Annotated in this window: 48 protein-coding genes (2 of these 48 running past the window's edge); 19 read left to right on the top strand and 29 right to left on the bottom strand. The window is 46.7% G+C overall.

Going from position 1 to position 57,671, the window contains the following annotated elements:
- Positions 1 to 136, bottom strand: partial view of a M14 family metallopeptidase gene (locus tag AC1XTG_RS13130; RefSeq protein WP_484842294.1) — the start only. It extends 1,595 nt beyond the left edge of the window; the window shows 136 of its 1,731 coding nt (coding positions 1-136); its start codon is at positions 134 to 136; its stop codon lies off the left edge, out of view.
- Between the two features lie 22 nt (positions 137 to 158).
- Complete coding sequence (locus AC1XTG_RS13125; RefSeq protein WP_484842293.1) at positions 159 to 1,307, bottom strand: lipase family protein; 1,149 nt, start codon at positions 1,305 to 1,307, stop codon at positions 159 to 161.
- A 219-nt stretch (positions 1,308 to 1,526) separates the two neighbouring features.
- On the opposite strand from AC1XTG_RS13125, the gene AC1XTG_RS13120 reads away from it, so the two are divergent.
- Positions 1,527 to 2,795 carry a cation:proton antiporter gene (locus AC1XTG_RS13120; RefSeq protein WP_056281546.1) on the top strand — a complete coding sequence of 423 codons (1,269 nt, stop codon included), beginning with the start codon at positions 1,527 to 1,529 and terminating at the stop codon, positions 2,793 to 2,795.
- Here AC1XTG_RS13120 and AC1XTG_RS13115 read toward each other — a convergent pair.
- The 14 genes from AC1XTG_RS13115 to AC1XTG_RS13050 form a co-directional block, all read right to left on the bottom strand.
- Positions 2,781 to 3,815: a hypothetical protein gene (locus tag AC1XTG_RS13115; protein ID WP_484842292.1), complete on the bottom strand. Its 1,035-nt coding sequence runs from the start codon at positions 3,813 to 3,815 to the stop codon at positions 2,781 to 2,783. The two genes, AC1XTG_RS13120 and AC1XTG_RS13115, sit on opposite strands and share 15 nt — an antisense overlap.
- A 4-nt stretch (positions 3,816 to 3,819) precedes the next feature.
- A complete protein-coding gene (locus AC1XTG_RS13110) occupies positions 3,820 to 6,504 on the bottom strand; it encodes a DUF3352 domain-containing protein (RefSeq protein WP_484842291.1) in 2,685 nt (894 codons plus the stop codon).
- A 10-nt stretch (positions 6,505 to 6,514) separates the two neighbouring features.
- Positions 6,515 to 7,258, bottom strand: coding sequence for a glycosyltransferase family 2 protein (locus AC1XTG_RS13105; protein WP_056281552.1), 744 nt, complete (start codon positions 7,256 to 7,258; stop codon positions 6,515 to 6,517).
- Between the two features lie 73 nt (positions 7,259 to 7,331).
- Positions 7,332 to 8,453 carry an acyltransferase family protein gene (locus AC1XTG_RS13100; protein WP_484842290.1) on the bottom strand — a complete coding sequence of 374 codons (1,122 nt, stop codon included), beginning with the start codon at positions 8,451 to 8,453 and terminating at the stop codon, positions 7,332 to 7,334.
- Between the two features lie 2 nt (positions 8,454 to 8,455).
- Positions 8,456 to 10,153, bottom strand: a complete 1,698-nt coding sequence (locus AC1XTG_RS13095) for a hypothetical protein (RefSeq protein ID WP_484842289.1) — start codon at positions 10,151 to 10,153, stop codon at positions 8,456 to 8,458.
- Complete coding sequence (locus AC1XTG_RS13090; protein WP_484842288.1) at positions 10,150 to 11,070, bottom strand: transketolase family protein; 921 nt, start codon at positions 11,068 to 11,070, stop codon at positions 10,150 to 10,152. The genes AC1XTG_RS13095 and AC1XTG_RS13090 overlap by 4 nt, the downstream gene beginning before the upstream one ends.
- A gap of 220 nt (positions 11,071 to 11,290) precedes the next feature.
- Positions 11,291 to 11,584: a type II toxin-antitoxin system HigB family toxin gene (locus AC1XTG_RS13085; RefSeq protein WP_484842287.1), complete on the bottom strand. Its 294-nt coding sequence runs from the start codon at positions 11,582 to 11,584 to the stop codon at positions 11,291 to 11,293.
- A gap of 78 nt (positions 11,585 to 11,662) precedes the next feature.
- The gene (locus AC1XTG_RS13080; protein WP_484842286.1) at positions 11,663 to 13,657 is read right to left on the bottom strand and encodes an NAD-dependent epimerase/dehydratase family protein; all 1,995 of its coding nucleotides are present in this window, start codon (positions 13,655 to 13,657) and stop codon (positions 11,663 to 11,665) included.
- Complete coding sequence (locus AC1XTG_RS13075; RefSeq protein WP_484842285.1) at positions 13,650 to 14,477, bottom strand: transketolase; 828 nt, start codon at positions 14,475 to 14,477, stop codon at positions 13,650 to 13,652. Before AC1XTG_RS13075 ends, AC1XTG_RS13080 begins: the two co-directional genes overlap by 8 nt.
- Before the next feature lie 126 nt (positions 14,478 to 14,603).
- Positions 14,604 to 16,463: a glycosyltransferase family 39 protein gene (locus AC1XTG_RS13070; RefSeq protein ID WP_484842284.1), complete on the bottom strand. Its 1,860-nt coding sequence runs from the start codon at positions 16,461 to 16,463 to the stop codon at positions 14,604 to 14,606.
- Between the two features lie 96 nt (positions 16,464 to 16,559).
- A complete protein-coding gene (locus AC1XTG_RS13065) occupies positions 16,560 to 18,587 on the bottom strand; it encodes an OmpA family protein (RefSeq protein WP_484842283.1) in 2,028 nt (675 codons plus the stop codon).
- Positions 18,588 to 18,659: 72 nt separating this feature from the next.
- The gene (locus tag AC1XTG_RS13060) at positions 18,660 to 19,973 is read right to left on the bottom strand and encodes an apiosidase-like domain-containing protein (protein WP_484842282.1); all 1,314 of its coding nucleotides are present in this window, start codon (positions 19,971 to 19,973) and stop codon (positions 18,660 to 18,662) included.
- 32 nt (positions 19,974 to 20,005) lie between these two features.
- The gene (gene rpe / locus AC1XTG_RS13055) at positions 20,006 to 20,653 is read right to left on the bottom strand and encodes a ribulose-phosphate 3-epimerase (RefSeq protein ID WP_484842281.1); all 648 of its coding nucleotides are present in this window, start codon (positions 20,651 to 20,653) and stop codon (positions 20,006 to 20,008) included.
- Between the two features lie 46 nt (positions 20,654 to 20,699).
- A complete protein-coding gene (locus AC1XTG_RS13050; protein WP_484842280.1) occupies positions 20,700 to 21,227 on the bottom strand; it encodes a Uma2 family endonuclease in 528 nt (175 codons plus the stop codon).
- 169 nt (positions 21,228 to 21,396) lie between these two features.
- Between AC1XTG_RS13050 and ligA the strand changes: the two genes are divergently transcribed.
- The 12 genes from ligA (at position 21,397) to AC1XTG_RS12990 (ending at position 33,658) form a co-directional block, all read left to right on the top strand.
- On the top strand, positions 21,397 to 23,487 hold the full coding sequence (gene ligA / locus AC1XTG_RS13045; RefSeq protein ID WP_484842279.1) for an NAD-dependent DNA ligase LigA: 2,091 nt from the start codon (positions 21,397 to 21,399) through the stop codon (positions 23,485 to 23,487).
- 63 nt (positions 23,488 to 23,550) lie between these two features.
- Positions 23,551 to 24,441 (top strand): 4-hydroxy-tetrahydrodipicolinate synthase, encoded by an 891-nt coding sequence (gene dapA / locus AC1XTG_RS13040; RefSeq protein ID WP_484842278.1) that lies wholly within the window; start codon positions 23,551 to 23,553, stop codon positions 24,439 to 24,441.
- Positions 24,441 to 25,502, top strand: coding sequence for an aminotransferase class V-fold PLP-dependent enzyme (locus tag AC1XTG_RS13035; RefSeq protein ID WP_484842277.1), 1,062 nt, complete (start codon positions 24,441 to 24,443; stop codon positions 25,500 to 25,502). The genes dapA and AC1XTG_RS13035 overlap by 1 nt, the downstream gene beginning before the upstream one ends.
- Before the next feature lie 67 nt (positions 25,503 to 25,569).
- Positions 25,570 to 26,283: an NUDIX hydrolase gene (locus tag AC1XTG_RS13030; protein WP_056281582.1), complete on the top strand. Its 714-nt coding sequence runs from the start codon at positions 25,570 to 25,572 to the stop codon at positions 26,281 to 26,283.
- Between the two features lie 99 nt (positions 26,284 to 26,382).
- A complete protein-coding gene (locus AC1XTG_RS13025; protein ID WP_056281585.1) occupies positions 26,383 to 26,952 on the top strand; it encodes a MarC family protein in 570 nt (189 codons plus the stop codon).
- A gap of 73 nt (positions 26,953 to 27,025) precedes the next feature.
- Positions 27,026 to 27,490, top strand: coding sequence for a pyrophosphohydrolase domain-containing protein (locus tag AC1XTG_RS13020; RefSeq protein ID WP_056281588.1), 465 nt, complete (start codon positions 27,026 to 27,028; stop codon positions 27,488 to 27,490).
- A 24-nt stretch (positions 27,491 to 27,514) separates the two neighbouring features.
- Positions 27,515 to 28,753 (top strand): peptidase T, encoded by a 1,239-nt coding sequence (gene pepT / locus AC1XTG_RS13015; RefSeq protein WP_484842276.1) that lies wholly within the window; start codon positions 27,515 to 27,517, stop codon positions 28,751 to 28,753.
- A gap of 110 nt (positions 28,754 to 28,863) precedes the next feature.
- Positions 28,864 to 29,499 (top strand): ribonuclease H1 domain-containing protein, encoded by a 636-nt coding sequence (locus tag AC1XTG_RS13010; protein WP_056281596.1) that lies wholly within the window; start codon positions 28,864 to 28,866, stop codon positions 29,497 to 29,499.
- A gap of 4 nt (positions 29,500 to 29,503) precedes the next feature.
- Complete coding sequence (locus AC1XTG_RS13005) at positions 29,504 to 30,226, top strand: tRNA1(Val) (adenine(37)-N6)-methyltransferase (protein ID WP_484842275.1); 723 nt, start codon at positions 29,504 to 29,506, stop codon at positions 30,224 to 30,226.
- Between the two features lie 60 nt (positions 30,227 to 30,286).
- Complete coding sequence (locus AC1XTG_RS13000) at positions 30,287 to 31,258, top strand: glycosyltransferase family 2 protein (RefSeq protein WP_484842274.1); 972 nt, start codon at positions 30,287 to 30,289, stop codon at positions 31,256 to 31,258.
- A gap of 53 nt (positions 31,259 to 31,311) precedes the next feature.
- Positions 31,312 to 31,923, top strand: coding sequence for an inorganic pyrophosphatase (locus AC1XTG_RS12995; protein ID WP_409012502.1), 612 nt, complete (start codon positions 31,312 to 31,314; stop codon positions 31,921 to 31,923).
- Positions 31,924 to 32,062: 139 nt separating this feature from the next.
- Positions 32,063 to 33,658: a peptide chain release factor 3 gene (locus AC1XTG_RS12990; protein WP_484842273.1), complete on the top strand. Its 1,596-nt coding sequence runs from the start codon at positions 32,063 to 32,065 to the stop codon at positions 33,656 to 33,658.
- A 120-nt stretch (positions 33,659 to 33,778) separates the two neighbouring features.
- On the opposite strand, the gene AC1XTG_RS12985 is transcribed toward AC1XTG_RS12990, so the two are convergent.
- Both AC1XTG_RS12985 and AC1XTG_RS12980 read right to left on the bottom strand, forming a co-directional pair.
- The gene (locus AC1XTG_RS12985) at positions 33,779 to 34,138 is read right to left on the bottom strand and encodes a periplasmic heavy metal sensor (RefSeq protein WP_056281608.1); all 360 of its coding nucleotides are present in this window, start codon (positions 34,136 to 34,138) and stop codon (positions 33,779 to 33,781) included.
- Between the two features lie 90 nt (positions 34,139 to 34,228).
- Complete coding sequence (locus AC1XTG_RS12980; RefSeq protein WP_056281612.1) at positions 34,229 to 34,525, bottom strand: hypothetical protein; 297 nt, start codon at positions 34,523 to 34,525, stop codon at positions 34,229 to 34,231.
- Between the two features lie 115 nt (positions 34,526 to 34,640).
- Here AC1XTG_RS12980 and AC1XTG_RS12975 point away from each other — a divergent pair, with 115 nt between their 5' ends.
- Both AC1XTG_RS12975 and AC1XTG_RS12970 read left to right on the top strand, forming a co-directional pair.
- A complete protein-coding gene (locus AC1XTG_RS12975) occupies positions 34,641 to 37,670 on the top strand; it encodes an amidohydrolase family protein (RefSeq protein WP_484842272.1) in 3,030 nt (1,009 codons plus the stop codon).
- Positions 37,671 to 37,693: 23 nt separating this feature from the next.
- Positions 37,694 to 39,010, top strand: coding sequence for an amidohydrolase family protein (locus AC1XTG_RS12970; RefSeq protein WP_484842271.1), 1,317 nt, complete (start codon positions 37,694 to 37,696; stop codon positions 39,008 to 39,010).
- A gap of 21 nt (positions 39,011 to 39,031) precedes the next feature.
- Here the strand turns inward: AC1XTG_RS12970 and AC1XTG_RS12965 are convergent, their stop codons facing one another.
- The 7 genes from AC1XTG_RS12965 to AC1XTG_RS12935 form a co-directional block, all read right to left on the bottom strand.
- Complete coding sequence (locus AC1XTG_RS12965) at positions 39,032 to 39,871, bottom strand: CvfB family protein (protein WP_484842270.1); 840 nt, start codon at positions 39,869 to 39,871, stop codon at positions 39,032 to 39,034.
- Between the two features lie 48 nt (positions 39,872 to 39,919).
- A complete protein-coding gene (locus AC1XTG_RS12960; protein WP_484842269.1) occupies positions 39,920 to 42,325 on the bottom strand; it encodes a TonB-dependent receptor in 2,406 nt (801 codons plus the stop codon).
- 207 nt (positions 42,326 to 42,532) lie between these two features.
- Positions 42,533 to 43,864, bottom strand: a complete 1,332-nt coding sequence (locus tag AC1XTG_RS12955; protein WP_484842268.1) for a TolC family protein — start codon at positions 43,862 to 43,864, stop codon at positions 42,533 to 42,535.
- 35 nt (positions 43,865 to 43,899) lie between these two features.
- A complete protein-coding gene (locus AC1XTG_RS12950) occupies positions 43,900 to 46,998 on the bottom strand; it encodes an efflux RND transporter permease subunit (RefSeq protein WP_484842267.1) in 3,099 nt (1,032 codons plus the stop codon).
- A gap of 35 nt (positions 46,999 to 47,033) precedes the next feature.
- Positions 47,034 to 48,131: an efflux RND transporter periplasmic adaptor subunit gene (locus AC1XTG_RS12945; RefSeq protein WP_056281629.1), complete on the bottom strand. Its 1,098-nt coding sequence runs from the start codon at positions 48,129 to 48,131 to the stop codon at positions 47,034 to 47,036.
- 142 nt (positions 48,132 to 48,273) lie between these two features.
- Positions 48,274 to 49,524 carry a chorismate-binding protein gene (locus AC1XTG_RS12940; protein WP_229238579.1) on the bottom strand — a complete coding sequence of 417 codons (1,251 nt, stop codon included), beginning with the start codon at positions 49,522 to 49,524 and terminating at the stop codon, positions 48,274 to 48,276.
- Between the two features lie 53 nt (positions 49,525 to 49,577).
- Positions 49,578 to 50,003 (bottom strand): hotdog fold thioesterase, encoded by a 426-nt coding sequence (locus AC1XTG_RS12935; RefSeq protein ID WP_484842266.1) that lies wholly within the window; start codon positions 50,001 to 50,003, stop codon positions 49,578 to 49,580.
- 85 nt (positions 50,004 to 50,088) lie between these two features.
- On the opposite strand from AC1XTG_RS12935, the gene AC1XTG_RS12930 reads away from it, so the two are divergent.
- The 4 genes from AC1XTG_RS12930 to AC1XTG_RS12915 all read left to right on the top strand — a co-directional run bounded on the left by AC1XTG_RS12930 (position 50,089) and on the right by AC1XTG_RS12915 (position 53,536).
- Positions 50,089 to 50,733 carry a histidine phosphatase family protein gene (locus AC1XTG_RS12930; protein WP_056281635.1) on the top strand — a complete coding sequence of 215 codons (645 nt, stop codon included), beginning with the start codon at positions 50,089 to 50,091 and terminating at the stop codon, positions 50,731 to 50,733.
- Between the two features lie 104 nt (positions 50,734 to 50,837).
- Positions 50,838 to 51,905 carry a sensor histidine kinase gene (locus AC1XTG_RS12925; protein WP_484842265.1) on the top strand — a complete coding sequence of 356 codons (1,068 nt, stop codon included), beginning with the start codon at positions 50,838 to 50,840 and terminating at the stop codon, positions 51,903 to 51,905.
- A gap of 54 nt (positions 51,906 to 51,959) precedes the next feature.
- Positions 51,960 to 52,694, top strand: coding sequence for a LytR/AlgR family response regulator transcription factor (locus AC1XTG_RS12920; RefSeq protein ID WP_484842264.1), 735 nt, complete (start codon positions 51,960 to 51,962; stop codon positions 52,692 to 52,694).
- A 26-nt stretch (positions 52,695 to 52,720) separates the two neighbouring features.
- Positions 52,721 to 53,536 carry a DUF3298 and DUF4163 domain-containing protein gene (locus AC1XTG_RS12915; protein ID WP_484842263.1) on the top strand — a complete coding sequence of 272 codons (816 nt, stop codon included), beginning with the start codon at positions 52,721 to 52,723 and terminating at the stop codon, positions 53,534 to 53,536.
- Positions 53,537 to 53,541: 5 nt separating this feature from the next.
- Here the strand turns inward: AC1XTG_RS12915 and radC are convergent, their stop codons facing one another.
- From radC to AC1XTG_RS12895, 4 genes are all read right to left on the bottom strand, one after another.
- A complete protein-coding gene (radC, locus tag AC1XTG_RS12910) occupies positions 53,542 to 54,249 on the bottom strand; it encodes a RadC family protein (RefSeq protein ID WP_056281647.1) in 708 nt (235 codons plus the stop codon).
- A gap of 59 nt (positions 54,250 to 54,308) precedes the next feature.
- Positions 54,309 to 55,853, bottom strand: coding sequence for a tetratricopeptide repeat protein (locus AC1XTG_RS12905; protein ID WP_484842262.1), 1,545 nt, complete (start codon positions 55,851 to 55,853; stop codon positions 54,309 to 54,311).
- Positions 55,854 to 55,902: 49 nt separating this feature from the next.
- On the bottom strand, positions 55,903 to 56,649 hold the full coding sequence (locus AC1XTG_RS12900; protein ID WP_056281650.1) for a zinc ribbon domain-containing protein: 747 nt from the start codon (positions 56,647 to 56,649) through the stop codon (positions 55,903 to 55,905).
- Between the two features lie 100 nt (positions 56,650 to 56,749).
- Positions 56,750 to 57,671 carry the 3' portion of a Nif3-like dinuclear metal center hexameric protein gene (locus AC1XTG_RS12895; protein ID WP_056281652.1) on the bottom strand. Its footprint extends 179 nt past the window's final position, so the window shows 922 of its 1,101 coding nt (coding positions 180-1,101); its start codon lies beyond the right edge, outside the window; its stop codon occupies positions 56,750 to 56,752.

The following is a 57,671-nucleotide window of genomic DNA, read 5'->3' as shown; positions in this document are numbered from 1 at the left end:
CGAGCAGTTTGTAAAACGCGATACCTTCTTCGTAAGTCGGTGTTTGCTTGCCGCCGCTTGTTTCAAAACGCGTTTTGTACTGGGCATTCGCAAAAAGGTGGGTAAGAAGCAGGAGTGAAATCAGCAGTATTCGCATTGTATAATCGGGTGAAACGGATTTAGTATTTATATCTTTCTATCAGGTACAGATAGGGCGCTGTGAGGTGATGGACAAAAATATCCTTTTCAGAATCGGGGAAATTGCGATAATACGCCTCGTCCGGCAGTAATGTGATAGTCGGACCAATGCGAACGTAGTTACTCGTATTGGCATAAACCGGCGGTTGAAATTCAGGAAGTACTTTTTTGACAGATTTTGAAGCATAATTGCCAAGATACTTCACGTAGTTCCGTTGCGCCTTCATACAGGGGTTACGCATTTTCTTATACGCATGCTTCATCGCAACCCGTGCGATCAGCTTTTGCTTTTTGATGATACCATCTATGTTTTTAAATGGATTGGTTTTATTGAAATCGTCGAGCGTCTGCACGGAAAATGGAACCTCGGGAATCCAGTCAGCCGCATTCACTACATTGTAACCCCAACCTCCGTCGATCAGGTGCTCATATTCATAGCCAAAGTAAGTATTACCCACTTTCGGGGCGGCACTGCAATACGTTTTGAACCTGATATCCTTCGGCAGCTTCCCCTCTTTCTGGAGTGCATATAAGTGCGCTGTCAGCAAGTAAGCGATTGCGCCGCCCTGGCTGTGCCCCATGATCAGAAATTCACGTGTTCCGGCCTGGTACATAGAATCTACTTTAGGGACGATATCCCTCGCGAGGAATGCAGTGCCGACCAGCCAGCCGATGTGCACAGCTGCTTTTGGGTGATCGGCCAGATGATAACTAAAGGTAAATGTGCTGGAAAGCTGCAGTTCTCCCCTGGCTGGCACCATCGCCGCGTAGAAGTTTTCAAGCCAGCCCGTCGGGTTCAGCGTAGTGCCCCGCACATTGATAGCCGCCACCCGATCATTTTTCTTCCATAAACCCCATTTGTTATCAAGACCTACAATGGGAGATTGGTAGACGGACTGGTAATGCGCAGGCCGTGGAACAACTATTTTGGGACGTGTGGTATCGGTTTTAGTTGAATCGTAAAGGAGCACATGCATTTGGAAGAGCTCCGTGTATTCTGCTTTATCAAATCCCGGCCGTAACTGGTCCTGCGCTGCAACGTAGTTTGAAATAAATGCAAGAGCAAATGCGGGCAAGATCCTGCACAGGTACATTTTCGTGAAAATATGCGGGAAGAAAGGCTTTTCCATGAAGAATAGTTACAGGTGAATGCTGCCGGCAAATCACATTCTTAAATGTAGGAAAGAATCAGTTTAAAATGCTGAAAACAGTCGGCGGCATTCTCTGAAATGGGCAAACCTTGTCAATTACAGAACATTAGAATACCCTTAGAATTACCCCTGCTCACCCGGCCTGAATTGAATACTTTATCAGTAATCGTTATTTTTGACTAGTCTAAATTTTTTTTTATGGAGCTGTATTACTCGTTTTCTGCCTTAATTGTCCTTTCTGCTGTCTTTTCCTACATCAATGCGAGGTTCTTAAAGTTACCTGCTTCCATTGGTGTTATGGTGATCGCACTGATTGTTTCCATGGGCCTGATTGCGACTGACAGCCTCTTTCCAAGAACGTTTTTGCGCATCTCCACATTGATCGCAAGTGTGGACCTTACCGAGATCCTGATGGGCGCCATGCTGAACTTCCTCCTGTTCGCAGGCGCGATCCACCTGCACCTGGAAGATCTCAGGGAGCAGCGGATCCCCGTTATTGTATTTTCGACGATCAGCGTGGTGATTTCTACCTTCGTGATCGGCTTTATGATGTTCAACCTGCTGCCGCTCACAGGTATTCACATTCCATTGATCCAGTGCCTTGTTTTCGGCGCATTGATTTCCCCCACAGATCCTATTGCAGTACTCGGTATTTTGAAGCAGGCTGGCGTGCCCAAATCACTCGAAACAAAGATTGCCGGCGAGTCGCTCTTCAATGACGGCGTGGCTGTTGTGGTTTTCATTTTAATGCTGGCAATTGCCCGGGGAGAGGAGGTAAATACTTCGTTTAGCGGCATTTCCATGCTTTTGATCAAGGAAGCGCTGGGCGGCATTGTGCTGGGATTATTACTTGGTTTTGTCGGTTCGCAAATGATCTACCGGGTTGACGGATATAATGTGCACGTTTTGATCACGCTGGCGATTGTCATGGGCGGGCACCTTGCGGCTCAGGCGATGCACATGTCGGGACCGCTGGCTATGGTTGCGGCCGGTCTTGTTGTAGGTAATTATGGTAAAAATCTGGGTGGCGTTTCGGAAACGGAACGTGACTATATCGATAAGTTCTGGGAGCTTGTCGACGAAATATTAAATGCGATTTTGTTCCTGATCATCGGTTTCGAGCTGTTGCTTATTCCTGATTTGAAGCAATACGGCTGGGCGGGTATCGTGGCAATCGTGGTGGTACTTTTCGCGCGGTTTATCTCCATTTACATTCCGGTGAGGCTTATCCCATTCCGTAACCGGTTTGGCAAGAAATCTATTACGATCCTGGTATGGGGAGGCTTGCGGGGCGGGGTCTCCATTGCGCTCGCCTTATCGATAGATAGTGGATTAAGCAAGGATATCCTGCTTGCAATCACCTATTTCGTGGTACTGTTCTCGATAATCGTGCAGGGACTAACAGTAGGCAAGCTGACTGCCAAAATGAGCAATGCAGAAGATTTTTCTGATTCAGAGAACGCGTGATTTAGCAGAAACCATGCTGTTGATCTCCGCATTTACCTTGTTGAGCCACAAGTACTGCCCGGCACAGGTCCAATGCGAGTCGCCTTTAAGATAAGAACTGCGTCCCATTTTGCGGAAATCGGCAAGTACGTCGATTGTCGGCATATTCAGTTTCGGGTGGGCGTAAATGCGTTCGATCAGATGATTGTAAACACCGTACCCGGGATTTAATACGGAAACTTTATTGGGTATCACAGACAAGAAAACATGCGCAAATCCTATGGATTCAGCAAACTTGCGACTTTCATTCAGGTTGAGTACCATCGTATCGATTTCACCATTACTCACTTCCTTGAAAGAAGATGTTACGCCGGCAGTGTCGGTATCCATATAGAAAACCATATCCTGGTCATTATTCACCATCGTTACGGATTCATTAACACGATCGAAAAGTCGGTGCTGCAGATCTGCTCTCCATTCCTTAACACGCAGGAAAAAGTCATTCTGGAATAAAACAGCGTCCAGCCTGTCGCGTGTGTAGGTCGCATTGAAAGCATCGTCAAGCCTGTTCATAAACGGAGGCGGTGATACCTCAGTCCTGAAAGTTGCAGTATCGGGGATCAGTACCTGAATCGGGCTAACCATTTTCTGGCGAAAATGTCTTTCTACTGATTCTAAAAGCAGTATGTTAGTCTCTGTGGTATCAAGCTTGATATGCAGGAAATCAGACCAATGGACGTAGGTATATGCATCAACAGAAAAATCCTTCAAGCCCACGCGCTGCGCTTCCGTAAAGCTGTCTCCAATGATATAAAGGTGAACTTTGCGCATTCCCGGCGCTTTGGCGGGCGGAATGTAATCCGAGCATGTGCGCCTGGGATCTTTGAAGTCCGATAGGTTCGATAACCTGTAAAGGTCTCCGTATTGGTAACCATCGTTGATAAGCTTCCATTCGCCCACCTTCGTAAGCAGATACTGACTTTGCCCGATCGCAAAAACGACCGAGCCAAGAATCAGCAACAAGTATTTCAGAATCTTCATTTAACTATCGCAATTTGACAGACCAAACCTGGATCTTTTTCTCTGATCTGCTGAAAATCAATAATTTGTAATACCCTGGCTGATACGTAAGCTGCACCGGCATTTCGGATGGAATAGCCTTGTCGCCCAAACGTTTGCCACTCATATCAAAAACAGTGGTATAGCCTCCCGATTTAATAGTGATAAAACGGTTATCCACGCCGAAGAAATGATACTGGATAACAGGATTTGGGAGGATATCCTTGATCTCAAACAGCTCTTTTCCATCTTTGTTAATGATCGCGGTCTTCGAGTTAACAGATCTCACCAATATCCAGTCAAGGGAATTCCGGTCAAACAATGTCCTGAAAGAAGAACCGGGTTCCGGGCGCAGCAATTGTTTTCTGGAAGTGATTTTTCCCTCCATATTGATCCTTACCAGCTCACCGGAAACACTTACGCCCACCAGCTCCGGCTGACCGGTTCCGGGATCCTGTGTCCAGGTGAATGCACTCGCAGTCCGTGTAAGGATATCAACCGGGAAACCCTGCCGTACGCTGCCGTTTTCTTTCAGCAGGTAGATCTTGCCGTTTTTCTGTGTGACAATAAACCCTTTGTTGCCGATCTGGTTCAATGCGATAACGGGGCTTTGAATGTTCTCAAACCGCACAGAGCTGTTCAGTCTTTTCACCGGCTTGGTCACACTTTCCCAAATGAAAAGCTCTTCCGCAGTAGTTTTGATGATAAAGCGGTTACTGCCTTCGTCGCCTCCGTCAATGGAATACAATGCATTGATATCGGCGGAGGAGGGGAGTATACCGGTGAATGTAGATACTACCGTAGAATCATCTTCATCCAGCGCATAAATCGTTTTTGCAGTAGCGAAAATGCGTTGCTGCCTGCCGATATTCAGAAAATCGACCTTGTAGGAAGCCGTAACAATCGGGCCGTCCAGCTTGGCGATCACCTCTGTTTTACCTTCTCTCAGGTTATTGGTCCTCAAAAGATTGCTGCTTTTATCGGTCAGCAGAATTTCTGAACTTCCATCGATCGGGTTCTGCAATGCGGTTAGTTCCGTGTCAAAGAGATCAGGCCATTCGATATCAATATTGAGGAAAGTGCGGTTAAGTACTTTGCTGGCTGTCTGCCGTTTTTTAGGTGTAAATGTAATCTCCGGAAAAGCCTCGCCCTTTGCATAACGGCATTGAAAAGAGACCGATTCCATTTTTGAGATCAGGTCGGAATACTTGGTAAATCCCTCATTTCCTGCCCGCGTTTGTGCTTTTCTCAGGTTTACGATCACCGAAAGCTGGGCTTCTACATTTGTTTTAGTTAAAACACTGTCGTATTCGGGAGATTGTTTCCAGGTGATCTGGTTTTCGTAATCGACAATGTAATTCTGTAAAACCTGTGAATTGTTGCTGATCACGAGATAGGGCGCCACATAAGTGAAATAGCTGCGTGGAAATCCTGAGAACATCGGTCCGTAAAGCCCGGAAGGCAACTCTGGAATTGGCACTGAATAAATATCATAACCCTGGTACTGGTCTACCGACGCATTTGTTTCGGTGTTCGACAGCCGCGCAAGTTTCTGTAAAACAGGCCGCACTTTGTCATAGTTTGAAAACTCTGCAAGCAGGATCTTCCCGTCGCTGATACTGTTATTTTCTTCCAGCTGGCACAAGATCAGCTCGGAGCCGAGATTGTTGATGAGCAGGTTACTTTCAGAAGAAATATAGTAGTTCAGCTTATCCCAGGAGGAAGATTTGTATTTTTTATGCCATTTCGCAAACTCTTTTTGGAAGGCGGCTTTGTCCGCAGCAGCTGAGCGGTATAGAAATGAAGTTTGCTGCGAAATGTGCTTGTGACCTGCAAAGGGCATTCCCGGAATATCCTTCAAAATATTCGCCATGTAGTAATCCGGCGCGTCGCTGCCCAGCGATTTCAATGTCAGATTCCCTTTTTTACCAAGCTTTGATTCAATGTGGAAATCCTGGTAAGTCGGGAAGTTCCTGGCGAATTCGGTGTATATGCCAATCGCATTATCTGGTGAAACCACCGATTTCCAGGCATCGTTGCGAAGGTAAATGCTGGTGCCAAATTCGGAATCATCAATATTGGAAAACCTGGAACGCAGCCGGAACGATTGAATGCTGAGGGAAGAAGCGCGCATTGCATCTTCAATCAGGTCACCATAATAGCTCACGATCAAAAGATTATCTTCAACCAGGTAAGAGAACAGCGGCCGTGAATTGCGGTCGATAATGTCGGTAATGCGGTGATTCTGGAAATTATGGTGCAATGCCCGGATGTTGGCATTTTGCGGACTCGAAAGCCACTGTTCTTCCTCGGAAGTAACAGGAATATACATTAAAACCCCCCATTCAGTTGCAGTACGGGGGTGGTAAGAGTAGGAGACAGCTTTTGATTTCAGAAAGTTATAAAGCCGCTTTTTATCCGTAGTAAGCAGGTTGAGCAGGGAAAGGTTGTCGCTCGCAACATCGAGCAGCGGCAGCCTTTTCAAATCAAGACCTGCCTCGGTAGCCACATAGGTGGAATCCTGCAAATGTTCGCTGGTTATCACCACCACTGCATTGGATGGTATAAACTTCCATGCAGCCGTGGAACCACGTGTCCACTTATATAAGAAATATCCTGCCGACGCTATGATAACAATCAACAGGACAATGAAAATGCTCTTTTTTGACACAGCTTATGTTTTAAGCACGTATCGCTCTGACCTTCTTATTGAGTTCAAGACGAAAACGCAGCAGTTCCTTGAAGCTTCGTATACAAACTTTCCACAGGTTCCATTTCACGATCGATACGGTTCCGGTTTCACGGTCTTTATGCGTGATAGGTATGTCAAACAGTTCTTGTCCGGACTTTTTGGCCATAACCGAAAGAAAAATGTTCGGCGCAAAAGGCTCCGGGTTTGGAAGCTGGTTCATTAATTTTTGAAGAAAACTCCCTTTGATCAAACGGAATGGAATGTTACTGTCCATAATATATGTACCGTAAACAAGGGAAATGGTACTGCGCAGGAACTTGGTAATGAACAGACGCACACCTGCATCGTGCCTTACTTCGCGATAGCCCAGAATAAACTGTGAACGATCACGCTTTTCCCACAATTTATGAAAGTCACCTGAAACGAACTGGTCGTCGCTGTCAGTTTGAAATACGTATTCAGAATTGAGTTCCAGTGCTTTGCGATATCCATTTACAACTGCATTGCCGTGGCCGCCATTCTTTTGATTGATCACCGTCAGATTGGAAACTTCTTTTTCCAGTTTATCCAAAAGCACTTTTGTGTTGTCCTTGGAACCGTCGTTGATGACAATGAGCGTTGTATTATCGTTGGGAAAAGTTTGTTTCAGGAAGTCTGTCCAATTATAAACTACTTTTTCTATACAATCCTGTTCATTGTACGCGGGCATCACTATACTTAGACGGTATGACATGCAGAATTTTATTTGGTATGGTTACGCGAAATTAATAAATAAAGGCTGGAACCTTGATATGTCAAATGATTAATTACTTAGCGTACTTATCCTTTAACGCATTGATAGGCTTTTCAAAGAAATGCCATGAAAAAGATGCCACGGCTATTGTAAGTGCCATTACGACAAACGCTTCAAAGGCCACAGAGCCTTTAAGATCAGGTACATACTGGTAAATTTTCCTGAAAAGGCGCACGGTAGGGTGCATTGGTCCACTGTGAAAATGATTGTACACAAAATTGTGATAGAGGTACAAACCATAACTGATTTTACCCAAGTATATGATCACCGGGTTTTCCAGGAACGCAGCCATGATCCCTCCATATCCCATGATCGCCCGGCCAATCAGGAAAAAGCCGAACAGAGATGATACCGTTCTGTCAAATACGACGAACGAGATGTTGAACCTGTCTTCAAAGGTTTTCGACCAGGTTTGCAACAATACCCAGCCCAGAAAAGCGAGCCAGACCGGCCAGGATTTACTGAATAACTTCTCGAAGGAACCGGTTTTATAAACCTGCAGCCAGGCCATTAAGCCACCCAATGCAAATGAGTCCAGACAAGCCGGTGTACTCACATACGTTACGATCCAGTCGTCAATTCCAAACCCGGGATTTGCATAGTAATAGTATAACCGGAATGCAATGCTGAGTGCGCCCATGATCCCGAGTACGGGTACCAGCTTGTTTCTGGGTATAAAAAAGATCAGGAATGGGAAAATGAGATATACCTGCTCCTCAACTGCCAGCGACCACAAATGATCCATTGAACCCATCCAGCTTTTGTAGGTCGCCATGTAAATATTGGTACCATACAAAGCCAGCCAACCCAGTTTTTCACGTGTTGGAGGTACATTGAAAATGTACAGAAGCAAGATGACGAGGTAGTAAACCGGAAAAATCCGGATTGTCCTGCGAACAAGGAATTTGCCCAGGTATTTTTTAAAACCGCCCTCGGTACCGTAATTTTTATCCTTGCTTTTTAAAAGTATACGGGAAATCAGGAAACCACTGAGTACAAAGAAGATAGTAACACCTGTTGCGCCTACGGGGATTGTATTCACCTCTACAAAAAGGTGCTCTATCAGCACGAGCGCGATCGCTATAAAGCGGATCCCGTCGAGTTGAATAATATGTCCTGATGAATTCGTGCGCATGTTTACCAGTTTACCCTGACCTTGTTGGCTTTGATCGGATTGATCGTGATTTTTTCGTCTTTGAAAAGTATACCGGTGTTATCCCCGTCCTGACGGATCAATGCCACATTATACACCCCTTTTTCGATCGGTTCTGTGAACGGGATATCCGCATAAAAACCTTTCGAAAAGTAGTATTGCTTTAAAAACAGCTCTTTGCGGCTCTTATTGCGTGTCCTGTAAGCCGGGAAGATGTAATACCGGTCTTTTGAGCTCAGCAGCACATAAACACCGCTGTCCTGTAAACGCTGACTGCTGAAAAGGTTGTTTTCGACCAGCAGCGACTTTTCACCTTTCTTGAATGTGGTATTGTCAAACAGCTCCACCATTCCGCGTGATCCGCCGGCATAGTTCTGCCTGTCTGCAATGCTGATCAGTGAAAGCCATTTATCGTAAATAACAGGTGTTTTCTCAACGATATTGGCTGCAAAGGATGTATCGGCAGGGTAATGCAAAGACTTGTCCGTAAACGTCGAGTTGAATTGTGCGGTCACCAGCATTTTACGAAGATTGTAGGCATCTACAAGGTGGTAATGATAGCTGAAAACATTGAAAACCACAGCAAGGAAGACGATTGCCGTAATGTACGGTGTCAGGAACGAACCCCTGATCGGTATTACCACGTAGAGGTAGGCGACGAGCAGCAGCAGGACCGAGTAGATCTTATAACGGCTCGTAACCAATGTTTCGATGCCGAATCCGGCGCGGGAATAAACAACGATCAGCGCAGTTCCAAGAATGAACAATACAGTTCCCAGGCAGAACAAGTCAGTTGTTTTCTCAAACTTATTCGTGTATTTATTTCTGACAATCCTGAAAAGCGTTGTTGAAACAATTGAGACGGCCACGAAGAACAGGACAATACCCAGGAAGAAACAAACCTTGAAGTGGTCGAGTACAGGGAATGATTCTGCAAAAGAGCCGAGGAAAGACATATAACCTTTGATCAGCTGAAAAACGCCAGCCCTTGTAACCGGGTTATTATCGAACTTCTCGTAAGTCGAAAAATAGCCGAAAACAGCGGCACCACTCCAAAGGATCCAGATTGCAAAACGTTTCCGGTCGCCTGATAAAAACAAGAGCAATGCGCCCAGCGGTAGCACCAGGAGCCCATTTCCGCTCGTAAGCATTGTGAGTACCGCCAGGAATAGTGAGATGACAAATGGGAGCGTTTTGGGCTTCACACAAAGGAACATTGTCCAGAGCGTCAGTGTAACTACCCCAAAATTCTGCACTGCCGACATTCCCCAATACATATTTTCCCAGAATGCAAGCGTAAGCCACAAAAAGGGGACAGGCAGTAAGGCGAAAAGTGGCTTTTTGTTCTTTTTCAATAACTCAAACCAAAGCGGGATCACGCCGATGAGTAACAGGTTCCCGCAGATCATCAGGTGCTTGTAGTTCAGCGACCCGAATATCCAGAAATCCAGCCACGCGAAAATGCGGGTAAGGACGATCCTGTGCTCGTTATGCTGCCGCAACAGCGCACGAAGCTCGCCTTTCCAGTCAGCTGCCTGGCTGTATTCAATGATAAATGCCTTGAATGCGTGGTCGTCCCACTTGGGGATATTGATAGCGTAGTAGTTCCAGACCGTAAAATAAATCAGGACCGGTAGCAAAAGGATCAGGCTCAGAATGATAGTTAAAGCCTTTTTTGTCATGCCGGTATAAGTAATTGATTTAAATGCGTGAAAATGGAATCAGGATCTAGGCCGGATTGCTTCTGGTGGTAGGTCTGACTTCCGTAGCGACTGTTAGGGTAACCTTCGGCTTTCAAACTCTTAAAACCGCGCGGAGCAATGCCATTTTCCAGCAACTGAACTGAAAGCTGCTGTGCGAGCCCGCCTGTGCTGATATGTTCCTCGGCAACCAGGATAGCCGGTGCGTTTTTGATCAGCTCAACAAGATCGTTTTCGATTGTCAATGGAAAATGCAGGGCAGTAACCACGTTCACTTTTGCCGCAAGTTCGGGAGATAAAGAAAGAGCTGCCAGCACATTGTTGGCAATCGGACCTAATGCAAAAACTGTGATATCGGCATTGTCAGGCTTGTGAATGATCTTGAAAGAGCCTGTTGCGATGCTGTTTGCCGGTGTTGTTTTTCCGGCACCGAGACGCAGGTAAGCCGGCCGGCTGTCAGCAGCAATTTGTCTTACAACTGCTTCCACTTCATCAGAGAATGCAGGTACCCACACATTGGCATTTTGCTGTCCGCTGAGACAAGCCAGATCTTCAATGGTATGGTGGCTGCTTCCCATTATTCCATAACCATAACCTCCTCCGTTGCCTACAAGGAAAACAGGTAAATTGTTGAAACACACATCGTTCCTGAACTGTTCGAGACAGCGGTAAACGATGAATGGAGCAATACTGTAACAAAAAACCTTATAGCCTTTGTGTGCAAAACCGGCTGCTACTCCGACCATATTCTGTTCGGCCACGCCAGCGTTAATAAACCGCTTGCCCAATTTCGCCTGCAAGTTTTCCAATGCATTATAGCCCAGGTCACCTGTAATGAAAACGATTGAATCGTCTTCCATTGCAAGTTGTTCCATGGCATTTGAAAATTCTTTTCTCATTGTTGATGATGAATCAAACTGTTATTTATGAGTAGCTCTCTCCGTCTCGAAAGAGTGTAATGGATAATGTTTTTTTTCATACTCCTGAATAGCTTTCGCGAGTTCAAGAAATTCGTGCTGCTGACTTTCCGATCGCTCGAAACTAGCCGCAACCAGGCTGTCAATTTTTTTGAAAGCCTTCTGATAATCAGTTTCGTTCCGGATTTCCATAGTACAATCCTTAAACTTTTTGAACATCAATTTTATCATATTCTGCGTGTGTTCCAAACCAGCGAATGTAAACCGTCCGGACTGAGAAAAACATCATTACGATCAATCGGTACTGATTTCCCTTGATGTTAAAAATGTACCGGTTGTCGCCTGCAAAATCAACACTATTAAAAACAGCTTTAACTTCACTAAAATTTGCCCAATCTGCGATTTCCGTTTTCAGTGCCCACTCACTGATCGCGCTTCCAGCCGCAGGGTACTTCAATTGGTAGGTATGCAGCGTTTTTTGTTTGATAATTACCATGAAGGCCCTCAGGATTTGGAAAATATTCAATACTTATCGAAAATTTCAAAATGTTGAGTTGTTATGGTTTACTACTATTTACTTCCTTAACTGCTTTACCAATGCGCGAATCTCTTCTGCTGTTTTGTAGGATTTAGGGCCTCGCCTGATCCTGGTGCGAATGTATTTGGGACGTTTTTTGGTCTCTTCAAAGATCTTGGTGATGTATTCTCCCAGGAACGAAATTCCCAGTATTGTTAATCCGCCGAAAAACACGATCAATACAATTACCGTACTGATACCCTGTGGAGTATTCGGGAAAAAGAACAGTTTTGCCAGTATTTGCCAGATAATTCCCAGAATCGAAAGTCCGGTCAATGCAAAACCTGCGTAACTCATTAATTCAAGCGGCGCGAAACTGAACGAGAAAATAGCCTTTTTCGCCCACCAGATGTTCTTTGTCCAGTTGTTAGTTGATACTCCGAACATCCGCTCAGGTCTCACATAAGGTACGCCGGTTTGCTTGAAACCGACCCACGCCCGAAGTCCTCTCAAAAATTGCTCCGTCTCGGGAAGGTCTACGAGTTCTTTAACCACTTTGCGGTCGATCATCGAGAAATCGCCTGCGTCCCTTGGAATGGGAATGTAGCTGAGGCCCTGGAAAACCTTATAAAATGTCTTATAGAAAAAATGAATGTGCGGCTTCATCTCGCGTTGCACGCGCACACCGTAAACCACATCATTGCCTTCCATCCACTTCTCGTAAAATGCCGGGATAATTTCAGGCGGATCCTGTAAATCGCCGTCCATTAAAACCACGCAATCGCCGGTCGCGATTTCCATTCCGCTCAGAAAAGCTGATTGGGACCCGAAATTGCGGGAGTGACTGATACCCACTACATTCGGGTCTTTGTCACAGATTTTATTAATAACTTCTTCCTGATTATCAGGGGAGCTGTCATTTACAAATATGATCTCGTAGCGTACTTTAAGTTCATTAAAGGTCTTTACCAGCCGGTCGTACATAAAAGGAATCGCCTGCGCATCCTTGTAGCACGCGATAATCGCCGTAATTACCGGGTTCAGTTTCGGGTTTTCAAATGCGGGGATTACCTTACTCTCGTAGCTGATACTTTCCTGCCACGCACTGTATTTCGATAATCCGGTTTCCAGTGAAGTCCGCGCTTTCCAGCCAAAATCCTGCTCGAAAGCGGAGGGATCGCCATACCATTCGGCCAGGTCCCATTTGCGGTTTGAAAAGCTGCCCCACTGCGGTTCCCGCGTAATAGAGAATGTGGCCCGGGTAACATCCACGAGGTCGCCCATCGTGGTCTTTTTGCCCGTTGCAATATTATATGACCTGCCGGATGTTGCTGGGCTGATCTTCAACGCGGCATCCAGAAATGCTTCGACGCAGTCTTCTATAAAAACAAAATCCCGGCTGATATCTGGTGAAACCAGCGAAGGCAGCTCCTTTCTTCTCGCATTTTCAATGAGCTTCGGGATCAGCCGGTCTGGCTCTTCCCAGTACCCGTAAATGGAATAGAGCCGAAGATTCAGTGTTTTCAGACTGGCAACTTTGGCATAATATTCAAGCAGATAGGCTGCCGAGACCTTAGAAACTGCATAGTGGCTGTTTGGCTCCACACGGTCGGTTTCCTTCGGAGAAGTACAGTTAAAACCATATTCCGAGCTGCTGCCCGCATGAATGTAAACCATTTCGGGTGTACAGTTTTGCAGGATATTGGCAGTTCCGATTACATTGGTTTCGTAGGTCAGATTGACATTGCTTTGCTTACTGTAAGCGCCATAAGCAGCCAGGTTAAATATGGTCTGGGGCTTGTATCTTTCAAAAATCTCCTGAACAGAGTTATTGGAAAGGATATCGCAGTGCACAATATTTTCGAAGGGCACATTCAACAGCTTCAACCGCCAGGCTTTGGTCGCATCGTGTGTCAATGCGTAGCAATCTTTACGGATCTTGAATATATCGTTGAAAAGATTGGCGCCGATAAAGCCGCTGGCTCCGAAAACGAAAATTGGCCCTTTTAAACTTTCAATTTTTTCGCGGTAAACCGGTAAATGGTCAAGCATTCGTCAATTCATTAAAATAGCGCTCCTTTACTTCAAGGGTTGCTTGCTCATATTGGTCTTTGTTCATCGGCAGGTAATGCCATTCCAGCTTGTTTTCCATGTAGGACACACCCTTGCCTTTTACCGTATTCGCGATAATTGCTTTTGGTAATCCATTTTTGTGGCTTTTCAGCTCATTCACCGCCATACTGATGGATACGATATCGTGACCGTCCACTTCAATGGTTTCAAAACCAATCGCTTTCCATTTTTCAACAGAAGCTGTTTCACCTAAAACCTGATCCGTAAAGCCAAAACCCTGCAAACCGTTTTTGTCGACGATCATCATCAGGTTATCGAGCTGATTTTGAATGGCATAGTGGGCTGCTTCCCAGGTAGTACCCTCGTTTGTTTCGCCATCAGAAAGCAATGCATAGGAATAGCTTTCCTCTCCTGCTACCTTGGCAGCGTGCGCAATTCCGGTCGCGATAGGCAAACCATGACCCAGTGAACCTGTTGCAAAAGGAATTCCCTTGTACTGGCGTGGGGCAGGGTGGGCAGGCAATGTAGTGCCGTCAAGATAAAAGGTATCCAGCTCTTCGTCAGTGATTTCGCCCAATGCATTCAGACAGGCATAAAGTGCAGCTGCTGCGTGGCCTTTGGACAGGATAAAAGTATCGTCAACCGATTTTTGAAGAAAAAGCACTGCGATCATCAGATCGATGCAGCTCAGGGAGCAGCCGATATGGCCGGCATTGGCTTTATGGTATAAACCCAGGATTTTAACGCGGAGCTCACCGCTTATTTGCCGTGGATCATTCAATATCTCTTCTGCGGTCATGCGTGATGTGTATATCAATTGTAGGGAACTGCTCACAAAATAACGGTCAAATCGTGTGTTTTAAGTGCGCAATATACGAAATCTTATTGGACGGCTTTGAAAAGGGCAGGTTATGCTGGCGGGTTTTCAGTAACGGACACCTTTCAGGTTGACAATTACGATCGGTACCGGCTGTCCTGCTTTTTTGAGCCTGATCAGGTCTGTTTCAGTCGTGTCCATTACCTGGATGTACTGTGCGTTTTTGGGTAGGTACAGGTTGGTCAACTGAGCGTCCTGAACAGAGTAGGGAAGGAAAGTTTTATCCATTTCACGCCTCGCTATCAGTTTGATCGCGGGATAAAGGATGGTATCTCCCTCCTGATAGGTGCTTTTGATCTTCTGCGCTGCTGCGTAATAGGGATTCGATATGCGAGGCTCCGCGAAATAGCCGTATTTGGTAGAACGGTCCTGGTAAAATTCCCGCAGACGCAAGCCTACAAAGCACAGCTGAATTGCCAGGAACACGTAAAGTAATACCCTGTATCCAAGTTGCAGCTTGCGGTAGTATTGCAGCAGCAGACTTAACAAAACAATTACATAAGGAAATGAAAATCCCGGGTAGCGCTGGTTCAAACCATACGTGTGCCCCGCGCGGAATGCCATGAAGATCAGGAAAAAAGTAGGGATCAGTCCCATTAAATAGAGCATCCACAATCTCTTACGCTCCTCAGTACTGGCAGCCCGGTGTATATCGGGAATAAACGACAATGCAAAAATGCTGACAGAGAAGATGCTGAACTGCAGCTTATGATGACTGTAAAACAGCCCGGCAAGAATGATGAACAGGAAAGGTACTTTGTCTTTAATATGTTCCGGCGCCTTGATGTGATTTCTGAAACGAAACCAGAGGATGAGCAGCAAGCCCGTAGCAATTGCGACTACAATATTCCTTTTCCCGCCCAATGCATCTGTAAGCCCATTTGTAAAGATGACGAGATCGGTGAAAATCGGTAATGCACGTTGAAATACATTGCCGAGGGTAGCTGGCAGGATTGTTCCGTAAGGATTGTTTAGAGGCATCGTCTCCGCCATTCTTTTATAAAGGTCCGCCTGATCCTTTAACGTATATAACGTGTATTTACCGCCTCCCAAAGTAAGCCACCAGGTAAGTCCCGACAATGCAGCCACTGCGGCCAGCGCCATTCTGATCCAGCCTTTTATACTCCTCAAAAAGAAAAGTGCATACGCACCGTGTGCAAGCAAAACGGAAATGGTAAGAAAGTGCGACAACAAACCTAGCCCTGCAGATAGAATGTAGCCCAGGTACAACAATGCCGTTTTTTGCTTGCTCGCTTTGTTTTCGATGATCTGAAGAAAGAAATACGTCGCCAGAAGCGTCAGGAAAAAAGTAAGCGAGTAGTTGCGCGCCTGGTGACTGTATGCAATGAAAAATGGCTCGACAGCAACAATGGCAGCTGCGATCAGCCCGGTATTCGCACTGAAAAAGCGTCGGCCAAACAGGTAAGTCAAACCGATGATCATCACACTCAGCAGCACCGAGAAAGATCGGGCGGAGTAGTCGGACAAGCCAAAAATGTCCATCCAGATGTGCAGGAGCAGGTAATAGAACGGGCTGTTACCAATATCGCTGCGCGTCAGGGCGTCGTAATAATCGTTAATTGTTTTGGGTGCCCAGAATTCAGCAGGGGTAAACGCGCGGGCAGTCGGAATTTCTTCGTAGGTAAAAGAGCGTATTACCTGCAGTGGTCTGTAATCCAGTGGAGGCGTTTTCCAAAACTCCTTGATCGCAAGTCTTTGCGTTGAATAAACCGGCTTTTGATTCGCGCCTTCCAGGACAATTCCCTGGCTGACAACCATCGTACTTTTCTCATCAAAAAAAATGCTGAACCGGTCCAGACGATATAATCTTAATGCGGTTCCGGCAATCAGAATGACAATTAAAATGAGCCAGGAACGCAGATTTTCGCTTGTGAAATTTTGGGACATCAGATGTTTGCTGGTGGGTTCCGTTTTGAGAAAATGCACGGAATTAACATATCAAGTAGCCGCGAAAATAAACAAATTTCCTTAACAGGGCATTTTTCAGATTTTAAGAATCGTAAATTCTACCCTGCGGTTCCGCTGGCGCGTTTGTTCGGTCTGGTTGCTTGCAATCGGCCTGGCCGGTCCCCAGGCTTTGGTTTGAATGCGTTTTTCTTCAATGCCTTTTGCGAGCAGGTACTTCTTCACTTCGGCCACCCGGTCAGCCGACAGCTTCACATTTTTTTGTACTTCACCCTGGTTATCCGTGTGTCCTTCCAGCAGTATTTCCATGGTCGGGTAAGTCTTCATCGCATTCACAATGCGGTCGAGCTCCGGAAAGGAAGTTTCTATCACAGTGGCACTGCTTTGTGCGAACATGGTGTTGCTCAGCCGAATCTGCGCTCCCTTTTTTACTGGTTGTAAATAAAGGTTTTTACGTATGGTTTTAAAACCGGTGTCACCCATCAGGTCTATTTCTTCTGAGATCGGGAAGTAACCTTCCCCGGAAGCGGCTACTTTGTAAACTTCTTTCAATGGCAAAATGAGCCGGTACTCGCCGGTTTCAGGATCAAAGGTCGCTTTGCTGAAAACCGAGTTATCTTTCTTGATCTCGGCAACAATCTCGGATTTGACCGGCTTGGTCGTTTCTGCCTCATACACATTGCCTGCTACGATCACCACAGGCTCCGGCTTGATCTCCGGCGACATTCTTATCCTGAAAATGTCCTCCGTACCCGGTGTTTTTTCGCTTGCGGCAAAGTATGCATAATCGCCGGTTGCAGGTACGTTCAGGTATGCATCCCACAAAGGCGAGTTAATAGAAGGTCCCAGGTTCTCCGGTTTCGACCATTTCAGCCAGGTATCGTCCAGCCTCCTTGTCAGGAAAATATCTCCGCGTCCGTAGCCGCTGTGCCCGAAGGAGGAAAAGTACAGCGTTTTATTGTCCAGCGCCAGAAAAGGAGTACCCTCGTCATCGGCCGAATTGATCAGAGAACCCAGGTTGCGCGGTTCTGTCCAGGTTTCATCTTTTTGTAAAAACGAAATATAAAGGTCTTTGCCGCCCTCAGTGTCCGGTCTTTGAATCGAAATGATCAGTACATTCTCAAATGGGGAAACGGTGATTTCAACACTCTCCGTTTTTTCAAGCATATTCAGGATCTTGGATTCTTTAGGAAAAGACCAGCCTGTCTTGGTTTTAAATGATTTGGAAAACCCGAAGTACATACTCCCGTCAGGACGGTACACATTGATCAGGTAAAGCGTTTTGCCGTCGGCTGAGATACTGGTCGCAGCATTGGGTCCCGCGTTATTGATCGGCGAACCCATATTCACTGCATTTGCCCACTGACCTTTCTCATTAGCTGTCGAAAACCAAACGTCCTGCATGGCCGGGTTACCTACATTGCCGGCGAAATTGCTGCGGGTGAAGAAAAGGGTTTTTCCATCTGGCGAAATGACCGGCGCCACGTCCTGACCGCTACTGTTAATCGCGCTACCCAGATTTTCCTTCTTTGACTTAAAGTCAATGCCTGTCGCTACATTGATGCGGGCTTCAATCGGTTCGGGACTTTCCGAAATCCCTACCGCGTCAATTTCATTAAAGCCTGACACTTTGCCGGTTTGCATCACCAGCTTCACTGCATTGACCATCAGGTTTTGTTGCTTTGGAAAAATCCGCAGCATCCGTCCTTTCACAGTTTGCTGACTGGCGGGCGCCTCCATTACGAGGTACTCTTTGCCCGAAGGATCGTAAGCATATACCCGCACAATCGCTCCCGGGTTAAAATTCTCAGCTATTGCAATCTGTTTTGCAGGAATGGCTTTTTCAAATCCGACTTTGATCCAGTCTTCACTTCTGTTGTCCGCCTCGGCGGGCGACCATGCACAGGGACTTGTCCCGAAATCGGGCAGCTTATTTGGTTCACCCAGGATTTGTTTGGCGCGGGAAGCGTGGCCGAATGCAGAAGGCCGTAATTCAGAAGAGTAGCCAAGTACTTTGCTGGCCCATATTACCTCCTGAGCTTCACTGTAATGGGGAAAAACGGAGGTAAGCAGGCAAAATGTAATAAATCGTGTCAGTAAATTCATGGGGGCGCTCCTTTCCGGCAGAGGCAAGTCAGTATCTAGTAATATTATTAAGAATACAGATGAATGCCAAACTTACTGTTTGGAGCCGATCAGCAATATCCAGTCCCAGCCGGGCTGTGAGTCGGGTGGTTGTACCACAACCTGTTCTGCCGTGCTGAACTTTCCGCCGTCCCACCTGCGGCCCGTGCGCGGACTGTACCAGACAGCGCCAAATTCACTTCCGTGTAAGTACTTCAGATCCACTTTGACAGGCCTGGACTCGGGCAGGTACATCATGCACATTCGTTTATTGGACAGTGAAACAATGCCGATATCCGCTTTGTCAATGGAATCGGGCAGCAGGTCGGGCTTGTCGGGCTGCATGTATTCCCACGGAATCCCTTTAAGGATTTTCACCAGCTCATGAATATACTCTGCGCCATCTTTGGTGATATTGACTTTCCAGGTCGGATTAAAATTCTTGATCGTGCTCATGTGGCAAAATCCTGCAGCAGAGCTCATAATAGACTGGTAAGCCTGTGTCCGGATCAATGAAGACTGATCGGTAATCTCTCTTGGAAACTCCGAGTTTGCGATTAAAAATGGCCTTAATGTAGCTTCTGCCGAGTTTTTCTGCCAGTTGGCCAATGCAGCGTACTCGGAAGGAGTGACTGTCGAATCCGGAATGATAAATTTGAGACTTGAAAAATTCGAGGGGTTCTCATTCAGGTTAGTAGGTGAGCAGGTATTCAGCGAAGCCAGTATCTGTCCCTCCGAAACCGACCTGATCCCTTCCGCAATTGCGCCAAATTGCGCGGCACTCTGGTATTCTTCTTCACTTACGATCCAGATAACGTTGGAGTAACCGGCAAAAGCCTTGCCGACGTAGGTACCGTACTCTTTCCAGGCAGTTTCATTATAGGTGTCGAAAATGACGTTCCAGCTTTTTCTGGATACGACAATGCCCACAACCAGGTTCCTTTCTTTGGCGGCTGCTATGATTTTGCCAAAATAGTCAAAATAGGCTTTGTTGGGCTTGGTAATGTCATTGTTGATAAAAGGCGGGACCTTGTTGAAGTTGCGCTGGTTTGGCAGCATGGGCAGCAGCTGCACCAGGAAGGTATTGAAGGATTGCGACTTCCTGATATCTATATATTGAACAGCCTCCGTGTAGCTCAGCCGCCGCAGCATTTGCCAGGCCACGTCGGCTACCATCAGGAACGGAACCCCGTTGTTATCGGTAATATGCCTCCCGTTGGGACTGATTTTCAATGGAAATTTGGGTGCAGCCTCCTGGGTTGACTTAAATGGATGCACAAAGCCCAGACAAAAGGCAATCAGTATTCCCAGGCATGCGGGTAAAAGCAACTGCGCGCGGCAGCTCCTGATTTTTTGTACCAAGTTCAAATTCAAATTTTTGTGCGGAAGCTGAGATCTTACTAGCTGTTTTTTAACTTTTCGATTGTGGCCGCAGGATCGTTTGAGTTGAAAACAAAGCTGCCGGCTACCAAAATGTCCACGCCTTGTTTAACAAGTTGTGGTGCATTGTCCAGATTAACGCCGCCATCTACCTCAATCTTGAATGAATACCCAAATTTTTCACGAAGCGCGCTCACCTTTGCGATTTTTTTATAGGTATTTTCAATGAATTTTTGTCCGCCAAACCCCGGGTTTACAGACATAATCAGCACAAGGTCAACATTTTCGAGAATATCTGTAAGCAGCTCAACAGGCGTATGCGGGTTCAAAGCGACACCGGCTGACAAGCCAAGTTCTTTCAGATGCTGAATGTTCCGGTGCAGGTGCGTACAAGCTTCGTAATGAATGGTCAATCCCCAGGCTCCGGCTTTTTTAAATGCTTCAAAGTAACGATCCGGTTGCTCGATCATCAGGTGTACATCGAGCGGCTTGCGAGCGTGTTTATGAACTGCTTCGCAGACCGGCATTCCAAAAGAAATATTGGGAACAAAGGCACCGTCCATCACATCTACATGAATATATGCGGCCGAACTTGCATTCAGCATTTCAACATCGCGTTGCAGATTGCCGAAGTCGGCAGCTAGTATGGAAGGGGCAATTTCGGCCATGTGAAATCTTCTTTTTGTAAAAACGATATCCGGCGAAATTAAGGAATTACTTATTTAAAACGTTAAATACAGGACTTAGAGCCAAACCAATCGTAGGGAAGAGTGGCGAATTGATCGTGTCGCCAGTTGTGAATGCCCGATGAAGCTGATATGTTCCCGCCTGTAAGGTGTATATTTCAATCACAGTCTTTTCAGGAAGCACAATCCAGTATTCCTGCACACCGTACCTTTCGTAAATAGCCTTTTTTACAACCGTATCCAATCGGTACGAACCTTTTGAAATGATTTCGAGCACCATCGCGGGTGCGCCCCTGATCCAATCCTGCATGATATCGGCTTGTTCTTTTGAAACAAACAGGATATCTGGCTGCAAGACGTTGAATTTCTCTTCCAATATTGTGTCCAAAGGTGCAGTGAAAACCTCACCTAACGCATTGTTTTCAACATGAGTTGCCAGCTCACGCAGCAACTTTATCAAAATCCGCTGGTGAGAAAGCTTTGGGCTAGGCGACATTACTTCCTCTCCGTTGATGATCTGCGTGAGATCGGGATTGTAAAAAACAGTTGTTTCCATTGTTTTCATTTTCAGTGCCTTTTACGAAAATACATAAAATCGAACTAGAATTCATCTGGCTTCAAGAAGGTGTTTTCGTTTAGACGCACAGATTTCGATCAGGTCACATCGGATTATCAAAATTTTAAATAAATCTTAAATTTGAGCCGAATCCATAACGCCATTCCGCATGAGTCCCGAACAGCAGATCCAGGAGCTTACCGATAAGCTGAACCATTACAACTACCGCTACTACCAGGATAGCGTATCTGAAATCTCTGATTACGAGTTCGACCAGCTTTTAAAGCAGTTGAAGGCACTGGAAGACGCAAATCCGGAATTCAGGCAACCCGATTCACCGACGCACCGCGTGGGAGGGACGATCACCAAGTCGTTTAATACCGTGTACCACAGGTATCCCATGCTCTCGCTTGACAATACCTACAATGAACAGGAACTCCGCAATTTCGACGACCGGGTAAAGCGCGGGCTCGACGGAGAGGCTTATGAATACATTTGCGAGCTCAAATTTGACGGGATATCCCTGAGTTTTACATACGAAAACGGCGTGCTGGTAAAAGGAGTAACGCGCGGCGACGGCACAAGAGGGGATGAAATTACCACCAATGTAAAAACGATCAGGACCTTACCATTACGCGTGAAATCCGACAAGCTCCCGCCCCTTTTTGAAATCCGCGGCGAGGGTTTTATGCCGCTGAGCTCATTCCAGAAGCTGAATGAAGAAATGGACACGTTGGGTGAAAACCAGTATGCAAACCCGCGAAATGCGGCTTCGGGATCTTTCAAATTACAGGATTCTGCTGAGACCGCCCGCCGCCAGCTCGATTGTTACATTTACTCTTTCCTTTCTGATAATGCATTTTTCAAAAGTCACGAGGAAAGTCTGCTTGCGCTGAAATCCTGGGGCTTCAATGTTTCGCCCGGCTGGAAAAAGGTCAGCAATATCGACGAGGTAATCGCTTATATCCACGAATGGGAAGAAAAAAGAATGACCCTTCCGCTCGCGACCGACGGTATTGTGATCAAGGTCAATTCATTTGAGCAACAGCAGGAGCTGGGCTTTACTGCCAAGAGTCCGCGCTGGGCTATTTCATTTAAATATAAAGCAGAAAACAAGCCGGCTATCCTCAGAATGGTTACCTACCAGGTGGGAAGAACGGGCGCGATTACGCCGGTTGCGAACCTTTGTGATCTGACAGAACGTGCGCTCCCGTACAAAGATGTGAAAGGTGTGCATTTGTCGGGTACCCGCGTGAAAAGGGCGACGCTGCACAATGCAAACGAGCTGGAAAGATTGGGCGTAGAAATCGGCGACACCGTATTTGTAGAAAAAAGCGGAGAGATCATTCCCAAAATCACGGGCGTGGACGTGACCCAGCGCGAACTGTTCCCCACTGAACCTATCGTATTTCCGACAAATTGCCCCGAATGTGGCTCCGAGCTGCAGCGGAATGAAGGAGAGGTTGCATTCTTTTGTCCGAACGACAGCCACTGCCCGCCTCAGCTGAAAGGCAGGATCGAGCATTTCATTCACCGGAAAGCAATGAACATCGAAAGTTTGGGCGAGGGTAAGATCGAGACGCTTTTTGACCTGGGGTTGGTAAATACGCCGGCAGATTTGTACGATCTAAATGAAGGTAATCTGTTAGGTATCGAAAAGAGCATTGTTAATGAAGAATCAGGTAAGGTTAAGAAGATCAGTTTTCGTGAAAAAACGGTTGAAAATATCCTGAAAGGGATTGACCTCTCGAAAACAGTACCTTTCAAGAATGTCCTTTTTGCATTGGGTATCCGCTTTGTAGGCGCTACTGTGGCTGAAAAGCTGGCTACTTACTTCAAATCCATTGAAGCGCTCCGCAATGCAACCTACGATCAGCTGGTCGCAGTTCCGGAGATTGGCGGGCGCATTGCTATGAGCATTGAATCCTATTTCAGCGTGCCCGAAAACCAGCAGCTTGTAGCCCGCCTGCAAGCCGCCGGGTTGCAAATGGAGAGCAATGAAAAACCTGTGGAAAAGGAGAGTGATGTGCTGGAAGGTAAAACTTTTGTGATTTCAGGCGTATTTGAAAATTTCGAGCGCGACGATCTGAAAGAGAAGATTGAAGCCAATGGAGGCCGGGTATTGAGCGGCGTTTCGGGGAAACTGAACTACCTGCTGGCCGGAGCCAATATGGGCCCTTCCAAACTGGAAAAGGCACGCAAGCTCGGTGTGACAATTCTTTCGGAGGAAGAATTTTTGGCAATGATCGATAATAAGTAAGGTAAAACGACTTAGAAAGCTAACTTTGCGTTTTCGAAAATCAACCAATTATATAGTTTAATAATGCCATTGGATCAACGTTTCAAAGGGGTAGGTGCCGCATTGATCACTCCTTTCGATCAAGAGAATGAAGTAGATTATACAGGTTTGAAAAAGCTGATCGACCTGGTAAGTGAAGGCGGTAGTGACTACCTGGTCGTACAGGGAACAACCGGCGAATCGCCGACCGTATCTTCCCGCGAAAAACGTGAAATCCTGGCATTTACGATCAAGAACAACTACAAGTCGCTCCCTATCGTGTACGGTGTCGGCGGAAATGATACCCGCGCAGTACTGGAATGCATTAAAGAAACTGATTTCACCGGTGTCGATGCGATTCTTTCTGTTTGTCCGTATTACAATAAGCCAACCCAGGAAGGTGTTATCGCGCATTTCACAGCGATTGCCGACGCTTCGCCTGTTCCTGTGCTGCTTTATAATGTTCCTGGCCGCACGGTCATCAATATGAAAGCAGATACGATTGTGAGGCTTTCTGCTCATCCCAATATCATCGGGATCAAAGACGCGGGCGGAAGTATAGAGCAAAGTATGGAGCTTGCCGCGCGTGTTCCCGACGATTTTCTGTTGCTTTCGGGAGATGATAACCTTGTTACCACCATGATCAGTGTGGGCTGGCACGGAGTTATTTCAGTTATCGCCAATGCATTTCCGAAAGAGTTTGGTGAACTAACCTGGCACGCGCTCGAAGGCCGTTTTAGGGAAGCCGCCAGATTGCAGCTCTCATTCCTGGAGTTCGATACATTGCTTTACATCGAATCCAATCCGGTTGGGATCAAGAAATGCCTGGAAATAAAAGGAATATGTAGCTCAAATGTACGCTTGCCACTATTGAAAGCTTCTCAGGAGCTTGGTGAAAAGCTTGAAAAATCGATGATACGCGAAGGATTTATATAATGATTACATTCTATCCCGGGCCCTCCAAAGTTTACGATGAGGTTGGTCAATATTTGCAGGAAGCGGTTGAAAGTGGAGTGATCAGTGCGAACCACCGTAGTGGTTCCTTTATGCAAATGATGGAAGAAACCATCAGCAACCTGAAATCCAAACTGGACGTTCCTGCGGATTACGAAGTTTATTTTGTTTCCTCAGCCACTGAATGCTGGGAGATTATTGCGCAATCGCTGATATCGGTGCCGAGCCTGCACATCTACAATGGTGCATTCGGTGAAAAGTGGATGGAGTACACCCAGAAGCTTACGTCGGGCGCAAGCGGACTCTCATTCGATATGAATGAGCTCCCTGATCTTCCATTTGCCAGCAAACTCTCCGGCAGCGAGGTGATTTGTCTTACCCATAATGAAACTTCCAACGGAACCGCGCTTCCCGCAGGATTTCTGGAATCTTTGAGATCGGAGGGAGATAACCTCATTGCGGTGGACGCGACGTCCTCCATGGCGGGCGTGGCACTGCCCTGGGAGTCAGCGGATATCTGGTATGCATCGGTACAAAAGTGCTTTGGTCTTCCTGCTGGAATGGGCGTGATGATTGTTTCACCAAAAGCAATTGAACGCGCCGAGGAGATCGGGGAGAAAAAGCATTACAACAGTCTGCTTTTCATACGCGAGAACTTCCTCAAAAATCAGACTCCATTTACACCTAACACATTGTGTATCTACCTGCTCAACAAGATCATGCAGCAGGTAAAGCCCATCAGCGAGGTAGCTGAGCAAACCAAATTACGCAGTGCTGGCTGGTACCGGTTCCTGTCTTCCAACAAGTATAACCTGCTGGTAAAGAACGAAGCCGCCCGGTCTGAAACGGTGATCGCGGTGACCAACACGCCGCAGAAGATCACGGAGATCAAAGAAGCGGCCAGGAAGAACGGGATCACACTCGGGAACGGATATGGAAAACATAAGGATACCAGCTTCCGGATCGCGAATTTCCCTGCTATATCCGACCAGGAAATAGCGGCTTTGCAGTATTTTCTCGCTGAAATGGCGCGAAAGCAGTAATGAGTAGTAAACGGAAAGGTTTGTATTTAGTAAATAAAATCAACACCATTTCCCGCAATTTTAAGTTGTGCGTTTAGACCTATTAAAGCAATACCAGGCGCAAACAAAATGCCTCGTGGCCCTGGACTCCATCATTTTCGGCTTTGATGGGGAAGAATTAAAGTTACTGCTCGTTAAAAGGGGGATCGAAGATGAAGACCGGACCTGGTCTTTAATGGGCGGCTGGGTGCAGCCCGACGAAAGTCTGGAAGGCGCATCTTCCCGCATTCTGTTCGAACTTACCAATCTCAAAGACATTTACCTGGAACAGCTGCATACCTTCGGCAGCCCCGATCGCGATCCCGTAGAGCGCACAGTTTCAGTGGCTTATTTCGCATTGATTAATGTGGAGGATTACGCGCACAAGATTTCCAGGAATTTTGAGGCGCAATGGTTTTCGGTACAAGAGCTTCCAAAGCTGCTGTTTGACCACGGTTCCATGGTGGATATGGCGATCCAGCACCTGCGATACAAAGCCTCCCAGCACCCGATCGGATTTGAGCTGCTCCCCGAGAAATTCACTATTCCGCAATTACAGAAGCTTTACGAGGCAATTTTTGGAACTGAACTCGACAAGCGCAATTTCAGCCGCAAACTGCTGTCCACCAACTTACTGATCAAGCTCGACGAAAAGCAAAAGGGATACTCCAAAAAGGGCGCATTCTTTTACAAAATCGACGAAGAGAAGTACAAAAAGCAGTTTAACACCTTCCTGAACTTCCTTCCCGGAAGCGGCTCTTAATCAGTTACCGTGACGGTAATGACCTATTTTCGTCTTAATATATTAGACGAAATACAACGATTTTGAGCAACTTTGCGGTTCTACCTCAATGGTCGCCGCATGTTCAATTTCAAAGAAATCGTTTCCGTCACCCTCATTCTTTTCTCCGTGATTGACGTACTTGGCTCGCTGCCGGTAATTGTTGATTTCAGGAAAAGACTTGGCAAGATAGAATCTGAAAAAGCGACGATCACGGCCGGAATCATCATGGTCGTGTTTCTTTTTTTGGGCGAAAGGCTGCTGAGTCTTTTTGGGGTAGATGTGGCTTCTTTCGCCATTGCGGGTGCGATTATCCTCTTTTTGTTGGGATTGGAAATGATCCTGGGTAGGAACATTTTCAAGCACGATAACATTGATGTGGGCGTTGCCTCCATTGTTCCGATCGCCTTTCCCATTATTGCCGGGGCTGCTACCATGACCACCTTACTCGCATTGCGTTCCGCTTACCAGATCCAGAACATTCTCGTCGGCATCCTGCTCAACCTGTTCTTCGTGTACCTGGTTTTGAAATCATCGACCTGGATTGAAAAAAAGCTCGGTCAGGGTGGTACGGATGTACTCCGGAAAATTTTCGGGATCATCCTGCTGGCGATCGCAATCAAATTGTTCAAGACCAATCTGGTTTTGTAAAAGAAAATCCCGCGGTGTAGTCACATTTGACACTCAATAATCAAATATTTAAACTAACAGAAAGTATATAGCAATGCAACAACTGGATAGCCTTAACCAAGTCGCCGAATTTCACAAAACATTCAAACACCCGATCGTAGCCGCACCTGCTATCCCGTCAGAAGAGCGCAGCCGGTTGCGTGTGGCGCTGTTGGCGGAGGAATTGAAAGAGCTCGAAGTAGCTATTCTTGAAAAGGACATTGTTGAAGTAGCAGACGCACTTTGCGATTTACAATATGTATTATCAGGCGCTGTGCTGGAATTTGGATTAGGCGAAAAATTCAGGGAGCTGTTTGACGAGGTACAGCGCTCGAATATGTCAAAAGCCTGTCTGACAGTGGAGGAAGCAGAAGCGACCGTAGCACATTATCAGGCAAAAGGTACAGAGTGTTATTTTAAAGAAGATAATGGTAAGTATCTGGTATACAGAACTTCCGACGATAAGACTTTGAAAAATATCAACTACTCGCCGGCTGATCTGGCTTCCATTATCGGTTAATCTCGTTCTCAAACAGATTTCAATATGAAAACATCAGTTCTCGAACGGTTTCTCAGGTATGTGCAGATCGATACGCAATCAGACCCCGAATCTGAAAGCTTCCCGAGTACAGCCAAACAGCGCGACCTGAGCAACTTACTCGCGGTGGAATTGCTTCAGATGGGTGTTTCTGACGCGCATGTAGACGAGCACGGTTACGTGTATGCGACCATTCCATCGAATTCCGGCAAAACCAATGTGCCCGTGATTTGCTTTTGCTCGCACGTGGATACATCCCCGGATGTCACCGGCGCGAATGTGAAGCCGATTGTGCACGAGAACTGGGATGGGACCGACATTGTGCTTCCTGACGATCATACACAGGTTTTAAGACCAGGGGAATTACACGACCTGGATCAGCAGATCGGAAACGACATTGTTACAGCCAGCGGAAAAACCCTGCTCGGCGCCGACAACAAAGCAGGTGTGGCCGAAATAATGGCCGCTGCCGAGTACCTGATCAACCACCCTGAGATCAGGCACGGGGAAATCAAGATACTTTTTACGCCCGATGAGGAAGTTGGTCGTGGTACAGAGCGGGTTGACCTGGCTAAACTGGGAGCTCACTATGGATACACGGTTGACGGTGAAGCTGCCGGAACACTTGAAAACGAGACTTTCTCTGCTGACGGCGTGAAAATCACGATCAGCGGCGTGAGTACCCACCCCGGGTACGCGCTCGGAAAGTTGGAGAACGCAGTGAAGATAGCCGCAGATATCATCGCGCGTTTGCCGAAAGATACATTGTCACCGGAAACGACCGAAAACAAGGAGGGCTTCATTCACCCGACACATATAGAAGGTATCCAGGAGAAAGTGACACTCGGCTTTATTATACGGGATTTCACAACAGCCGGTCTGCACGAAAAAGAGGAATACCTCAAAAGCATAGTGGACGAAGTGCTGAAAGCCTATCCCAACTCCACAGCTGACTTTAAGGTGCAGGAGCAATACCGCAATATGAAGGAGGTTTTGGACAAATACCCCGAGATTATCGCTCATGCGGAGGAAGCAATGCGACGCGCGGGACTTACTCCGGTTTGCAGAAGCATCCGAGGCGGTACCGACGGTTCCCGCCTGTCGTTCATGGGCTTACCCTGCCCCAACATTTTCGCCGGCGAACACGCATTCCATTCGAAGTTAGAATGGGTATCGGTGCAGGATATGGAAAAAGCCGTGGAAACGATCGTCAATTTAGCGGAGATCTGGGAGGAGAAGAGCTAAAATGGAGGAAGGAGGAAGGAGGAAGGGAAGAAAATGAGTTTATTTTCCCCTTCCTCCATCTTCCCTTTCCTCCTTTCTCCCCATTCATTAAATCATTCATAATTAAAAAGATGTCTCAAAAGAAGACCAAATTTTACGTAGTGTGGCAGGGCAGGAAGACCGGGGTTTTCACGGACTGGAAAGAATGTGAAGCCCAGATCAAAGGCTTTGAAGATGCGCGCTACAAGTCTTTTGAATCCATTGAAGAGGCAGAGAAGGCGATACAGCGGGATTACTGGGAGTTTGTGACAAAAAAAGAAAGTAAACCTGTGTTGAAAGAGGCGCCTGCTTCGGTAGGTAAGCCCATCAAGAACAGTATCATTGTGGACGCAGCCTGGAACACTGCGACCGGCGATATGGAGTACCAGGGGATTTACTATGCAACCGGGAAACGGATTTTTTTGCAGGGACCTTTTAAAGACGGTACCAACAACATTGGCGAGTTTCTGGCGATCGTACATGCGCTGGCTTACTTGCAGAAAAACGAAAGTGACCTTCCCATTTACAGCGATTCACGCACTGCGATCGGCTGGATCAAGAAAAAGCATGCGAATACCAAGCTGGCATTGACACCCAGAAACAAGCCCGTCTTTGAAATGCTCCAACGCGCTGAAAGGTGGCTTGCCAGTAATACTTATCCTAACAAAATCCTGAAATGGGAAACGGAGTACTGGGGCGAGAACCCTGCGGACTTTGGAAGAAAATGAAATAATGGCCAGAAACACACATTTCCAGTTCAAGCAATTTACTGTGCAGCAGGACCAATGCGCCATGAAAGTGTGCACGGACGCTTGCGTGCTCGGCGCCTGGGTGGACGTTGAGAATGCAGACAGGATACTTGACATTGGAAGCGGAACAGGATTACTGTCGTTAATGGTTGCGCAAAGAAATACATACGCAGCTATCGACGCCGTTGAAATTGAGGCCGAGGCTTTTTATCAGGCCGGTGAAAATGTGGAAAACAGTCCGTTCAATGGGCGAATTACATTGTTTCATGCTGCCATTCAGGATTTTACTTCGGAGCATTTATATGATCTGATTATCACAAATCCGCCATTCTTCCAATCCGATCTACGTTCTCCTGCCGGGAAGGTGAACCTGGCGCATCATGCAGAAGCACTTGATTTTGTATCCCTGTTGGCATCAATCAAAAGGCTTCTTGCGCCCGAAGGCAGGTTTGTGATTTTGTTGCCGGTAGATGAAGGAAATCAGTTCAGGAAAATGGCAGCTGAACAAAATTGGCGACTGGACCAGGAACTAACCCTTTTTCACCAAACTGACAAAAAGGCTTTCCGTGTTTTAATGGAGTTTAGAAATGCAGCCTGCCCCACCCGTGATACAGTAACCGGAACCCTAAACATCTACCAGGAAGACGGAATTACGCACGATCCGAAATTCAGGGAGCTGCTGAAAGACTTTTATTTAAAATTTTGATCGGGAAAAAAGCGAACTTTGCGGCATTATAAATCCAGTCCGCGCCATTGCAGATTATTCATGACCCATTCAGCTATCCAGATATCCGTTATTGTTCCGCTTTATAATGAAGACGAATCACTCCCAGAGCTTAGTGAATGGATTGGCCGGGTGATGAACGAAAATGGGTTTTCCTACGAAATACTGTTCATAGATGACGGTAGTAAAGACCAATCCTGGGAGGTTATCTCCCGGCTTTCATTAGAAAATGCCAGCATTCGCGGCTTCCGGTTTGTTCGTAATTATGGGAAAACAGCCGCATTACAAACAGGTTTCCAGGCTGCAAGAGGCGATGTAATTATCACAATGGATGCCGATTTGCAGGATAGTCCTGATGAAATCCCCGAGCTGTACCGGATGATCACGCAGGAGCGGTACGATCTTGTTTCGGGCTGGAAAAAGAAACGCTTCGATCCCGTTACCAAAACAATCCCTACTAAAATCTTCAATGCAGCTACCAGGAGTATTTCAGGTGTGTATCTGCATGATTTTAACTGCGGGCTGAAAGCGTACCGTAAAGAGGTCGTCAAGAACATCACGATCTACGGCGAAATGCACCGTTACATTCCGGTAATCGCCAAATGGAATGGCTTTGCCAAAATAGGGGAGAAGGTTGTGCAGCATCGTCCACGTAAATACGGGCACACCAAATTTGGTCTGGAGCGCTTTATTTTTGGCTTTCTTGACTTGCTTTCAATTGCCTTTGTGAATAAGTTTGGGCGTCGGCCGATGCATTTATTCGGTAGTCTGGGAACCCTTATGTTTTTTCTGGGAACCATTATAGCATTCTGGCTTCTTGGTAAGAAAATATACAATATTTACCATTTTCTGCCTTACCGTAATGTAACCGACAACCCATTATTTTTCCTCGCGCTTGTTGCGATCATGGTCGGTTCCCAGTTATTTCTTGCAGGTTTTCTGGGTGAGCTCTTTGTTAAACAATCTGTTTCCAAAACAGGTGACTACAACATTTCTGAGCGGGTGGGGAATTGAAACTGAATTTATTTAATCAAAAAAGATAAAAAATATTACCTATTACACAGATAATGATCGCTAACGTACACAAAGCACATCCCTGGCATGGAATTCCAATGGGAGACAACGCACCCGAGCTTGTAACTGCATTTATTGAAATTGTTCCTACTGATACAGTAAAATACGAAATAGATAAAGCGACAGGTTACCTGATGATCGACCGGCCGCAAAAGTACTCCAACATCGTTCCCGCGCTTTACGGCTTTATTCCAAAAACCTACTGTGCCGACAAAATCGCTGCATTGGCGCGCGAGCGTTCAGGTCGCGATGTGACTGAGGGCGATGGTGACCCGCTGGATATCCTGGTATTATGCGAAAAGATCATTTCACACGGGGATATCCTTTGTACAGCCAAGCCAATCGGAGGAATTCGCCTGATTGACGGCGGCGAAGCAGATGACAAGATCATTGCTGTGTTAAAAGGAGATGAAGTTTACGGTGGATTTTCTGATATCGCTGAATTGCCTGAGGGTATCGTGGAGCGTTTGAAACACTACTTCCTTACTTACAAAAACCTTCCGGGAGAAGCTGCTCACATTGAAATCACCAATGTTTATGGTCGCGATGAGGCTTTGGAAGTAATCATGACCTCTGTGGAAGATTACAAACATTCATTCTACTGAGCGTCTGATTTACAGCCAGAATAGCAGTATAACAATGGAATATTCGAGCCGTTTCCGATAGGGACGGCTCTTCTTTTATTCGTATCTTTGCGGAAATTTTGAATTATCAGAATCTCTGAAATCAGTATCTCCATACTTCATGAGTAATATACAGGAAATAAAAAAGCGCCGCACATTTGCGATCATCAGCCACCCCGATGCTGGGAAGACAACCCTCACGGAAAAGCTGCTGCTATTCGGTGGCGCGATCCAGACAGCCGGGGCGGTTAAGTCAAATAAAATCAAGAAAACAGCGACCTCCGACTTTATGGAGATCGAAAAACAAAGGGGTATCTCGGTGGCTACTTCCGTGATGACCTTTGAATACAAAGACCTGCTGATCAATATCCTTGATACACCAGGTCACAAGGATTTTGCAGAAGATACTTACCGGACATTAACGGCTGTCGATAGTGTAATCCTCGTTGTGGATTGCGTGAAAGGCGTTGAGGAACAAACGGAAAGATTAATGGAAGTGTGCCGGATGCGCAATACGCCCGTTATCATTTTCATCAACAAGCTCGACCGCGAAGGTCAGAACCCGTTTGAACTGCTGGATGAGCTTGAAAGCAAGCTGAGCATCCGCGTTCGTCCGCTCACGTGGCCGATCAATATGGGAGCCAATTTTAAGGGAGTTTACAGCTTGTACGAACACATGCTGTATTTCTTCAAGATCAATAAAACCAAAATTGAAAGCAATGTTGCCAAGGTAAGTCTGGACGATGAAAGCCTGGTGGACCTGGTAGGAGAAAAAGATGCAGAGCAGCTGACTGAGGATGTGGAGTTGGTAGAAGGTGTGTATGATGCATTTTCGGAAGAAGCATACCAGAAAGGCGAGCTGGCACCCGTATTTTTCGGCAGTGCGATCAATAACTTTGGTATCAAAGAATTGCTCGATACGTTCTGCGAAATATCGCCCATACCACAGCCACGCCCGACAGATGTGCGCGAAGTAGAGCCTACTGAACCAAAATTCACAGGTTTTGTATTCAAAATCCACGCGAACCTTGACCCCCGGCACCGCGACCGCATTGCATTCCTGCGCATTTGTTCAGGTAAGTTTGAGCGCGGTAAGTTTTACAAGCACGTGCGATTGGGTAAAGAAGTACGGTTTTCAAGTCCGTTTACATTCATGGCTTCTGATAAAAGCGTGATGGACGAAGGTTTCCCGGGAGACGTGGTGGGACTTTACGATACGGGTAACTTTAAGATAGGCGATACCCTGACAGAAGGGGAAAGCCTGCAATTCTCGGGGATCCCAAGTTTTTCTCCTGAGATATTTAAAGAGCTCATTAACATGGACCCGATGAAGTCCAAGCAATTGGAAAAAGGGATTCAGCAGCTTACAGACGAAGGTGTCGCCCAGCTTTTTACATTGGATCTGGGTAACAGGAAGATTGTGGGTACGGTGGGAGAACTACAATTTGACGTAATCCAATACCGGCTCGAACACGAATACGGCGCCAAATGCCGCTGGGTACCCATGAACATTTCCCGCGCCTGCTGGCTTACCGCCGACGAAAAGCCGGCAATGGATCAGTTTATCAGACTCAAAGGAAACCAGATCGCCTACGACAAAGACCGCAACCCAGTTTTCCTAGCCGAATCAGAATGGATGATCCGCATGAACCGCGAGAATAATCCAGCCATTCATTTCCATTTTACTTCGGAGTTCAAGACAGAAATGGCGATTTAGGCGATGAATGAATGAATTTGTCATGCTGAGCTACTTTGTCATGCTGAGCGCAGTCGAAGCACAATGCACTATGCTTCGACCGCCCGGCGGCCCGGTGCGCTCAGCATGACAAAAGCTAACTTACCTCTTCGGCCGGTCGCCCCGCATTCCTCTTCTGTCTTCCAGCATGGTTTTGTATTTTTCCTGCTGCTCCACTGTCAGTATTTTCGACAGCTCGTTGTTGAAGGTTTCCATTGAAGCGCGCATTTCTGTGCGGTCTGCATTTTGTGCGTTTCTTAACTCCTGCATTTTCTGGGCACGGGCAAGGCTCAGGTTGTAAACCTGCTTCTTCTGGTCTTCTGATAAGTTCAGATTCTCGGTGAGCGTTTTGGTCTGGTTTTCGGCACGCTGCTCCGCTGTCATATTGCCTCCTCCCTGACGCTGTGCAAATCCAGCGAGAGTCGTGAAGGTCAATAGAAATACAAACACGATTTTCTTCATGGTTTTTTCATTTAGATACCAGGGTTAGAGTCAAAAACCGTGCTTGGGTTTAAGCGGGTATATTATTAATTATCAGGAACAAAGAAGTAGTCAGGCAGTTTCCAGCAATGTGCGCGTCAGGCTTTCCCATTCTTCTTTCAATGAGCCTTTGAAAACATCAGCTCCTGCGCGCCGGTACCAGTAACCTGCATTGAATGTATCGCCTTCGACCCTGTGCAGGTAGGCGTGCAGGCGATCGTACTCCCGCGTTCCTTCTGCGCTCTGTGCAATGTTATGTGCCGCTTCCCAGTCGCCTTTGGCATCATACCAAAGTGCTTTCAGTAGTTCCGGAATGCCTGCCGGTGGTATTTTGAGTGCGAGTGATTCTTTGAATTGCTCGTAGGTCATAGCGGGATTAGTTCTGTTTTTGAATAAAAGAGTGTTTGCAAAAAACTGAAAAAATAAGTCAACATGAAAATTCACGGTGGTATATTGTAAAGTTGTACAGACTCCATCTCTCTTTATGTTTAAACCATTATCAACCTTACTGGCAGGGCTGATTGTCAGCTTTTATTGTCAAGCACAAGAAACATTCCCGCAGAACGGCGCCTACGATGAGCGACCCGGCCGCTTTGCATTTACCAATGCGACTATTGTAGTTGATCCTAAAACCACCATTGAAAATGGTACACTGCTGATCGAAAACGGCACGGTAATCCAGGCGGGCAAGCAGGTGAAATTACCCGCAGGGGCTGTTACCATTGATTTGAAAGGTAAATACATCTATCCTTCATTGATCGATCTCGACTCGGACTACGGAATGCCGGAAGTAAGACGGGAGCGGCCAGCAGGCGGAAGACAGACGCCGCAACTGGAATCCAATAAAAAAGGCGCTTTTGGCTGGAACCAGGCAATTCAGTCTGAAAATGACGCCAGCCTCATCTTTACACCCGATGCTAAGAAAGCGGCTGATCTGCGCAAAATCGGCTTTGGTACCGTACTGGTTCACCCGCATGATGGTATTGTCCGGGGTAATGGAGCAGTAGTTACATTGACTGACGAGCCCGCCAACAAAGCGCTTCTGAACCGGAAAGCATCGGCCCATTTTTCATTCAGCAAAGGTACTTCTTCGCAGACCTACCCTTCATCCACAATGGGCGTGGTGGCGCTTTTAAGACAAAATTACTACGATGCAGAATGGTACGCACGTACTCCGAAAGCAAAAGAAGCGAACCTGTCGCTTGAAGCTTTTAACGAGATCAAAAACCTGCCTTCGTTTTTTGAAACAGGAGATAAATACAGTGTGCTCCGTGCAGACAAGGTAGGGGACGAATTCGGAGTTCAGTATATTATAAAAGGTGGCGGCGATGAATACCAGCGCATTAGCGAGATTAAAGCCACGAAGGCGACGCTTATTTTGCCGGTTCAGTTTCCCGAAGCCTATGACGTAGCTGATCCCTGGGATGCAGATGTGATCAGCATGTCACAATTGAAACATTGGGAAATGGCGCCAAAGAACCCTGCGGAGGTGGCGAAAGCCGGAATACCATTTACATTTACTTCGGCAGGGTTGAAGAATAAAGCCGATTTTCTTAAAAACATTAAAACTGCCATTGAATACGGGTTGACCAAAGAGAAGGCGCTGGAAGCATTGACTACTTTGCCTGCTGCCCTTATCAAAGCTGAAAACCAGATAGGGAGCCTCAAACCCGGTATGCTTGCCAATTTCATCATCACCTCGGGGGACTTGTTTAACAAGGATAATGTGATTTATGAAAACTGGGTACAAGGGAAGAAATTCATCATTTCGCCCATCAATGCGCCTGATATCCGCGGTACCTATTCCTTATCGATCAATAATCAGCCTGGTGGAAAATTGCAGATCAGCGGCTCGGCCGATAAGCCGGAGTATAAAGTAGTCGTTCAGGATTCCGTGAAAATCACGCCTAAAGCTGTATTATCCAATGAATTGCTGACGCTGACTTACCAGGCCGATAAGAAGGTTCCTGGTACAACCCGGCTCACTGGCTGGCGCAACGGTACCGGTTTATCAGGAGAAGGTGTACTGCCTTCCGGCTCCGTTGTACCCTGGTCTGCGACACTTACCGAGAAATTCCAGCAGGTTGCAGCTGCTGACACAGCTGTAGCGAAAATAAAGGAGACCGGCCCAGTCGTATATCCGTTTGTAGGTTTTGGCAATGAAGAATTGCCGAAATCGGAGACGGTACTGATCAGGAATGCGACGGTATGGACCAATGAGAAAGAAGGTATCCTGCAAAATTCGGATGTAGTTGTGCAGAATGGAAAAATTACAAAGGTTGGGAAATCGCTGAATGCGCCTTCTGGAGCAAAGACCATTGATGGTACGGGCAAGCATTTGACGAGCGGCATTATCGATGAGCACTCCCATATCGCATTGTTCACGATCAATGAGGGCGGACAAACCAGCTCGGCAGAGGTAAGAATGAGCGATGTGATCAATCCGGATGATATCAATATTTACCGCCAGCTGGCAGGTGGCGTAACTGCGTCTCATCTACTTCACGGTTCTGCGAATTCCATTGGCGGACAGAGTGCGATGATCAAGCTGAAATGGGGCGCAACCCAGTCGGAAATGTTGGTGCCGGATGTGAAAACGATCAAGTTTGCATTGGGTGAGAACGTGAAACAGTCTAACTGGGGCGACGTGGCGCGCGTTCGTTTTCCTCAAACCAGAATGGGCGTAGAACAGGTGTATTTTGATCACTTTTTACGCGCTAAGGAATATGCGAAGAGCTGGAAATCTTTCAACGGTACCTCCAAGAAAGTAGCTGCCAATGCGCCCAGAAGGGATATTGAGCTGGATGCTTTGGCCGAAATTCTGGACAACCAGCGCTTTATCACCTGTCACTCTTATGTGCAATCGGAGATCAATATGCTTATGCATGTAGCGGATTCCCTGAAATTCCGGATCAATACATTCACCCACATCCTGGAAGGTTACAAGCTGGCCGACGGAATGGCGAAGCGTGGAATCGGTGGTTCAACTTTTGCCGACTGGTGGGCGTACAAAATGGAGGTGAAAGAGGCAATTCCCTACAATGCGGCTTTAATGTACCACGAGGGTGTTACCGTAGCTATTAATTCCGATGATGCGGAAATGGCGCGCCGCCTCAATCAGGAAGCAGCCAAGACGGTAGAATACGGCGGAGTTCCGGAAGAAGAAGCATGGAAAATGGTAACACTTAATCCTGCCAAATTGCTGCACGTTGACAATCGAATGGGCAGTATCAAAGCTGGTAAGGATGCTGACCTGGTGCTCTGGAATGCACACCCGCTGTCAGTTTACGCGCGTCCTGAGTTTACCATGGTCGAGGGAACGGTGTATTTTGACCGTAAAAAGGATGAAGAAAAGCAAAAATCCATGCAGCTCGAAAGAGAAAAGCTAATTCAAAAGATGCTGAGTGATAAATCGGAAGGAAAACCTACGCAGAAGCCGCAGGCCACGCAGCCTAAAATGTGGCATTGTGAAGACATAGTAGGTGTGCACACAGAGCACGAAGGAACCAGGTAATTACTCCGTAAATCATCGAAATCATGATACAAAAAATAATAGCAGGAACAATCAATACACTGATCACGCTGGCAGCAATTTCACCCGCATTTTCCCAAAACCCTGCGCCCGCATTGCCCCAATCGAAACCAATGGTACTCACCGGTGCAACGATCCATGTGGGAAATGGACAGGTGATCCAAAACGGAGTGATCGCATTCGATAAGGGTATTATCACTTACGTAGGTGCCGCAGGTTCCAATCCGGCAGCAGCAGGTGCTGAAACGGTCGAGGTAAAAGGCAAACACATTTTCCCGGGCGTTATTTCGCTGAACACTACGGTCGGTTTGCAGGAAATTGCAACTGTGCGCGCTACCCTGGATTTCGCCGAAGTTGGAGAGATTAACCCGCATGTGCGTGCGCTGGTCGCTTATAATACGGACTCAGAGGTAATCCCTACGCTGCGTGGGAATGGAATCCTCGTTTCGCAGGCGGTACCGCAGGGCGGCGTTATATCCGGATCTTCCTCAGTTTTTTATAGCGATGGATGGAACTGGGAAGATGCTGTTTTGAAGAAAGACGATGGTATCTGGCTAAGCTGGCCGCCTTTCCTGGCAAGCAGCTTCAACTATGACGATTTTTCCGTTTCTACTAAAAGAAATGACAAACGCCAGGAGGTAATTGACCTAATCCGAGCTACTTTTTCGGAGGCGAAAGGATACAATGCGGTGGCCGAACCTGCTTCTGTAAATCTGAGAATGGCTGCATTGAAGCCTGTTCTGGCTGGTACCGCCAATTTGTACATTCGGGCGGAGTATGCAAAAGATATCATCGAAGCAGTGAAGCTGGCAAAGGAATTTGATATAAAAAGAGTGGTGATAGTGGGTGGAGATGAAGCCTATAAAGTGGCTGCTTTCCTGAAAGAGAACCAGGTGTCTGTGGTGTTAAATCCAACTCACAGACTTCCCGGCCGCGTTGATGAGAATGTATATATGCCTTACGAGCTGCCCGGTTTGCTCCATAAAGCCGGCGTGAAAGTGGCGATCACGTATGCGGATGAATGGTGGAGAACCAGGAATCTGGCTTTTCTGGCAGGTACTTCTTCCGGCTTTGGTAATGTAACACCAGAGGAAGCACTTCAATTTGTTACCAAGAACGCAGCCGAGATTATCGGTGCAGAACGGGAAGTAGGTACGCTTGAAAAAGGCAAACACGCATCCCTGATCGTTTCCGAGGGCGATATCCTGGATATGCGCGGTAATGTTGTGGGAATGGTGTTTGTAAAAGGCGGGAAAGTAAACCTGGATGACAAACAAAAGCGGCTTTACGAGAAGTATAAAACGAAGTACGGAAAGAAGTAAGTCCTTCCGTACTTTACTGGATCAATCAACACTAATCATATAAATACCATCATCGGCGATCTTGATCAGGCCTTGTCTGTAGAGACCGCCGATTGCTTTTTTAAAGACCTTTTTGCTGATCTGCAAGCGTTTATAGATTTCCTCGGGCGAGCTGTTGTCAGATAAATTGAGGAAGCCGCCTTCTTTCTTAACGATGTCAAAAATCAGTTTGCCGGTAGGCTCAATGATCTCGGTAACGCTCTTTTGCAGACTGATATCCAACTTGTTCTCTTCACGGATCTTCTTAACATAGCCTTTCAGACTGTCTCCAACCTGCAAGTCGCGGAAAACTTCATTGGCGTAGATCAAACCTTTGTGATATTGATTGACAATCGCATTGTAGCCCAGGTCTGTTTTTTGGAAAATCAACAAATCCACTTCGTCGCCTTCTTTGACAGTAAGGCGCTCATTATCAAGGAATTTATCGACTTTCGTAGAAGCCAGTAATCTCGCACTTTTCTGATCCAGATATAAGAACACCACGTGCCACTCGCCGATTTCCATGGGTTTGGTTTGCTCCCGGAATGGAACAAACAGATCTTTGATCAAACCCCAATCCAGAAAAGCGCCGTACTCGGAAACATCCTTTACTTCCAGGTACGCAAACTCGTTGCGGATTATCTTCGGAGTTTGGGTGGTAGCAACCGGCCTGTCTTCTGAGTCAAGGTAAACAAACACGCGGATTGTATCGCCAACCTGCATTTCATCTGTAATGTACTGGTTGGGCAAAAGCACTTCCTCCCCTTCCACGTCACTCAGGAACATGCCTACACTTGTTACTCTTTCAATGGTCAGGTGATTGTATTTTCCTATAAAAAGCATTATTGATCGTCAATTGTGAGGTACAAAGGTAATGTTTTCGGCACACTATCAGTCTTCATCTCCGCCGCCTTCTCCTTTACCTTCCATACTCTGCCTTTCTTTGGAGCGGTTGAGCCGGTATGACAGTGTCACCAGAAACTGGCGTGGCCTCCATTGGAATTCATTTCGTGAGTAGTAACCGGCATTTTCTACAATGCTTCTACGCTTGTTGGTATTGAATAAATCGCGGACACTCGCAGTAATGGTACCGCGACCTTTAAGGATATCTTTGGACAATCCGAGATCAATGAAATAAACGGAAAGATCTTTTCCCTGTGTGGTCTTTCTAGGCGCGCGATAGTTGGCAGAAGCCTGAAAATCGACAGACTTAAAGAGCGTCACGCGCGAAGAAACACGGCTGGTCCATGAATATGTATCGCTTTCATAAAGTTTGTCATTGTAATAACCCTGGTTCATGGCGCGGAAGATATTGGCATTGGCAGTCAGCTTCCACCACGGAGCAGGATCGTAGGTAAGGTTAAATTCAAAACCGTAAGAGTCGCCAGTGGAAAGATTGATCGGGGTAATGGTTGTAAAACCGGTCGAGTCTACCGAGGTAATGTTCTCAACAACACCCAGCCTGTGGCGGTAGTAAACGCTCGATAGCAACGAGCCTTTTTCCATATTCAACAAATGACCAGCTTCAAATGAATGCGTAAATTCAGGATTCAGCAAAGGATTTCCAGCCCTGAATACGCGCGAGTCGCTGAAATTGGAGAATGGGAGCAAATCCCGGAAACCCGGCCGGCTTAGCCGGTAACTGTAGCTGAGCTGCAAGGTTTGTGCGTCCTGCAGCTTGTACGACAGGTGCACACTTGGGAAAAGATTAAAATACCTCCTCTGGTTGGTCAATGCAGTTTTTTTGAGCTCAGTCAGAATGTCGGTGTACTCTCCCCGCAATCCTGCTTGTACGAACACCCTCCCGAACTGGTTGCTCGCCATTACATAACCCGCATGAATTTTCTCATCGTAAGCTAAGCGGTTGTCGAAGTCAGGCAGGATGATCCAGTTCATTGCCTCATTCTGTTGATGTACCGAGAAGTCATTATCCAGCTGCCTAACCGAGGTTTTCAAGCCGGCTTCAATTTTGCCGTCTTTGGCAAATGGGTGAATGTAGTCGAGTTGTGCCAGGAAATTCTTCTCGTCTTCGGTATTGAATGCGCGCTGTACGATACGCGACGCATTATTGCTGGCAAATTCATTGTATTTCGCCGCTTCCGTCTCATCACTCAGGATATACTTGGCGTCAAATGAAAGGCTTTGTCCTTTTCTTTCAAAAGTCTTTTTGTAGCTCAATGCGGCTTCCAGATTTTGCCTCGGTTCCGTTTCGTGCTCATCCCTGATTACAGTTCGCGTCAGCACATTATTGAAATCAAAATCGCGGTATTGAAGCCTGGATTTATTATCATTTTGAGAATTACGATAGGAAACTGTACCGGTCAGCGTGTTGGAATTGTTGATAAAATAATCAAGACCCACCATTACATTATTGGAATAACCAGAGCGGGTGCGGTTTGTATTCGACTCATACACAAAGCTGGTATCCGCGCCGGTGTAGGTCTGCCGGGAGTTTCCGCGTCCCGGACCTTCGCGGTACATTAATCCGTAATTGGCAATAAAATTGACCTTTTTGCGACGGTAGTTCAGGTTGAAAGATCCGCCAAAATTGGAGGGGTATCCCGCCGTTCCGGTAAATGATCCATTGAGACCATACCGGATATTTTTCTTCATCACAATATTCAGGATACCTACTTCCCCTTCCGCATCGTACCGGGAAGAAGGGTTGGTGATGATTTCAATGCTCTCGATCAGGTCTCCCGGTATTTGCCGCAATGCTTCCGCAGGATTAAGTCCCACCATTCCCGATTGCTTCCCATCAATGAGTATCCTCACATTCTGGCTGCCGCGAAGTGCGACATTGCCTTCCACGTCCACCGTCACCGAGGGCATATTGTTCAGAATGTCGGATGCATTGCTGCCGATATTGCTGAGGTCTTTACCTACATTAAAAACCCTTTTGTCGAGTTGCAGGTCCATTTGACTTTTCTCTCCCCGCACCACGAGCTCTTGCAGCTCCTTTGCATCCGATACCATCGCGATGGAGCCGACATTTACATTGGAAGAAACGACATTAATATTTGGAACGACCTTCTCACGTAATGCGAGAAAAGTGATTTTGATGAAATAATTCCCCGGATCAGCTGCGACCGAGAAGGTACCGTTCTCATCCGAAGTACCGCCGCCGATCAGCGTAGAATCCTTCGTACCGTAAAGCGCCACGTTAGCAAACGGTACCGGCTTTTTGTCGGCATCGAGCAGCTTGCCCGTAATTGCGAAGGCGGCTGGCTCTTCCTGCGCGAGGAGCGGCGTTGAGAGCGTAGTCAGCAACAAAAACAAGAGCAATGATTTTTGCATAACGGGATTTTTAATGCGACGGCGAGACAGCCGACGCAATACGTTGAAAGAGATGAATGTTTTAGATGGCAAAAGCCGGTGGAGGTTTAACCGAATTTTAATCCCGGCTAAAATTATTTGATAAAAAGCTGTTCCAGAGGATATTACTATCCTGTTACCAGCTGGGGAAGCTGGTGTACATTGGTTCGGAATGCGTGTTCTGGGAAGTTATTGCAGCGTGTTGCTTAGTCTTTTGAGCTCAATTTCAGCCGCTTTTGCAGCGTAGTTGAGATTGATAAGGCGATAACCCGCATCTTCAAAGCTTCTTTGCGCTTCTCGGACATCGATGATCGTAGCCTGTATGAGCTCAAAACGCTGTAATGTAAGATCGAGCAATTGCCGGCTCAATTCGTAGTTTTGCTTTTGCGTTTGCAGCTGTTGAAGCGAGCTCACGTAAGTCTGGTACATTTTCACAGCGCCTGCATTATAGTCGCGCACGATCGAATTCCGCTGAATTTTTGCACTTGATGTATTGATTTCTGCTGCCTGCTGCTGCCTTTTAAATGCTGATCCGTTGTAAATCGGTATGCTCAGCGTTAAACCGGCTTGCGGCCCTAGGCTACGGTTAAGCAATGTAAAACCGGCTGCGGTCTGGTTGCGTGAGTAATTGTAAGCTGTGTTTAAACGTACGGTTGGGTAGCGCAAAGCCGCTGTTTCCCTCACAATAAGTTCATTGATCCTGATCTGGTGATCGGCCGCTTTCACATCTGCATTGGCAGTGATCCGGGCTGCTATGTCATCCAGTTTGAGGTTGGTATCAACAGTGATCGTGTCCCTGAGCGTAAGTGGTGATTTCGGATCCAGAGTCAATATGCGAAGCAGCTCGGCCTTCGCCACCTGGGCTACCATCAGCTGGTCCAGGAAAGTCTGGTTCAATGTATTAAGATCGATTTGCGCCTGGAATAGGTCTGCATTGTTTGCCATTCCGGCTTCTTTCCGCACCTTCAAAATTTCCAGCCTTTTTTCCGAAGCCTGGATCGAAGTGCGCACCGTGTTAAGGTAGCTCAGCTGGCGTACCACATCGTAATAGCTCGTCATGACCAGTGCGATCGTATTCTGGACCTGCGAATTAAGCAGCTCGCTGCTCTGATATTGCAGCTCAGCGAGTCGCTTTTTAGTGGAGACGATCCTTTTTCCGTTATACAGGATAATACTTGCCGAAACGTTGGCCTGGGTATTGTTTCCCGCTGCCGCACTCCTGTTGATCTCGGTACCGTTGTTAAGCTTTTGATTTACCTCTGTGATTTGTTCGGTGTTGGACGCATTGGCGGCTACAAGCGGCAAACCGCCAGCTACTCCGTAGTGGTTAAGTACCGTATTTACTTCCACATTATTCTTCGCGATTTCTATTTCGTAGCTGTTCTTTAAAGCTGTGGCAATCGCTTCGTCAAGGGTAAGCGACAAACTGTCGGTTGCCTGAAAACAGAATGCATTGCTTCCGCAAAACAAGAGAGAAACGAACAGGTAGTTTTTAAGATTAAAGATCGCGAGCGGGTTCATGCAAGAACAATATTGGATTAAAACAAACAGGAAAATTAATGGGTGCTTACGGACAGCTCTTCCGCCATTTTCTCTTCTTCTGACTTTTTATGTTTTTTAGGTGATATAAACGTGTAAATCGCCGGAATAACGAACAAGGTAAGGATCAGGGAGAACATCAATCCACCCACAATCACGACTCCAAGCGGAACCCGGCTTGTTGCCGCGGCACCCAGACTTAACGCGATCGGCAATGCGCCGAATGCCGTGGCAAGGCTCGTCATCAGAATGGGCCGCAGACGCTGCGTGGCAGACTCAATCGCCGCTGACATCCTGTCCATTCCCTGTTCCCGTTTCTGGTTCGCAAACTCTACGATGAGGATACCATTTTTGGTTACCAGACCGATCAGCATGATCATTCCGATTTGGGAGAAAATGTTGATTGTTAATCCGAACAGGTAAAGACTGAGCAATGCACCTGCCAATGCAAGCGGCACGGTGATCATGATAATAAACGGATCTGTGAAGCTTTCAAACTGCCCGGCCAAAACCAGGTACACCAGCAGCAGCGCCAGCCCGAATGCAAAGCTGGTATTGGAAGAACTTTCTTCAAAGTCGCGCGAAGGTCCGGTGAGTGACGTCTGGAAAGATTCGTCCAGCAGCTTATTACCAATCCGGCGCATTGCTTCCACGCCGTCACCAATCGTTTTTCCTTCCACCAGAGAAGCAGAAATCGTGGCGCTTTTGTATCGGTTATAGTGGTAGATCGTCGGCGGGCCGCTTTCCTCCTGCATTTTGACTACCGCAGTCAATGGAATATTCTCACCCCTGTTGTTTCTTACATACAGTTTTTCAATGTCAGCCGGTCTGTTCCGTTCCGACTTTTCAACCTGGCCAATTACCTGATACTGCTGCCCGTTCATGATAAAGTAGGCGAGTCGGCGACCGCTGAATGCAGATTGAATGGTAGCCGCAACGTCAGTAGTGGAAAGTCCGAGATCGCGTGCTTTGAGGCGGTCAATCGTTAGCCTTACTTCCGGTTTATTGAATTTCAGGTTAACGTCCACATTCTGAAATGTCGGGTCCTGCCGTGCTTCGTCGAGGAACTTGGGCAGAATATCATATAGCTTTTCAAAATCCAGATTTTGAAGTACAAACTGGACAGGCAGCGATCCTCTTGATCCGATACCAACAGAAATCGTTTGTTCCTGCGTGGCGAAAATGCGCGCGTCATTGAAGCGGGAGAGCTTTTTATTGATTTCCTGCGCAATGTCATTCTGGCTCTTTTTACGCTCGCCTGCCGGTACCAGACCGATACGGCCTGTGGCGCTGTTAACACCGCCACCACCAAAGCCTGGCGTAGCAGAGAATGTAAATGCCTTTTCAGGGATCGAATCGTTCAGGAAGTTTCCGAGATCGTCAGAAATCTGCTGCATTTGATCAAAGCTGGTACCTTCCGGCGCGGAGAGATTGAAACGGATACTATTCCTGTCTTCCATGGGTGCAAGTTCACTTTGCAGATTGGAGTAGCTAAACCAGATCAGTACGCCGCAGACTGCCACGAGTACCCAGGATAGCCAGCGTGCTTTCATAAAACCGGTTAGGCTGCGGTTATAGCCATTTTCCATTCCTTCAAAAAACGGCTCGGTTTTGTTGTAAAACCAACCGTGGCCCGAGTTCTTTCTGTTAAGGAATACGTTAAGTACCGGTGTGATTGTCAGTGAAACAAATGCAGAAATTAATACGGCGGATGCCACTACAATACCAAACTCGCGGAAGAGGCTACCCACGAAGCCTTCGAGGAAGATTACCGGGAGGAACACCACTGCGAGCGTCAGCGAAGTTGAAATAACGGCAAAGAAAATTTCCCGGCTTCCTTCCAATGCAGCCTGCCGGATCGGGAGTCCGCTTTCAAGCTTTCGGAAGATGTTTTCAGTTACTACGATACCGTCGTCAACCACAAGACCCGTTGCCAATACGATCCCGAGCAATGTCAGGATGTTGATTGAAAATCCGAACAGGTACATCACGAAAAACGTCGCTACGAGCGAAATGGGAATATCGATCAACGGACGGACAGCAACCAGGAAGTTCCGGAAGAAAAACAGGATCACGATCACAACCAGCGCAAATGCGATGAAGAGTGTTTCCTCTACCTCTTCGATAGACTGCCGAACGAGCCGCGTATTGTCGATCAGAACGCTGAAAGTAATGTCAGATTTGTTTGACTTCTGTATTTCTTCCAGCCTCTTATTGAATTCATCCGATATCTGAACATAGTTGGCGCCAGGCTGAGGTATAACCGCCAGACCAACCGCATAAACGCCATTGTATTTCCAGCTTTGCTCTTCATTTTCAGGTCCGAGCTCGGCTTTCGCTACATTGCCCAGCCGCACGATTCCCGCGCTGTCATTTTTAATTACAAGGTCATTGAAATCTTTCTCGCTGGTAAGCCGGCCCATTGTACGAATGGTCAATTCCGTTTTGCTACCGTAAATCTTACCTGCGGGAAGCTCTACGTTTTCGGCGGCGAGAGTATTGGAAATGTCATTGAATGAAACATTGTAGGCGCTCATTTTATCCGGATCAAGCCAGATGCGCATTGCGTAGCGTTTTTGACCGAAAATATTGATCGCACTTACTCCGTCAATCGTCTGCAAACTTTGCTGCAATACGTTTTCCGCATATTCACTCAGTTCCAAGAGTCCCTTTGACGGGCTTTGTACAGCAAGCAGCAGGATAAAGTCGCTGTTTGCATCTGCTTTGCTCACAACCGGCGGGGCATCAATATCCTGCGGCAAATTGCGTTGTGCCTGACTTACCTTGTCACGCACGTCATTGGCCGCCCCTTCCAGGTCGGATTCGAGGTTAAACTCGACCGTGATATTACTGGACCCGATCTGGCTGGAAGAGCTGATACTTTTGATCCCAGGAATACCATTAATGCTTTTTTCGAGCGGCTCAGTGATCTGGCTTTCGATGATGTCCGCATTCGCGCCGGTGTAGCTTGTCCGCACGTTTACGATCGGGGGATCGATGGCGGGATAGTCGCGGAGCGAGAGGAAGTTGTAACCTACCACACCAAAAAGAATGATGAGCAGGTTCATAACGACCGCAAGTACCGGCCGCTTTAATGATAGTTCCGAAATATTCATACGGTGGGTTTCAAGGGGATAGTCAATGTAAAACGTTACATCGTCGCAACTTTCAGGTTTCTTACACTTCTCACTTTCACAGGAGCATCGGGACGGGCGAACAATACACCCGAAACTACCACCGAGTCGCCAACACTTAATCCGCTGGTGACTTCCACTACATCCGCCAGGCGGTCGCCGGTTTCTACCGTCACAAATACGGCTTTACCACCCTTCACGGTAATTGCCTTTTTTCCCTGGGCCTCAGGTATGATACTGTTCGTAGGAATCAGTATGCTGCTTTTGTTTGAATTTGTTTTCAGATAAACCTTTGCGAATGAGCCTGGACTTGTTGATCCTGCGTTCAATACAGCGCGTACCGTGATATTCCGTGTTGACTGGTTTACCTGCGGTTCCGTGGCAATCACCCTGGCCGTTTCCTTTTTCTTGGAAGACTGATCGAGCAATACCTCTACATTCTGGCCTTTGGTGACGTATTTCTGGTAAGTTTCCGGTACTGTAAAATCAATGCGGAGATTGGAAAGCTGCTGCATTGTTGCTATTACGCTGGTAGGAGACACATAGGAACCGGCGCTGACCTTCCTCAAACCGATCACTCCCGTGAATGGCGCTCTTACGATCGTTTTATCAATAAGAGCCTGGGTGTACACCATATCTGCCTTGAAGCTATTGACCTGGTTCAATGCAAGATCATAATCAGCCTGGTTGATACCATTGATCGCAACCAGTTGTTTCAATCTTTTTTCGGTAGTCTCGGCGAGGTTGAGCTGGATCTTGATCTTGTCAAGCTGCGCCATCAGGTCTGCATTGTTTATTCTTGCAATTACCGTCCCTTTCTGAACCGTTTTCCCTTCCGGTACATCCAGGAAAGTAAGTAGTCCGCTCACTTCCGGGCGGAGTTCAGCAAATTCGTTTGCGACAATGGTGCCATTTACTTCAACCTGGTCACTTACCTTTTCCGATTTCGCGATGATCACGTCGACCGTAGTAGGACCTCCGCCACCTTTCTGCTGAAAAGTGTCTTTCTTTTCGCCACAGGAAAGTGCCATGAAGAGCGTACCCGAAATTGTTAGAATAGAGAGGGGAGTAATTCGAAAGCCGCCTGAAAAAACAGACTTTTTGTTATACTTCATAAGTTGGTAGAATCCGCAATTAAGGTTTAGGGGTTTTTCGGATCTGAAATATGCTTTTGGCAACAGTTTCAAAATTATATATTAAATCTGAAACCGATTAGACTTTTCTGTATTATAAAAGTTTAATTTGGAAAAATAAATTCTATAAAGTTTTCGCGATTACCCGCAGCAATGTATCGCATTTCAGCTCTGTTTCTTCCCATTCATGTTCCGGAATGGAATCCTCAGTGATACCTGCGCCCGCAAAAAATGTTGCTTTCCCATTTTTAAATCTCACTGTCCTGAGATTCACAAAGAGGCTTGTGTTTTCTCCCACCTGCGTTGGTCCCAGGAACCCACTGTAAAAGGACCTGTCATACCCTTCGATACTCAGAAGGAATTCCAAACTTGGTTCTTTGGGGACACCGCACACGGCCGAGGTCGGGTGAAGGAGCTTCAACATAACCGGGCCAAGCTCAGGGAAATTGACAGCCGCAGTATCTACTTCAAAATCCGTGCGAAGGTGATAAAGGTTTCCTGCCAGAACAGTTTTTGGTCCCGTTTCAAGATATTCTCTCAGTCTGATTTTCTTAAAGCATTCGACAATGTACCTGCTCACAAGGGCGTGTTCCTCAATTTCCTTTTCGCCCCAGCGGATATCATATTTTGGGAGCAGCTCACCCGACTGTGTTCTCGCTTTTTGCGTCCCGGCCAGCGACATGGTCTTGAAAAAACCGTTTGAATGCTGTTGGACAAGCAATTCGGGACTCGCGCCGAGCCACAGCTCGTTTTGTTCTGGAAGGTTTACAAGTGAGACAAATGCGTGCGGGTATACTTTGGAAAGTTCGCAGAATGCTTTGGCAGGCTGAAAATGTTCGGAGTAGTTAAGGTCTTTCGTTCTTGACAAAACCACTTTTTTAAACTGATTTTGCCTGATTGCCGCCACTGCAAGCTCAACAGTACGCTGAAAACGCGTTTTTGCGTCCTCGTTTTGCTCCGGTTCCAGTACCGGAAGCTGACTGCCGGCGACATATCCAGCTTCATTTTGAGTTGTAGCAGACGCGAGCTCAACCAGCTTCTGAACTTCTACGTGCTCTTCTCCAAGCTTGTTTTCAACTGCATTCACCTGGTACGCGTCTGAAAAGGTGACAACTATATCACCTTCCATAAACTGTACATCCTGTCCGGCCTTCCAGTCGAAGCCTGCGATCATAAATCCTGCTGAAAGCTTGTCAAATTCTGGCTGTACCTTCTTTATTCCATTGCGGATAGCAATAAGCAACTTGATTTCACTGGTGTGAGGAAGCCGCCAAAGTGCAGCCGGGAATCCCATTTGTGTAGCAGCCGCCCATATCTGCTGGATTTGTAAACCTTCAAATATTGAAAGTGAGGTGCGGTTTTCTACTGAAAGCATTTATAATGAAAAATGTGTAAGTCGAATTTGTTTGATTTTAATGCAAAATAAAGTCAGCGGTTTGCATTCACAATAGCGACCGTCAACCTGCCGATGCATACCAGCTTGTTCTGGTCATTGGTAATCCTGATATCCCAGATGTGCGTGGTCCTGCCCAAATGGATCGAGGTTACTTTTCCCGTCACAAAACCTTCCTTAACAGGCCGTAAATGGTTCGCATTGATCTCCAATCCGACAGCATGCCTGTCGTCTGACTCCGGTATTACTAAAAACGAAGCAATGCTGCCCAATGTTTCAGCAAGTACCACCGAGGCTCCGCCGTGCAGAATGCCAAACGGCTGGTGGGTGCGGCTGTCAACAGGCATTCGGGCTGTAATAAAGTCGGCGCCGATCTCGGTGAACTCGATTCCGAGGTGGTCGGCGATCGTATTAGTGCTGAATGATTTAAGTTGTTCTAATGAAACGGTTTTAACAAACATATCTAAAAAATGTATAAATTTGTTAGTGCTTTATGAAGTAAAAACAAGGTATTTGCAAAAATAATATTTAAATAATCCTATTACTTTGAAAAGAAAATCTATATACCTCATTCGTCACGGTGAAACAGATTTCAATCGCAGAGGAGTGGTACAAGGTAGCGGAGTTGACTCCTTGCTTAACGAATGGGGAGAAGCCCAGGCAGCGGCTTTCTTCAATGCTTATCAACATGTTCCTTTTGACAAAATATATACCTCTGATTTAAAGCGAACACACCAAACTGTCCGTGGGTTCATCAAGCTGGGCATACCCCACGAAAGTTACTCGGGCCTCAATGAAATCTCCTGGGGAGCCAGAGAGGGACGCGAGCCGAACACGGGCGATAACAACTATTACAGAGAACTGGTAACTGCCTGGCGCAATGGTCACATTGAGCTTGCAGCCGAGGAAGGCGAAAGCCCGATTCAGGTAAGAGAGCGGCAAATTCCGGTGATCGAAACGATCTTATCCCGGCCCCACGAGCGCAACATCCTTATAGCTATGCACGGACGTGCCATGCGGGTTCTGCTGACGACGCTTTTTAATCAGCCGCTTGTGCGAATGGATGATTACGAACATAGCAACCTTTGTCTTTACAAAGTCAATTATTCCTACGATACCCAAAAGTTCGAACTGGAAGTCCGTAACGATATCACCCACCTTCTTTCCCTCGAAATTCCACAAACGCTGTAAAAGCCGCTTGTGTAGGTTCGTTTCCTTTGATGTATTTATACGGCGTTCCACATTCCGTGTAAATACATTTGTTATTTTCGGGGCAATCAACGCGCTACTATTACATGTCCAAAAAACGTACTTACTGGATTCTTCAGATCCTTGGATGGACATTGCTGATTATGTTCGAATACGTTCCTTACGTGCTCGAATATGGTTTTGAAATCGGTGAATTTTATACTGCCCTGGCCAATATCCTGCTGGGGATCGTGCTTACCCACGTTTACCGGCTGGTGATCCGTAAATGGAACTGGTCGTCGCTTCCATTGCCGCGTTTGGCTTTGCGGGTGGTAGGGTCGGTGTTGTGGCTGGGCCTTATTATGGCGATGATCAACCAGCCGATGGACCGGGAAATGCTGGAACATAACCTGCTCAATCAGCCGCTGGTTTTTTGGAGTTATTATGCAAACTGGTGTAAGAACCTGCTTGCCTGGATCTTATCCTATACGGTTTACCATTATGTGGAACAGAACCGGCTTGCGAGCTATGAAAAGATCATGCTGAAAATGTCTGCGCGGGAGGCTGAGGCGAAAGTGTTGCGGTCGCAGCTTAATCCGCATTTTACATTCAATGCACTGAACAGCATCCGCGCGCTGGTATATGAAGATCCGTCCAAAGCACAGCTGAGTATAACGCAGCTTTCCAATATTCTAAGGAACTCGCTGCTTGCTGACAGAAGAAAAACGGTTGACTTGCAGGAAGAGCTGCGCACAGTAGAGGATTATCTTGAACTTGAAAAAGTGCGCTACGAGGACAGGCTTCGGTACACGATCAATGCCAATGCGCAGGCTGTTTACTGGCAGGTACCTCCTATGATGCTGCAGACATTGGTGGAAAACGGCATTAAGCATGGCGTTTCAAAGGAAGTTGGGGGCGGCTTTATCGATGTTAAAGCAGAGATCGCGAACGATGTGCTCGCAATCAATATATTTAATTCAGGTAACCTGGGAACCACTGAATCCGGTGGGGTTGGTTTGAAAAATACAGCTGAGCGGCTCTCCATTCTGTATGGAAAGGCTGCTACTTTCAGGATTTATCAATGTGAAGACAATGTAGTTTGTTCGGAAGTTAAAATTCCAATGCTGTCGGAGAATGTGATGATGGTGGGGCAGGAGTCGGGCGTGGGCCACTGAGAAGCAATGTTCTAAATTCTATATTATACTAACTAATTCCCCAACTTATCTGCCATGAGAACCTTGATTGTTGACGATGAACGCCTTGCGAGAAATGAACTGAAACGTTTGCTTGAACCATATACCAAAATTGAGATCGTAGGTGAAGCTGCGAATGCGGACGAAGCGCTGGTAATGATCGATGAATTACAGCCTGAGCTGCTGTTTCTCGACATTCAAATGCCAGGCAGGAACGGATTCGAGTTACTCTCCTCGATCGAAGGCAAAACGCCGGAAGTGATTTTTACAACCGCTTACGACGAATATGCAATTAAAGCCTTTGAATACAATGCGCTTGACTATCTGCTTAAACCGATTGATAACGAGCGCTTAAAAGATACCATTCACAGGATTGAGGAAAACCAGGCACTGCCCGAGGCACCTGCTCCGAGCCACGAGCGTGCTGAGAAAGTATTGGGTGGAAATGACCAGGTATTTGTGAAGGACGGAGAAAAATGCTGGTTTGTTAAGCTGGGCAAAATTCGTTTGTTTGAATCAATGGGCAATTACGTTCGGCTACACTTCGACGATCAGAAGCCGCTGGTACTTAAATCGCTCAATAACCTGGAAGAAAGACTGGACCCGAATACGTACTTCAGGGCCAATCGTAAACACATTATTAACCTGGGCTGGATTGAGAAAATCGAACCCTGGTTTAGTGGCGGTTTGCTGGTAACCCTGCAAGGCGGTGATAAAATCGAGATTTCGCGCCGGCAGGCAATTCGTTTTAAAGAATTAATGAGTCTATAAAATCTTAACCCCGACGTGGACTGCGCATGAAAAAACAGGCTCTGGTACTTCTCTTTGCAGCTGCTTTGCTTTACAGCTGTAACCCTTCTGCCAAAAATGAAAATTCGGGCGATCGCAACGGACTTTCGCAAGGCCAGATAAGAATGGCGACTTTCGGAAAATGTGATACCGCTTCGAACGGACAGGGTGTGAGCGTGAAAGTCGAGGTGTGGGAGCCGGCAGATTCCAGTGAAGTTGCTTCTGAGATCCGCAACACGATCGCAGCCAAACTGATCGATAGGGTTAACCAACATGGCGATTCGGCCAGTATCGCCGCTAATCGCGCCGCAGGAACAACGCTCGAAGGTGCATTCAATGTGTTTCAGCGAAACTACAACGACTTCAAGAAGGATTTTCCAGATGCGCCCGGCTGCTGGGAAGTGAGCCTGAAAGGTGATACGGTAATGGTAACTTCCAAAGTTCTTTTTTATCAACTTGACCATTACGCTTTTACCGGCGGTGCACATCCCAATACCTTCCGCTCGTTCCACGCATTTGACGCGACGAATGGTGCAGAAGTGGAGATGAAAAAGTTTGTTGCTGACTCTGCTGCATTGTTACAGCTGGTGGAGCGGCATTTCAGAAAAACCGAGAAGCTTACTTCTGATATCGACCTGGAAGAAGCTGGTTATTTTCTCCTGAATCATCAGTTTGTATTACCCGTTAACTATGTTTTCACGCAAAAAGGTGTTTTGTTTTACTACAATCCTTACGAGATAGCTGCTTATGCGCGTGGTGCAATCCAGTTTACGATCAGCTACGAAGAACTCGGCGATTTGATCAGGAAAAAGGACGTAATGTAACTTCCTCACATTTCACCGGAGTCCAGGAAGCTGTAAAATCCACTATCGGTGAAAATCATGTGATCCAGAATGGGAATGTCTAGCAGGAGTCCGGCTTCCTTAATCTGGGTCGTGAGCATTTTGTCCAGCATGCTTGGTATCAGCTGTCCGGAGGGATGGTTGTGGACGAGAATCACGGCGCTTGCCAGGTAGTCAATGGCGAGTTTGAAAATCAGCTTGATGTCCACAGCTACTCCCGAAACCCCACCTACACTTACTGGCAAAGCCCGCATTACCTCGTTTCCGCGGTTAAGAAGCAAGATCCAGAATTCTTCGTTTGGCTTGTCAAGCAGGTATTGCCGCATTTCCTTGTAAACCGACTCCGAGCCCATTATTTTTCGTTTTCGTGTTGGCATGATATCACTTCTGCGACGGCCAAGTTCGAGTGCTGCCACAATGGAAATCGCCTTCGCTTTCCCCATTCCCCGGTATTTCATGAAAGTCTTGTAATCCAGCTTGGCGAGTTCATGTATGCTGTTGCCTACGCTGGCCATAATGATCTTTGCCAGGTCGACAGCCGAAGTTTCCGGTGTGCCGGAACAAATGAGAATGGCGATTAATTCGGCGTCTGTTAAGGCTGCGCGGCCTTTTAGCATTAGTTTTTCACGCGGCTTATCTTCTTCGGACCAGCTGTGAATGCATCTTGGATTGTCTGACTTTGGTTTTCTTGACATTTGGATCAAATTCGGAACCTACTTATCTGTTAGACGTCCGGTCTCTCATTTGGTCACATTTATTGTCCCATTTCTGTCAATGCAGCCCTGGCTTTATTATCGATGCTGTTCTTGTATTCATGTTTTTTGAAAGACATTGCTTTCTTAAAATAGTCTGCCGCCTTCTGTTTCTCTTTTTTCTCAAGATAAATATAGCCCAGCTGTAATGCGGCGGAGGCACCCAGGCCAGTGCTACCGGACTGACTTAGAAGCAGGCAGCGCTCGTAATAAGGCACCGCGCTCGCATTTTGCTCCATTTTGTGCAGTATTCGTGCTTTTCTGTAATTGAACTCGGCCTTTTCGGAGATAGCTGTAAAGTTGTTTTCCGAAAGGTTTTGCATAATCGTGAATGCTTTTGGCAGAAAGCCGCCATCGGTTGCGTAGCGCGCCTGGTAAAGTGTTTTTTGTTGCGCACTGATTTTGCCTGCCAAAAATTCTTTGGCTGTTCGTTCCGCAAGCTGATCAGCTTCTACGATCATTTCTCCTGACGAGCTGATTTTTCTTATAAATACATTTGCCTCGGCATCCTTCCCCGCCAGCCAGCGAGACATGAAAAGTTTGAAGTAAGTGTCCTTGATATAGTTGAAGCCGCGGTACTGTTTTTGGAATAAAAGATATTGGTCAACCGCCGCGTCATAATTACCTCGCTGCAGCTCGATTTCTCCTCTAAGGTATTTGAGAAATGGAAAGCTGACATAAGCTTCTCCGCCAGGCGCATCATTCAGAAAAACGATCGCTTCATCGCTTCGGTTTTCTTTCATTAAAACGGTTGTAGCAAAGAAATGGAGCAGGAGATTGTCAGGCTGCTCAATGGGCCATTTACGGATTCGCTTTTGTTGTTCCGGAGAAAGTTTCAGCGTGTAGGCATGTAACAACAAATCCACCAGCTCGGCCTCCTGACGGAAAAAGGGCTCTTCCTGTTGCACAATCCTCATTTCCCGAATGCCAGCCTGTATGTTGCCTTTTAAGCCGAGTATCCGTGTTACCCACGCATAATTATCAGGGATCGATCCGATCAGTACGTGCAACAAGCCCAGCGACTTCAATGTCGGGATGAAGTCGGGAAATTTCTTGCGGTTCTCTTCAAGCAACTTGTATGCTTTGATTATCTCCCACGCGCCGCTCGCCTGATCACCAAATTTTAATTTTGCAAATGCCCAATGCAGCCGTATTTCTGCGAGCAGGAAGCGTTTGTATGGAGATTGATCCGGCAGCTGCGACACCAGTTCCAGGCGCCCGCTCTCTAATGCAAGCAGCTTTTTGTAAGATACCCGATCCTCCGATATCAGCAGGTAATGCAGATCGGCATAGTTATCGAGATAGGGGATAAATGCATTATTTATCTGCTCTGCCCGCTCTGCATCTATCAGTTTTCGTGCATTGGGCAGCCGAAGCTTCTGAATCTCAAAATATGCTTTCTGCAGCTTCGGGGTAAAATCAACACCGGCCGCCGCGATCTCTGCCTGCACATAATTGGCAGAAAGCACGAAAAGTAACAAGAGAATGCTTGAAAAGCATTGCTTACTTACGACCAGCATTTTGATGAAAAAGTACATAGAAGACATAAAAAAAGGTTGTCTCTTCAGACAACCTTTTCATTCAATTTAATGATTATTACCGACGCTGGTGAACTGGCTCAACGCTTTCCACATCAGCCAATATGCGGCCGCAGTGTTCGCAGACAATCAGTTTTTTACGCTCACGGATATCAGCCTGACGTTGTGGTGGGACAATGCTGAAACAGCCTCCACAGGCGCCACGTGATACGTGAACTACTGCAAGTCCGTTCATAGAGTTGTCACGGATTTTCTGATAAGATTTAAGCAAACGATCTTCAATCTTCTTCACGTGCTTTTCTCTCTCCGAGATCAACCCTTTTTCCTCTGCTTCACTTTCGCTTGTGATTACTGAAAGCTCACCTTTTTTCGCTTTCAGATCTTCATTTCTTTCATTCAAAACCGATTCGGCACGATTTGCATCCTCTTCAATCAGGCGGATACGGGCACGAGCTTCATTGATTTTCTTATCAGCCAGCTGCATATCCAGCTCCTGCAGTTCTACTTCTTTGGTGATTGCATCGTACTCGCGGTTGTTGCGGACGTTCATCTGCTGATCTTTGTATTTCTTGATCAGCTTTTCACCTTCTTTTTGTGCATTCTTGAAATTGTCGATCTCGTTATTAAGATTGGCAATTTCACTTTTAAATTTTGCTAAGCGGGTCTCAAAACCGATAATCTCGTCTTCCAGATCTCTTACCTCTTCGGGAAGATCACCGCGTGTTTTTCGTATTTCGTCAAGGCTTGAATCAATTTCCTGCAATTTCAGGAGAGCATCTAATTTCTGTGCGATTGTGTTTTCCATGTATGTCTTTTATGGACTTGTTTCAATGCGTAATAAGTGAAGGCAGTCAGCCGAAGATTCTCAATAAATAATCAGAAAATATTCTTGATGAAATTACTTTCTATACAAAATATCGAACTGGATTGGTATTGACCTCTGACAAACAGAGTGCAAAATTAGGAAATTTTCCGGACAAATAGTTATATAGTAAATTTTTAGTATATACTTCGCTTTCGTAGTGTCCGATGTCACAGATCATTATCCTCCGCTCTGCGTCGAAAAATTCGTGATATTTATAGTCGGCAGTTACAAATACATCTGCCTTCGCCCGGATTGCATCCTTTAAAAGGAAACTTCCCGCCCCGCCGCAAACCGCAACTTTCTGAACAGTGTGAGAGCTGGTCGGAGTGAATTTGATCATCGGGAGCTGCATCCGATCTTTCAGGAAACTCAGGAATACATGCAATGGCATCGGCTCAGGCAGGGAGCCGATAGCGCCTGCACCTACTTCCTGGTTGAGATTTTCAAGTGAGGTGAGGTAATACGCTACTTCCTCATAAGGATGTACATCGCGAAGTACCCGAAGCATTTTGCTTTGTAAGTAAGTCGGGAACATGACTTCCACCCTGTGCTCTTTTACTTCTTCCAACTGGCCGTTTGTCCCAATGACAGGGTTTGCCTGCTCACCCGGCAGGAATGTGCCTGTGCCTTCTACTCTGAAACTGCAATTTTTATAATCGCCAATTTCGCCGGCCCCGGCAGCAAACAGTGCATCAAGAATCGACTGGGTATTTGCTACGGGTGTAAAGAATGCGAGTTTGGTAAGTATCTGCGCCTTCGGAGCGAGCACTTTCAGGTCGGTTAACCCTAATCTTTCAGCGATTTGCCAGTTTACTCCGCCTGGTACATGGTCCAGATTGGTGTGCGTGGCGTAGATGGCAATGTCGTTTTTGATCGCTTTAATAACAGTGCGCTCCACATAGTCAGACCCATTTAATTTCTTTAATCCCTTAAAAACGATAGGGTGGTGGGCCACAATGAGG

This window comes from Dyadobacter sp. HNCC25DJ183 (genome assembly GCF_056895175.1).
The sequence above is the reverse complement of the archived record's forward strand: the minus strand, read 5'-3'. Positions and strand labels throughout refer to the sequence as shown.

Excerpts from the sequence above, each read along its gene's own strand:
- AC1XTG_RS13125 (WP_484842293.1), bottom strand. The coding sequence starts at position 1,307 with ATGGAAAAGCCTTTCTTCCCGCATATTTTCACGAAAATGTACCTGTGC.
- AC1XTG_RS13120 (WP_056281546.1), top strand. The coding sequence starts at position 1,527 with ATGGAGCTGTATTACTCGTTTTCTGCCTTAATTGTCCTTTCTGCTGTC.
- AC1XTG_RS13115 (WP_484842292.1), bottom strand. The coding sequence starts at position 3,815 with ATGAAGATTCTGAAATACTTGTTGCTGATTCTTGGCTCGGTCGTTTTT.
- AC1XTG_RS13105 (WP_056281552.1), bottom strand. The coding sequence starts at position 7,258 with ATGTCATACCGTCTAAGTATAGTGATGCCCGCGTACAATGAACAGGAT.
- AC1XTG_RS13100 (WP_484842290.1), bottom strand. The coding sequence starts at position 8,453 with ATGCGCACGAATTCATCAGGACATATTATTCAACTCGACGGGATCCGC.
- AC1XTG_RS13095 (WP_484842289.1), bottom strand. The coding sequence starts at position 10,153 with ATGACAAAAAAGGCTTTAACTATCATTCTGAGCCTGATCCTTTTGCTA.
- AC1XTG_RS13090 (WP_484842288.1), bottom strand. The coding sequence starts at position 11,070 with ATGAGAAAAGAATTTTCAAATGCCATGGAACAACTTGCAATGGAAGAC.
- AC1XTG_RS13085 (WP_484842287.1), bottom strand. The coding sequence starts at position 11,584 with ATGGTAATTATCAAACAAAAAACGCTGCATACCTACCAATTGAAGTAC.
- AC1XTG_RS13080 (WP_484842286.1), bottom strand. The coding sequence starts at position 13,657 with ATGCTTGACCATTTACCGGTTTACCGCGAAAAAATTGAAAGTTTAAAA.
- AC1XTG_RS13075 (WP_484842285.1), bottom strand. The coding sequence starts at position 14,477 with ATGACCGCAGAAGAGATATTGAATGATCCACGGCAAATAAGCGGTGAG.
- AC1XTG_RS13070 (WP_484842284.1), bottom strand. The coding sequence starts at position 16,463 with ATGTCCCAAAATTTCACAAGCGAAAATCTGCGTTCCTGGCTCATTTTA.
- AC1XTG_RS13065 (WP_484842283.1), bottom strand. The coding sequence starts at position 18,587 with ATGAATTTACTGACACGATTTATTACATTTTGCCTGCTTACCTCCGTT.
- rpe (WP_484842281.1), bottom strand. The coding sequence starts at position 20,653 with ATGGCCGAAATTGCCCCTTCCATACTAGCTGCCGACTTCGGCAATCTG.
- AC1XTG_RS13050 (WP_484842280.1), bottom strand. The coding sequence starts at position 21,227 with ATGGAAACAACTGTTTTTTACAATCCCGATCTCACGCAGATCATCAAC.
- ligA (WP_484842279.1), top strand. The coding sequence starts at position 21,397 with ATGAGTCCCGAACAGCAGATCCAGGAGCTTACCGATAAGCTGAACCAT.
- dapA (WP_484842278.1), top strand. The coding sequence starts at position 23,551 with ATGCCATTGGATCAACGTTTCAAAGGGGTAGGTGCCGCATTGATCACT.
- AC1XTG_RS13035 (WP_484842277.1), top strand. The coding sequence starts at position 24,441 with ATGATTACATTCTATCCCGGGCCCTCCAAAGTTTACGATGAGGTTGGT.
- AC1XTG_RS13025 (WP_056281585.1), top strand. The coding sequence starts at position 26,383 with ATGTTCAATTTCAAAGAAATCGTTTCCGTCACCCTCATTCTTTTCTCC.
- AC1XTG_RS13020 (WP_056281588.1), top strand. The coding sequence starts at position 27,026 with ATGCAACAACTGGATAGCCTTAACCAAGTCGCCGAATTTCACAAAACA.
- pepT (WP_484842276.1), top strand. The coding sequence starts at position 27,515 with ATGAAAACATCAGTTCTCGAACGGTTTCTCAGGTATGTGCAGATCGAT.
- AC1XTG_RS13010 (WP_056281596.1), top strand. The coding sequence starts at position 28,864 with ATGTCTCAAAAGAAGACCAAATTTTACGTAGTGTGGCAGGGCAGGAAG.
- AC1XTG_RS13005 (WP_484842275.1), top strand. The coding sequence starts at position 29,504 with ATGGCCAGAAACACACATTTCCAGTTCAAGCAATTTACTGTGCAGCAG.
- AC1XTG_RS13000 (WP_484842274.1), top strand. The coding sequence starts at position 30,287 with ATGACCCATTCAGCTATCCAGATATCCGTTATTGTTCCGCTTTATAAT.
- AC1XTG_RS12995 (WP_409012502.1), top strand. The coding sequence starts at position 31,312 with ATGATCGCTAACGTACACAAAGCACATCCCTGGCATGGAATTCCAATG.
- AC1XTG_RS12990 (WP_484842273.1), top strand. The coding sequence starts at position 32,063 with ATGAGTAATATACAGGAAATAAAAAAGCGCCGCACATTTGCGATCATC.
- AC1XTG_RS12985 (WP_056281608.1), bottom strand. The coding sequence starts at position 34,138 with ATGAAGAAAATCGTGTTTGTATTTCTATTGACCTTCACGACTCTCGCT.
- AC1XTG_RS12980 (WP_056281612.1), bottom strand. The coding sequence starts at position 34,525 with ATGACCTACGAGCAATTCAAAGAATCACTCGCACTCAAAATACCACCG.
- AC1XTG_RS12975 (WP_484842272.1), top strand. The coding sequence starts at position 34,641 with ATGTTTAAACCATTATCAACCTTACTGGCAGGGCTGATTGTCAGCTTT.
- AC1XTG_RS12970 (WP_484842271.1), top strand. The coding sequence starts at position 37,694 with ATGATACAAAAAATAATAGCAGGAACAATCAATACACTGATCACGCTG.
- AC1XTG_RS12965 (WP_484842270.1), bottom strand. The coding sequence starts at position 39,871 with ATGCTTTTTATAGGAAAATACAATCACCTGACCATTGAAAGAGTAACA.
- AC1XTG_RS12960 (WP_484842269.1), bottom strand. The coding sequence starts at position 42,325 with ATGCAAAAATCATTGCTCTTGTTTTTGTTGCTGACTACGCTCTCAACG.
- AC1XTG_RS12955 (WP_484842268.1), bottom strand. The coding sequence starts at position 43,864 with ATGAACCCGCTCGCGATCTTTAATCTTAAAAACTACCTGTTCGTTTCT.
- AC1XTG_RS12950 (WP_484842267.1), bottom strand. The coding sequence starts at position 46,998 with ATGAATATTTCGGAACTATCATTAAAGCGGCCGGTACTTGCGGTCGTT.
- AC1XTG_RS12945 (WP_056281629.1), bottom strand. The coding sequence starts at position 48,131 with ATGAAGTATAACAAAAAGTCTGTTTTTTCAGGCGGCTTTCGAATTACT.
- AC1XTG_RS12940 (WP_229238579.1), bottom strand. The coding sequence starts at position 49,524 with ATGCTTTCAGTAGAAAACCGCACCTCACTTTCAATATTTGAAGGTTTA.
- AC1XTG_RS12935 (WP_484842266.1), bottom strand. The coding sequence starts at position 50,003 with ATGTTTGTTAAAACCGTTTCATTAGAACAACTTAAATCATTCAGCACT.
- AC1XTG_RS12925 (WP_484842265.1), top strand. The coding sequence starts at position 50,838 with ATGTCCAAAAAACGTACTTACTGGATTCTTCAGATCCTTGGATGGACA.
- AC1XTG_RS12920 (WP_484842264.1), top strand. The coding sequence starts at position 51,960 with ATGAGAACCTTGATTGTTGACGATGAACGCCTTGCGAGAAATGAACTG.
- AC1XTG_RS12915 (WP_484842263.1), top strand. The coding sequence starts at position 52,721 with ATGAAAAAACAGGCTCTGGTACTTCTCTTTGCAGCTGCTTTGCTTTAC.
- radC (WP_056281647.1), bottom strand. The coding sequence starts at position 54,249 with ATGTCAAGAAAACCAAAGTCAGACAATCCAAGATGCATTCACAGCTGG.
- AC1XTG_RS12905 (WP_484842262.1), bottom strand. The coding sequence starts at position 55,853 with ATGTCTTCTATGTACTTTTTCATCAAAATGCTGGTCGTAAGTAAGCAA.
- AC1XTG_RS12900 (WP_056281650.1), bottom strand. The coding sequence starts at position 56,649 with ATGGAAAACACAATCGCACAGAAATTAGATGCTCTCCTGAAATTGCAG.